The following is a 55,841-nucleotide window of genomic DNA, read 5'->3' as shown; positions in this document are numbered from 1 at the left end:
AAGAACCCGCACCAATCGCATTCATAGGCGCCGAACGCCCCTTTGCCGCGCTTGCGCATCGAGCGCGCCGCATCTTCGGCGCGTGCGCGAGACACAAATCCGAGCTTGCCCTGACATCCGCATGAATCGTGTGACATCCAGACCTCCTCTTGGGTAAACGTGGTGTGATACGGGTTCACCATCATCCTGAGGCGGCCTGGAAATAGTATCCCAGCCCGCCCGCCGCTTTTACTGCGTTCGATAAGCCGAGATCCGGAGACTATAATTCCCGGGTACCCACCCCTTGAGCTTACCGGCCGAGGTGCCCGTCAGCTCTGCATGCGCTTCGCAGCGAAATCCTTCGACAACGATAGGCGTGTCGATATGAACCGTCCGATACCGTGGCAGGTCGACACCGGCATCGCCTTGCCCGGATTTTTCAAGAGCGAGACCCGAGACAAGGGTGAGAGCGGGAGTCACGACGATCTTGCCGTCGGGAGATGGAAGCGCATGGAATGTCCCGTACAGCCCCTCGATCTTGCTTCCCTCCACTGTTGAGGGTTTCGGGGTCTGCCCTGGTACGTTCTCGAAGACGAGCTGGGGCACGAAGCCCACCGAACGGCCACTACCGATCCGAATGTCAGTCCCGTCTGCAGGCAGATACCCGTCAAACTCGACCACATCGTCGATCGGCAATTGTTTGGGCGCAAACTTCGGGCCGAAGTTGCGAACAGAGATTAACTTGTCGAACGTCAGTTTTAGATGAAGCCACGCCGGCCCCGTGGTTTTCAGTGCCGTTTTCTCGCAGGGCGCGGCAATAGATGGCGTTTGCGCATGGGCGGGAACGGTGATCACGCCGCAAAAAGCAGAGGCAGCCAATATGGCGCCAGACGTGCACGCACGGCGAAGAGGAGCTGAAAAACGAACCATGATCGAAATCTCCTGATGGGTAATCGTGCTGTGACACGGGCTCACCATGAACCCAGCGCTTTCTGATGCGCCCTCATGCAAAGGGCTTTGTGAATCGATCCGCGTTATCGTGTTCGTGGGATTACGGCTGATGGAGGGGAGGCTCACTCCCGCTCGACGCTTCCTTGTGCTGGACAACCACGGCTCGCGTGGCGCTGGCACCATTTGTCTCTCTGATTGCATTTTGCAGTGCTGTTTTCTCCTGCGACGCCCGGTCCGCCTCGCGCGCCTGCTTTTGCAGAAGGGCGAGGATCTGCTGCATCGTGCTGAGGGTCTCTTTCTCGACTGCAAGCTGGGCGCTGGCGACCGCGGCGAGAGCCGGGACATCGGACGGGGCAGCGATAGACGGTGCCGCAAATGCAGTCAGCGTACTGACCCCCGCAATGAGGGAGAACGCCGTTACGTAGCGAGGGCGTTTGGACTGCTGATGTTGTCTCACGGCCATTGTCTGATTGTCCTTCGTTCCGAGGTCGAACTCCTGCGATCGAGAACAGGTTGACCTCCTGGAGAAAGCACATCCGATCTCGATCCAGAGAGCGATGGTTTTTCTTTATCGACCCGCAAAAAAAGATCGGAGAACGCCGCCCCGCGTGCGCGCAGGCGTCTTTTGCGCATAAAACCATGGCGCTCCATGACGGCCGCAAAGCCGTCTGAGGTGAACCATTGCAGATGCTCGGGCGGACACAGGGCTGGCCATTGCGTGAGGTCGGCCGGTGTCTCCCGATGCCCGATATCGGGTGCGTTTACGAGAGCATAACCGCCGTCCTGGACGCAGGCAGCCAGTGCGCGCGGCAACAGCGTGGCATCGGGTAGATGCTCAAGCACCTCGGAGCAGAAAACGAAGCCGTAACGTTCCGATTTCGATAAAAGGCTTTCGACATCAGCGACACGATATGTGCCGCGCCTCGCCTTCGCCGTAGCATAGGCAATACCCGCGCGAGACATATCGATACCTGACGCGCTTCGTGCGCCAAACAGGGCGAAGGCTTCGACCATAAACCCGCCGCCACAGCCGATATCCAGCACGTTCCTCCCACGAAACCACGGCCAGAGGCGCAGCGCCCGGAGCATGGCGCGCCGTTTGCGAGAGCGGGACTTCGCATAATGGAGATCGTCGGCCTGACGATAGGCATCATTATTATAATGGCCCTCGATCGCACCAGGCGATGGAAGGGGGGAGACAGCATGATACCCGCATTGCTTGCAGCCCAGAATCGTCCATTCCTCGATGCAATGAGGCGTCATGGTCTCATGCGCGAAGGGCGCATGGCATGCCGGACATGAGCCGGTCGAGTGATCAGTCATCATGCGCTTTGCCAGACCCACTGGCTCTCGCCATCCCGCCCCGTCTGCACCGCATTCTGCGGTCTGTTGAGAACGTAGAACAGGTTGGCCCGGCTCTGATGCTGAAGACGGTACAGGCCGGAACGCACAAGACAGGTTTCGAGGGCTTCGCGGCGCGAGGGATGTGTCGCGCGCTCCATCATCAGATAGCGCGGGCGAAGATGAGCAGGGGCGTGCCTGAAGAACGGGATCAAAGCCCGGTCCTCGTACCCCTCGATATCGATCTTGAGACAGTCGATACGCTCGACCTTCGCTTCTGCAAGCCAGGCCAGGAGCGGCCGCATGACGATCCGCCCCTCCTCGCAGTCTTCGACCGTCCCGCTTCCGAGATCGTCGTCTCTTGGTGCCATGCGCACTCTTTGGTTCGTGTCCCCCACTGCCCCGCGCAAAAGAGTGAAGGGCAGATCGTTGAACCCGAAGCTCGCTTCAAACCGCACCTGCAGAACGGGATTGGCCTCGATCGCCACGATCTGCGCCCCACGCGTCGCCGCGAACAGGGAGAAGAACCCCATATTGGCGCCGATATCGAGAAAGACATCGTCCGGATGCAGTGCCCTGGCCAGCCAACGCAGCTCCGTCGCATTATAGGCTTTGCCACACACTGCCCCCTTGGCGTCGGTCTGATTGTCGCGGGGATGAAACCGGACTTTCAGGCCGAACAGGGTTGCATCGACCGGCCCGGTCGCCTCGTCGCGGAACCGGGCGACGAAGCGGCGACGCAGCGAGGTACGACCCAGCAGTGTGTCATGCATCAGCACTCTGGCGAGGCGCTGATGCAAAGTCATGGAATACGCGCCGTAAGGTGCGCTATCCTTTATCGTCAGTGTCATGTTTTCTCGGCTCATTGGCTTCGTCTTCTGCCGTCGTAGGACGCAGGCTTGCCCGGTCAGGGGTCGGCTTTACTTCGGCAAGACGCGTCTTGAGATTGGGCGTGGTTCTGAAAATGATTTCAGGCTTGAGAGTCCGCGCACGGGACTGGATGCCGAAATGGGTTCGCCGGGGCACGCTGAGCATGAACTGCCCGAAATGACGGATACGGACCGGCATGTCTGTCTCGGCGAGCACTTCAGGCATCAGTTCGAAAAAAGCTTCGATCGTGCGTCGCACCTCCAGGGGAGGCCGCTGCACGGCTTCTTCAACTCTGCGCAACAGATCCTCGAATGTTGTGCGTGCTGGCATTTTCTTGTCTCCCTTCATGAAGGCGCGACCTCTCCCTGAGAGATCGGCCCATGCGGCAAAGGCGCCGCATCAGGGTAGAGACAGGCCTCATGCTCCAGAGAGCGACCACCGCCCCCGGCGCTCGGGAACAGAAAAGGGAACGCCATGTCACGCAAGGTAATCTGATTATCGCGCGTTATCAGGCACTTGCGACGATTTCCGATCCCTTGTCCGATGAATGCGACAAAGTGTGACATCAACCTAACCCACTGATCTCCCCCCACAACATGGGTGCGACTCGACGGCAGGCGACAAGTCGGCCGGTCGAAGCGGGCCTGTCAGCGGTGGATCGAAAGGACGGCGCATGGGGTCTCCTGCTTTTCGGCAAGACACCCGGGAGAGGATCGAGGGGCGTTGCCTGCCTTGAGCAGGGCGCAGAAAGATCCAGAGAGCGAGCACCTAAAACGCGAGGAGAGGCATTTTTTCTAAAAAAAACTGCGAAACCCTGAAATCAGGTGCCCCTGTGACGGGCAACCAGGGCCTCGTGAACGGCTTCGGCATGCGCGCGGGCGTCGGGACGAGGAGACATGGCGTATCGACGTTCGATCCAGGTGATATCGAGCGACCACTCGAGCGATGAACGCTGCACCCATTCTTCCATGCGGGCATCGACAAGGGCCTGGCATGCATCGAGGGACAGGCGGTTGACATGCGCCATATGCTCGAGCGCTCCACGTTCCTCCCCAAGCATGGTTGTGCGCCCCCAGTGTCGCACGCCATGGCAGGCCGGGCAGATCGCGCAGACCGTGCTCAGACTCTGGACACGGGTGACATCGTCGCACACCCAGATTTCGTCCGCCTCGACCGGATGCCGCACGCCGACCCCCCCGCAGATGCGGCAGCACTGGCCGGATGACGCGTAGGCATCGCGTCGTATGCGATCCCAGTCGCGGCGCTCGAGAAGCGCGCGCAGATTCCATCCCCACAGCGGCAAGGGAACGGGGCGTGGCTGAAGATAAGGGCCTGGACGCTCGGGATGAAACCGTGCGGGGAGATACGGTGCGAAGACACGCCACTGCTCTGTCGTCAGAAACGCCGACGGCATCGCGAGGCGTCTTATGGTCGCATCGATTTCTGCACCGAGGCTTATCAGGCGCGCCCGTTGGTCAGGCGGGCAGCAAAGAGCAATCATCGCCCTCATGGAGTTGAGCCCAACGTCCCTATCCGCTTGTGACCAGCGAGGACGACCCACTGCCCATGCGGCTGGCCATGGTCGAATAATATTGTCCAACGGTCCATCCGGACATGCCATTGTCAGCGAGCGCGGTCGCTGAGACATATTTGCTCAGAGGGGTCGATTGATCTTCCTCTGCGGCGAGACTGGCGCCCGTCGTCGGCCCGAACATATAGGCGCCATAAGCCTGCAACGTCGTTGCCGGTTCGCCGGTACGCGCGGATACGGTTGCGGAATAGCTGGCGATGATGTGGCTTGCCACATCCGCCTGGGCAGTGGGATTGTCGCGGTCCGCATCCGTGTAAGGCAGGCCGTATTTGCTGACGGTATCGTCCCATGTGCCCTGCGTGATCTGCCATACGCCCTGGGCGGAAGAGGTCGCATTTCCGACATTCTGGTAGTGACTTTCCACCTCCCCGAAAGCCGCGAGGGTGGCGGGATTGACGCCTGCATTCTCGGCTGCGGCGATTGCGGAACTGCCATAACTCTGTGCCTGCAGGGCCGACATGGCATCGCTGTTCGTGATGCTCCCTGTCCAGGACGATGATGTGCTTGCCGTTCCCGCGCTGCCCTGCGTGTCGCTCCCTTCCTCCACGTCGCCAGTCGTACCGCCGGTTGCGGTGATATGGGGACCACCCAGCTCGGGGATGGTCGGGATCACCTCGGGCGCAGCCTCTGCCTGGGGGCAGCAGAGGATCGCAAGAGTAAGTCCGATCCTGCGGCTAATCGACATGATACGCAATCATGCCATTGGGTGCGACGCCTGAGACATAGCATAGCGTGGCACTTCCGCCGCCTGTTGCATGAAACGGCACAAGATGAGCCGTTGCGACCCAGCCGGTTCTCGTCCCTGTGTAGAGCACCTTTGTGAAGGCCCCCCGATGCATTCCCGTTGCAGCGATCCGTCCTGGCGCGATCCCGATGCGCTTTGCGTCGAAATTGGGCGAAGCGAGGATCGGCTCGTCCTCGGATGTCGTGCTCAGGCATGTTGCGGGCTCGGGCAAGGGCGATAGTTTCGGGCCACGCGGCACGGCGCTCTGAGACACAGGCGGTCCCCAATCGCGTTTGGGCATATCACGCAGGCGTTCCTGCGACATGCGCTCGAGCTCCTGGTCGGTGAAGCCCTTTTGCGCTCCCGCCGGATTTGTCTGAGCCAACGTCTCATCAGGCAGCACCGCCGTCCCGGTGATGCCGATCAGCGTGAGGGCCGCGAGGGCTGATCTTGGAACCATCTTCTGTTCTCCTCAGAGTGAAACAAGCCAACACTGGGCATAAAGCCCTGCCGATCTCAAGGCGTCCTGACCTGCTCCGGGGTGCTGGCTTTCGCTGCTACCAACAAAGCCATGCCCCTTTTATCCTCTGCAACCGCCTCCTTATTGACCCGCACGAACTGGTCAACGAGAAAAGGCAAATCTTTGGGAAGGGCCTTGTTAATCGGAGCGATCGAGAGGAAATCGAACGGTCTCGCGGATGAAGAGCTGGTCAGGAGATGCTTCTTTTCATCCGCTGACAGTGCTGACGACAGGATCGCCTGACGGAGGTCGTTGAGCTGACGCTCTGTATTGAGGTGGTCGCCCCGGTTACGCGTCTCCCCGACGATACGAGCAATCAGGAATTCGTTACTTCGCACCTTGTTCGCATGCCACCCGTAAAGTCCGAGACCCACCACTCCAGCGACAAGTGCGCAGAAGGCACCATAGAAAATGATGCGCCGGATGAGGGGCTGGTTGAAACCCGGTAGTCGAGGGAGTGGATTCATCGTTGACCCGATCGTTTGCAAACGCGGCCGGAGATTGGCGGCGCTCCTGAAGCGTCAGCCGCAATGATCCAGAGAGCGAGCGATTATTTTCACCTGCCCTCATTTTTTTGAAATTTGCCTGTCGCTCTCTGGATAGAGGCATCGGAGGCTTGGCCTATCACTCTTGCCAAGGACTCAACCGATGCGTGCGCTGATCCCCAGGATGGCCTCGATCCCATTCCTGCTTTCTCTGCCCTCCCCAGCATTCGCCCAGCAGTGCCCGGCGATCCAGCCAGTGCACGCTGCCCCCGTCCCGCCCGCCGTTATCCGCAGCATCGGAGCGGTTGAAACGCGAGCGATCGCCGACCCGGCCTGCCAGCCTGATCTGCCGTTGCACCCGTTTGCGCCCGATGCGATCGCCGCCATCCCGGCACTCAAGGCCCTGTCGCAGGATGGCCGAACACTCCTCGATCTCGGGATCTGTCATGGTATGAGAGGGGTGTTTGCTCGCAAGGGGGCCCATTTTCAGACCTATTACATCACGCCGGACGGCGAGCGGCCTATCGGCGGCGTGATGTGGACGCTCGACGGCGAGAACATCACCCGCTCGCAGATCCACTCGATCGCAGGCACAATCCCGGTCGTCCGCGTGGGCGCTCCTGCCTCCGGTGCATCCGAGGCAAATGCTGGTCCGGCGACCCGACTTTCTCATGCCTGGGGCGGCTCGATCGGCAGAGTGGGCGCGCCGCATCTATGGATGGTGATCGATCCCCTGTGCGGATACTCCCAGCGCGCCTGGCTGACGCTCAAGCCTCTGGTCGATAACGGCCGCCTGCGCCTGACGCTGATCCCTATTGCTGTCAACGACCATGAAAACAACGAACAGAGCACGCCCGCCGCCGAGGCGCTCCTGACGGCCGGAGCGGATGCACTACCGCCTCTTTGGCTGAGGATACTCGACACGGCCGCCAGTTCGGGCGGCGCGGGCGGGAGTGACACGGGGCGTTTCCTGACGGGGCTCCCCCATGACGAATATGCGTCTCTGAAACTCATAGAAAACAGGAACACCGCCCTCGAGATCGGTCTGCAGGGGACGCCGACATTTGCCTGGCGCGACACGGCAGGTGTCGAGCACAAGGTGGATGGCATTCCGGCCGATCTGCTCGATGTCGCCGGGCGAGCTGCACCATGAGCCGGCTGCGCACGATCCTGAAGCTGATTGCCCTGCCCAGCCCGATGCGCAATCTCAGGCGCAGCGCCAATCTGGAGGGGATCGCGTCTGGCTGGGCCCTGCTTAACGATGTCTGGAGTGCTGCCAAAGAAGGCACGCAGGAAAACGGTGATCAGCAGGCCGACGCAACGCCCCCCAACGTCGTGCGTCTAAGGACGCGGGCACTCGATCCCGCGCAGCGAAGAGCGATCGCGAGTTCATGGCACAATTGCTGGCTCTTTCTCGGGCTCGGCATTGTCTACATCGCTGCCCTGCTCGCCCCGGCCCTGGTTCAGGGGCATCTGCCTTCCGCCGCCCTCGTGATGGATAGTTTTCTGGTCGGCCTGCTTTTCGCAACAGGCTTTCTGCGTCAGGCATTGGGTAACTGGCGTCTCAGACGTGGTGCGCCAGGCTCATTCTGGCAGTTTCTGAAAGCCGGTCGAGCGGCGTGGCCACGACGATCTCGTTAAGAGACAACTGAACTATCAGGATCAATAGTGGTAGCGGCACTGGATAATCTGCATCTGCTGATCGATGCCGGGAGTCCCTGCAACGAGATAGACAAGACGGTGCTCGCCGGTGATACGCCGTGACCAGCATCCAGAAAGAGCGCCCTTCAGCGGCTCAGGCTTGCCGAGACCTTTGAAAGGAGATCGCCTGATTTCCCTGATCAGGTCGTTGATTTTCCGATGGGTGTTTCGATCAGTGTCGGTCCAGAAAAGGTAGTCCTCCCACCCCTGCTCCGTAAAGCAGACTTTCACGGCTCAGGATTGGCTGCAGCTGGGACCAGATCCCTTTCCTGGACGTTTCCGCAGAGAGCCGACTGCAAGCTTCCGATCAGACGAGTGGCATTCGCGGGGCTCGCGAGCAGATGGACAGTTTCCTGCCATCCCGCAAATTCCTCTTCCGAAAGCATGACGACATTGCCCCGTCCTTTTTGGCGGGTGATCGTGACCGGCGCGCGGCTTTCGACGACGTCATCCAATACGGTCGCCAGGTTCTGCCTCAAATCGGTGTATGAAAGGGTTGGCATGACAGCTCCTTGCTCTGCATTTTCAAGAGTACAGAAACACGTACGCTCAGAGAAGCGTTCTCTTGCATGTTCCCATCAACTCTTCTCCATTCTCAGAATGTCCCTGCCTTCTTTCCCTGCTGATTGATCGACCATGGCGCGTTTTCGTAGTCCGGTCGTCCGGCCTCGATCACGGGATCGCGCGGTCGTCCAAGCTGCATGCGAGGGGCGACGGTCGGTTCCCAGATAACGGGTGCGCTCGCATAGGGGGCGTAAGGATCGAAGAACGCGTGAGCGACAGGAGGAGGCGCTGGTCCCCGTCGGGGCGCCGAGCGGATGTTGCCGGAAGCGCACCCTGCGAGAAGGGACGCCGCCATGAAGATACCCGCGAGCCGAAAGACCTGATTCAGGCTTTGCCGGCGAGCTGCCTTTTGAGATCGGCGATTTCGGCCGACAAACGGGCCGCATTGCGCTCGTGATAGGCATCGAGCTCCGCTAGGTGCTTCTCGCTGTTTGCAAGGTTCTCGGTCTGCACGTCCTCGCGCATCTTGTGGAGCCTTGCGCGATCCTCGGCTGTCTTCAGCTGCGCCTTCGTGGCGCTCAGCTGGCCCTGCAGGGCGGCGATATAGGCCTGTGCCCCGGCCAGCTCTTTCTGCTGCTCGCGGTAAAGCTCCACTGGAACCGTGTTCTGACCGGTTTTGGCAAACTGGCGCGTCGCATTCCGGATGTCCAGGAGCGCCTGATAATCGAATGTATCCATATGCTCCTCCTGATGCCGTCCGTGGGTTCTGGTAACAACGATACGATAGAGCCGGTTGCCGATCCATCATTATTTTCTTTCACTCATGGCGGTCTGGGCCAGCTTGCGCGTTTCCTCCAGCGCCTTGCCCTGGCTGTGCTTGCCAGTTGTTTCACTCACCCAGCTATCGCTGTCCACACGGCCGATCGAGGCGAACCCGGCCATAGCCGTTGCATGGTGCGGAATGGTCGAGATCAGGCGGAAGCAGAGATTGGCAAGCGCTATTTCACCCGAGACGAACACGGCGATGATGACGATATCGCCGAGCAGATTATCGAGCAGATAGCCGTCGGCGAGGACAAAGCCCGCACAGATCGCCATGCCCTTCATCAGGAACCAGCTACCGAGGGAAAACAGGGTGTAGCTTGTCATCAACCCTGCCAGCATCAGGATCGGCCGCAGCAGGATATGAAAGGCCATCTCATAGACCCGTATCCCCTTGCCGTGCAGTCCTTCCCCGCCGAGAACGAGATGCGCGATCGCCCCGATCGGCAGGGCAATAACGGCTTCGATCAGGATGATGAACCACCCCATGACACCGGCAAAGAAATACATGAAGGGCATCATCGGCAGAAGATAGGCGAGGATCAGACCTGGGATCAGGAGCGCCAGAAGCGCGCTCATGATGGCGGGTGCCAGATGGGACAAAAGGCTGCCGCCTAAAAAACGGAGGCCAGAGAGGACAGCACCAACCTCATTTCCGGTCACAGCGTCTTTGCCGGCATTGAGCAGGCTTGCGCCAGGGTCGCTCTCAGCAAGCGCTAGAACGCCCATAGTAGCGAACGAAGAATGGATCAAGAAATGTCCCAGGTGAATCATGGAAGCAAAAGGATCGACCCATCCCGAGCCTGCGGCCGGAGCCACGACCAGCGACATCATGGTTGTCGTGAGGCTCTCATTGAGATGCAGACGGCGTAATGCCCAATCAAACGGCGACGACAATGACGGCGGATCCTCGGTTCCGAACCCGGCTTCGAGTTCGGGCGCCTGTCCAGGTATCGCGGACGTATCGAGCAACGTTAGTGAAGCATTTTGGTCGGCCTGATAGGTATCGAGCGCCTGGATGTAAGGCTTGAGATCCTGAGCCAGATATCCGCCCAACATATAATAGTTGGGCGCCGCCACGGTGGGGGTAATCGAGGACGCAGCGAGGACCTGACCGTTCAGGCGTGCGATTTCGAGATAATAGGCCGCAGCCCCTGTCCAACCGAGACGATGCATTTCGGCAATCCCGGGATCTTCTCTGCCGCCATTAGTCGCGTTGCGCATCGTTGCGATCGCACTCACAGCGGCACCGACAAGAGCATTGTTGTATTTATTTGCCTCCTCGAGCAAGACCGGATTTAGCTGGGTCAAAGGGGCGGCGCTATGGTTCGTGTACATGGCTCTTGCGATCGGCGCGACCTTCTCGCGAATATCAGCAACAAGAGTTTTGAACGCCGCAAACTGGGCATCGGAAATATCCGGGAAGTTCAGGCCAACACGCTGGTCGTGCGAAGGAGGATGGTAGACTTCCACTGATCCACACACATCGGGAAGGCCATAATCGAGTTTGATGCTGTAGGTGCCGGTGCTGTAAACAGGCTCCGGAATGGACTGACTGTTATTGGTAAAGGCGTTGATCAGGCCTCGGCACATCTCATTCGCGATGACGCCCTGCACGACGGTGCGCGTATTGGGTACTATCGGATCGGCGATCGGGAGGGCTCGGGGGCCGACCGCATCGATAATGGCGTTGTTGAGCATCCGGGCCGCGTTGATCGAGCCGATCCCGATACCATCGACGAAAACGGCCTGACCGGGGCTCAGCCCGTTCAGGCCTGGCGCCGGTATCAGCAAGGCGCTGGCCAGGGCATAGCGGGGCACGACCCAGCCATTGAACTTGTTCGCCAGTATCTCGCCCGTCTCGCTGACTTCATGACCCTTGAGCATCAAGGCATAGAGCGCATAGAGGCTGCCCAGACCGGCCACGAGGACATTGATGATCTGATACATCGTGCCCGTGGCCGTACTGGCCCCAGCGCCGATCGGGAAAAGGGTATGAAGCGCCCAGATCGTCCAGTCATCACTGGTGTCATAGTTCCAGGTCGGCGTGGCCGCCGTGGCGACGGTACTGTCCTGCGCAAAGGCAGGAGCAACCCCCAGAACGAGCAACATAAGGACTGCAATCGGACCGATCATGGCGCTTTTCCCCTTTCGCATCAGACGTCGCGCGACATGCCGCTCTCCTGGCTTTGCGTCTGTTGCCGGTTGAATACGCGCTGGATGGCCTCCTTGACCTTTTCGAACAGCTTGCGGATCTGCTCGGGAATTTCCTCGAACAGGCTCTTGCCTTCCTGCTGGCCGGGCTGGGATTGCATGCGGCCTGCGAGCTTCTTGTCCTTCTCGTTGATATGCATGAGCGCATCGTCATCGAGGGTCTTGCCCAGGGAGATCGCGACCTGCTGGACAGCCTTGCGCTGAACCTCCCAGTTCTGCACAGCCGCCTGGACCTTGCCGTACTGGGCGGCCAGTTCGGGATCGGCGGCGATCGCCTCATCGAGCCTGGTGCGCAGATGGGCGGCCTTGCCGTCCTTTTTCATCTCGGCGATGACGGCGACGCGGCTCAGATTATTCTCCGATCCAAAAGCGTTGATCTCGTCGTTGATGGGACGCAAGCGGTTGCTCAGCGCAGTAACGCTTTCCGAAAGTCCGTCACTCGCCACATGGCACTGACGCAGGGCAAGGTTGAGTGCCCTCTCGGCTTCCTTGACCTTGCCCGCCTCCTTGACCCGCTCCGAAAGGGGCTTGCCAAGCTTGAAGCCGAAATTGGGAAATGGCAGCCCGATGCGCGGGCGCTCGGCTTCTGCCGCTGTTGCTTCTGGTTGAGATGTCGGCGCTACATGGGGAGCGCTGCCGAGAGTGGGCTGTGATGGTTCCTCGGGTGACACCGGGGTTTCCAGGGTGGGCGGCACATCCGTGGGAAGATCCTTGTTAACGGTCCCGCCGGGCTTCTGCTCATTCCCCTGCGCGCTGGAGACATCTCTCTCCTCAGGCGCGCGATCTTCCGCCTCCTTCGCATGCTCGACATCGTCGCGACGACGCTGCTCGTCCTCCTGGGGGGTTGATGCGGGATCGCGGGCCGATTGCGCCCGGTCCGCTGCCCGGTTCGCCTTGGTTTCGGCCTTCAGACTGGCTTGGTACTCCTCCTCGAACCCGGGCGGGATCTCGTCCTGAGCAGGTGCCCTGTTTTCGGCGATAGGAGCGGCTGGCTGGGGCTCGGATACCGGCTCAACGCTGGGCCTGTCGACATCCTGGGCCGGGGTGCCCGCACTCTGTTCCGCTTTCGGCTCTGGCGCGACCTCAGGTGCGCTGGCCGGTTCGTCGCGGACCACGGGGTCTTGCGCAACCGAAGGACCTGACGGTTCCTTGGATGCAACAGGCGCTGGCGTCACCTCCGGCCCGGAAGCGGGCTCCTGCACGGCAGGCGCGACAGGACGCGGCTCTTCCTGTCGCGCCTGCGCGGCCAGCCCACGTCCCTGAAGGAAGTCCTCAAGGCGCGCTTCAAGAGCGCCGATTGCCTTATAGGCGCGTGCCGCGTTCTGTTCCTCCGGGGTGAGGCCTGCCATTGTCACAGCCTGGCTGCGCACACGGCTTGCAAGGCTACGATCGTCCAGAAGATCGGCCTGGCGTAACAAAGCCTTCATGTCCTCATTGGCCAGCCCGGGGTAAGTCCCACGCCGACGTTCGGATTCCATACGCAAATCGAGAGGCACGTAAGCGAGAGGCGCTGAGGGATGATTGCGGTTCCAGTCGCCGATCAGCCATAGCGCCTGGGTACGAAAGGCCTCGTCCCTGGCCGCATCAGGCGCACGGCTTGCTTCGATCAGACGATTGAGATCGTCGGACAAGGCGCGCTGTCCCGGCGGCAGCGCGTCATTGACGGCCTTCAGATGCTGCAGAAAATCGATCAGGCTGTCGGGCTGCGCGCCGGAAACGGAATTGGAATTGGTCTCGGACACAGGACTGTCTCCTATTGTGCCGACGGTGCCGGCAGAGTGCTGGGGGATTTCAGACGGTCCTCGGCGGAATGCGCGAGAAGCGTGGCGACCGCGAGAGCCTGCTGCTGCTGCAGCTTGTATTGCTGCCACAGGATCCAGTTCTGCTGGGCGAGCATCATGGCGATCTGGATCTCGACCGGTTTGCCGGGCGGCATCGCCTGCAGATCCTTCTGGTATTGCAGACCGGAATAACGGCGATTGACCTCGAGCTCGGCCGCCTCATTGACCGATACCTTGTCCGAGGAGGGCAGACCTTCATGGGTCTGTTCTTCCTTCTGGGCGGTGGTCAGCGTCACGGTCTGCGCATGGGTACCGATGACGCCATTGGCGATTTCATGGCTCAACGACATCGCAGCGTTATAGGACCGACGAAGGGGCGCCATATTGCGTCCGGCAGCAGAACTGCGTGCGCTGCCACGCAGATCCGGCGGCGCCACGGGCTGGATCAGATTGCTCTCATAGGCGGCTGCCGCATCGATGCTGTCCTGGTCGGGATAGGTCAGAACGCCGATCGCGTGGCCGGCATCCTGATCCGCATCCTGCAGGGCGCTGCTTTTGGGCAGCGAACACAGTCCCGCCTCGGCGTCGTTCGCGTCGCAGAACTGTTTGGTGTGGAGCTGGTTCGACGCCTCGACGCCCTGAGCGCCGCCATTATAGGAGGGGGTGCCGGGACCGGCCGCACCACGTTGCGTTTTCGCCGTTGCGAGGGCCTGCGCCACGTCATTGGCGTTACTCGCTGCCACGACCACGGATTGTCCGCCGTTCAGGTTGAGGCAGTCCTGACGATTGGTGGTGTAGTTGTCACGCAGACCCGCATTGCGGATATCGCGCATGCTGCGCAGCTGGACCATGTTGTTGGCGTTGGCGATCTGCTGCTGGGCGCCGACCTGTGCCTTCATGTAGTTCGAGAGCTGCGTGAAGCCGTTTCCAGTCACCTTGTTGAGCAGGCCCATACCTGTGCTGACGGCTTTTTCGACCGCGCCCATCGCCCCGTTGAGGACACCCTGCATCGTGGTAATGGCGGCGACGATCGGTGCCGTATCGATGCCAAATATGGCATAGGCCGGTCGCGGAGAGAGGATCGTTCCTGCCAGAAAAACGCTCGCGAGGATCGCGCCACGGCGAAGCCGAGACAAACCAGGCCGGTTATCACCTGCCGGGCTCATTGGCGTTGCTCCGTCAGGCCAGTTGATGTGCCAAGTGGGGCGATCGCATAGCCGTCAGGCATCTGCGTACTGCCCTCGACCCCCCAGCTCTGCTGACCGCTGGTATTGGTCGAAGCGGAAACGAGCGTATCGCCGCCGCCCCCAAGATTGATCGAGGGGCAGAACGTTCCGGACCCGGTACCGAGGCCTGCGCCAAAATTCGTATTGATGCCTGTGACTGTCAGGCCACATTGCGCCGCCCCTTGCAGGGAATTCCACTTATCGGTCAGAGCCGAGCAGAATTGTCCGGCGACCTTCTGGGCGATGGACGCGGGATTGAGCCCCGAGGTGATCACATCGAGCCCGACGCCGTTGAAGAAATTCCCCAGACAGGTGAACTGAGTGATGTCCTGAGGCTGCTTGATGGTCGTGTCATCGGCCTTGATCACACCGGCCATGCCATCCGCCGCGGCCTGCACGAGCTGATTGCACTGATCGTCGGCACCGAAGACCGCAGACGGCGCGCCACCCATCATGCCCGTCAGGGCCAGAAAAGCGCCGAGTTTTCGACAGCACTGTCTTTCGACGGCAAAAAGCATGAACGAGGCTCTCCGGTATCACGGCACGACCACCGCCGGGTCAGGGTCGCCGCGAATGATCCAGAGAGCGAGCGGGAAAAATGTAGGCGGCAGGAAAAAACCTCTTGCGCCGATACGAAGGTCTCGGCCGTCCCGATAGACGCCTTTTGGCGGACAAAAAACCCCTACAACAAGCGCCGTTTTTTTCGGGCGGAAAGGGTCGATTTTGCCAGATAAACACTGGCCTGCGTGACTCAGCTGTACTAGGCTCAGAAAGGTTCCCGCTAAGCCCGCGGAAGACCCGCGCTCCATGCCTTCCACCTGTCGTGAAATATTTTCTTAATAAATATCTGAATATCCATAATTATCAGTTCTTTGCCAGACATTCCGTGCGAAAACACGACATCCGCCCTGAAAAGTTCACAATTGTCCCCATTTTTTTATTGTGACGAAGTGCAAAAATCGGTATCGTTAATCAGACATCAATCTCCAGCAAAAAGCGTGAAGGGGCTTCGTTTTGACATTTTCGATATTCGCCCTCGACCACGCTCCTGCCCGCGCACCGAAAAAGCGCGACCCCTACGTGTTCGAAACCTTGGCGGAGTGGAAGGCCTCACCTTTCTACCGCCCCGCCCCCAAGCCTCGGGCGCGCCGTCTGTGGTCCCGTGAGGAAGAACTTTTGGTGGCGGATCGTTACCCTACCGAAACTCCCGTGCGGGACATTGCGCCTGTGGTCGGGCGTACGATCGGCGCCATTCGCGCGAAAGCGCGAAAATTAGGTTTTTTCAGACCCAAAAAAGGGCTTGACAAAAATCTGCTTTTGACCCCCCCCCCCCCCCGCGGCGTTCAGAGCTAACCCCGACCTGGTCGGTTGATCTCGATTTTCTGACGGTTCCACTCTCACAGTGGAAATCCATCATCCCCCGCGACAGCGGCGGTCGCCCACTTTGGTACAATAATCTGATCGATGGTTTGCGCGGCGTCTGGTGTCGCGGGATCGCGGCCGAAACGATTGCGGAAATATTCGGCGTATCGCGCTCGTCCATGTGGGCGGCGGCCGATAGTCGCAACCTGCCAAGACGCACAAATCATGCGAAGCGAGGGCAGGGTCTGAGCGGAAAAGCGCTTGATGCGCTGATCGCGCTGGACGAGATCCCGGAACTTGCGCGGAATGCCCTGCCCCGCACCGATAGCAGCCTCAAGCGCGGTCGCGATCGTTATTTCCAGGATGCCGCCAAATCGACGCGCGGCTCGCGTGAAGCCATGCGACGTCGCAAGAAAGCACAGCGTGCCGCCGGCAGTTGCCTGGATGACGGCGATCCCTTCTGGATAGCCGGCACTCACAACCTGAGCGCACTCTGGTCATGAGCGCGACCGGCCCCAAGGCGCTTCAGCGCCATATAATGGACCCGTTGTTCAGGCAGCACGTTGCCGAGCGCGCACTGCAGATCGCTGCCATCAGCGTCGTCCTGAATATTCTTCTGTTTGCAACCGTCATCTGGGAAATCAGCCGACCCGTCGAAAACCATTTCATTTATTTCGACCAGTTCGGCCATCCGAGGGAGTTGCTGACGACGGATAGCCGCGCGCTATCGGATGGCGAACTCGGCGAATGGGCCGTTCATCGCATCGTCAATCTCTACACGATGAATTTCAAGAATGTCGACGATCACCTCAACGAGGCACGTACCGATTTTAACGTCAGTGGGTGGAATGGATGGTTCAGCCGCTTTCGCGAGAAAGGCAACGTCGCCTTCATCAAGCAACTGCGCGTCTATGTCTCGGCGATTCCGCAGACGGCGCCCACCATTCTCGAAGAAGGCGTCGATGCCCAGCACCATTATATGTGGCGATTGCGTTTTCGTGTGGCCGTAACATGGGAGAATAACCAGCCACCACCGGTCAACGATCATTATCAGATCACCATGACTGTGCGCCGTACAGCAAACCCGATCTATAAATCCGGTCTGGAAATCACGCAGCTCGACGCCGTACCGGTCACTGGTGGGGATAATGGCTGACGCGCGAGCGCAACATCGCTGGTGCAGGCAGGCACTCCCGTTGCTGGCAGTATGTGCCATGAGCGTGATCGCGCCCCTCGCCCAGGCGGCGGAACCGGATGACGAACGGCACGGACCCAGCGGCGTCTACGCGGGTCCTCCCCTGACGCCGGGCGAAATTACGTCCCTCCGCGAGCATCTCGACAACAAATACGATCAGGCTCAGCAATTGCTCGACGATCATGGCAATCCCGACCGGGTAGGCCTGCCCGTGCATCGCACGGTCACTGTCTCCCTGACAGGCGGTGGCGCGATCAATATTCTCAATCTCGCCCAGGGGTTCGCGACGGCAATCAGTTTCATCGACTCAACAGGCGAGCCCTGGCCGATCGAATACAATGCCAACAGCAACAGTTCGGGCGGGTGCCGGAACGGTCCGAATGGGCAACAGAATGCCGGACAGGCGGTAATGATCACAGGTGCGTCCTCGTGCATACCGGCACCCGGATCGAATGTCCTGCAGATCCAGCCGGACTCGAAATACCCACGTGGCAACCTGATCGTCACTCTCAAAGGGGCGCCCAAACCCCTAGTATTTCAGTGGATCGCAGGGCCTGGCGCCTATGATGCCGATCTGACGTTTCGTCTGCGCGAGCGCGGCCCCAATGCAAAGGCCGATCTGTCGGGCGTGTCCGACATGCCGCTCACGGGTACGGCCGACCTCAACAATTTCGGTGACGGAACCCCGCCCGCCGAAGCCATGCCGCTCGATGTCCGCAATATCTCCGCTGACGACGTGCAGGCGTGGAAATATCACGGGCATTATTATCTGCGCTCACGCTACGAACTCCAGTCGCCAGGGCCGACCGGCGGGTATCGTCTGACCGGCGGGGCAGGCTGGGTCTATGAAATGCCTGTGACCCCGGAGTTGTATCTCTGGGTCAATCAGAGCCCGCTCAAGGTCTATCTGGCGGAGGGCGGTTCGTGAGCGATACGCAGGCTGAAGCGGAAGAAAGAATGCTCGCCGAGCAGGAACGGCAGCGCGCGAAATCCCAGGCGAATGCCGATCTGCGCATCAGATCGCGCAAGGGGATGAAATATCTTCTCTGCTTTGCAGCCGTCGGTGCGTCGGCCTTCGGTGCACTGCATTACATGGCGCACACAAATTCCGGGACGAGCTCGCAGGTGGCAGCACCGCCGAAGATGAAAGGCAATGCGGGCGGTACCAATAATTCCGTGCGTATCCGCCAGGATTACTGGAACGCGGACCAGGCCGATGCAAAGGCTGCCGAGCGGGCGCATCAGAGTTACACGCCAGCCCTGCCTGGGCGGGGTCTTGGCGCCGATGCACAGGATCGCGGTCTGAGCGATGCTTCCAAGGGGAGTGCCACGCCCGATCCTGCCACCACCAAGCCCCCGGCGCCTGGAACGCAGCCCACTGGTACGACCGCTGGCACGTCTGCCCCTCTCGGCAAGGGAGGCCGGGGGGACGTCCCCTCCAATCGTGGTGTGGGCGGAACCGATCTGGCGCTTAAAAGCGATGTCGGCTCCGGGCGCAGCGTAGCCCCGCCTGGTCTGTCACCGACCGCACTGGAACAGATCTACGAGGCATGGTCGTCTCATGGCATTGCCATTGAAATGGGCAAGGCACCTGCGCGTGAATCGGTACATGCCGGTAGCCCGGGGGGCGACCAGGCAAACGGGCCTCCCGTGACCGGAGGCCCGACAGACCTCGGCATGCACAGTGCCACTGCCTCAACTGACCGTGCTGCGAACGCTCCTGACGCTGCCGGTCAGGGCAAGACGCTGCTTGCCGCAGGACGCGGCATCTATGCCCATACGATCACAGCCGCCAACAGCGATCAGAAGGGGCCGGTGCTTGCCGATGTCGATAGCGGGCCCTTCACCGGCGCGCGGCTGATCGGTGAGTTCGACCGCGAGGAGGATCGTCTGGTCGTTCACTTCACCCAGCTGGTCATCGATGATCACGATCCGTTCTCGGTCGATGCACGCGCGATCGCGCCGGACACCATGGAAACGGCGGTCGCGAGCGAAGTGAACGAGCACTACCTGACGCGCATCGCGCTTCCCACCGCTGCTGCCTTCGTGCAGGGCCTGGGTCAGGCCATGCAGTCCACCAATACCCAATCCTATACGGGGGGGCTCGGCGGCATCACGTCCTTTACGCATCTGACGCTGCCACAGCAGCTCGGCGTCGCTGCCGGCTCGGCGGGGCAGACGCTCGGTCAGGTGCTGCAGAAAGCGACCCCCCAGCAGGCAACCGTCACCCTGGCCGCCAATAGCAGCATCGGGGTCCTTTTCCTCAAACCGGTCATCAGCAAATGAGCGCAGCCCTCCTTAGAAGACGCTTCTCCTCCGAAGCCAGTCATCTCCACGAGGTTCCGATGTCAGAGACGACCCAAAAATTCGAGCCCGTCGACCTGCCTGGCGCACGACGCCCGCCTCCCGCCGCACCGGCCGATCCGGGGCCTGCCGAACAGGAGGCACCCCGTGCCCGGATCGTCACACCCGAGGAAGGGAGAAGGGCCCCGCAGAAGAAGCGCCTCCTGATCGGGGTGGCTCTCTCCGTGCTCGTCGTCGGGGCGGGCGCGAGCGTCTGGCTGCAACAGCACACTGCGTTGCACCGCAACAACACTGCCATGGCCCCTGTTCAGGCGGACGCTCCCGCGCCCGGCTCTGCACCCAGCCAGACGCATGCTGGAACGAATGCGGCCCATCCCGAACACGGTCCCGCTGCCCTGAAGATGCCAGCCCCCGAGCCGAGCCCTGTCACCGGCAAGACGGCGCCGACTGCAACAGCGGCAGCAACAGTTCAGCCAGTCATCGGCACCTTGCCTGCCCCCTCAGGCGCAACGGGTCAGCCTGCCACCCCCGCGCAGTCGTCAGTCAGCGTCCAGGACGATGCACGTCCCGCACCCGTGCCCATGCAACAGGTCGTCGATCTGCTTCTCAAGCGCCTCGGAGAACTCGAGGCCGCGCAAAAGCAGGAAGCCGCAGAGCGCAAGGCGCTAGGGGACACCCTCGAACAGCAGGACACGGCGCTCACGGCCGCCATGAACCGCGAGGCGGGTCGCCTGGACGAGATCAGCGGCAGTCTGCATTCGATGCTGATTGCCGTGCAGACCCCGAAAGCGCCGGAGGTGAAAGCGTCGGTCGCGCCCGGCAATGCGACGGTGTCAGCCCCTGCGCCCATCAGGCACGCCACAAGCCTCACGCCGGGCCCATCGGTGCAAAAGAAAGAGGGCGTTGCAGCACCTCGGGCCGAAGGCGAAAGACGCGCCCGCTACGCGATCGACGCCGCATCGCCCTCGATCGCGATCGTCCATATGGCGGGGGGGCGCGCAATCGAACTGCGCGTCGGCGATGTCCTTCCGGGATATGGCCATGTCAGGCTGATCGAGCAGGTCGGCGATGCATGGTTCATCCGCACCGATAACGGAACGATACGGTGAGACAGGGGGCGGGCCATGTTTACGCTGGTAGACGAACTGTCGAGCGCGGGCGCAATCCTCCTAGCGTTCCTCTGCGTCGTCTCGGGTCTGAGCGGTCTGCTGGCCGCCCTGTACATGGCCATGATGCGCTCGCGTGCGAGACACGGCGAGGGGCCAGGTTTACCGCAGATCCTCGGCGTCGCGCTTGTCAGCGCGACACTTCTCACCTTCGCGAATTTCACCAACGTACTCAATGCGAGCGTGGGATCGGATATGGTCGTCTCGGTCGGGGCGCCCACGCAGCTGCGTGCGGGCGATGTGGATCTGACGAATTTGCCGACCAAAACGCTGGCGGCGCTGATCCAGAGCTTTCTCGCGCCGCTCAAGGCGTATTTCTGGGTCTACGGCATGCTCTTTCTCTACATGTCCCTGATGAAGATCAAAGCCAAAGTGAGCGGCCATTCCCGCGCGTCAGCTGCAGGCTGTTTTATCCAGACCGCGGGATCCCTCTTCGTCATGCATTCGGACTTCCTCATCCCTTACCTGCTCAAAAAAGTAGGCCTTGGCTGAAAACGCCTCTCCCATCCCTCTCCTTCCAATTCCGCAACCACTCCCCGACAGGACAGTCCCGATGAGTTTTTTCCTCCACCATCCCACCTTCGCCCGTGGCTTTTCGCTTATGCGCCGCCACAGCGCGGTTCTTTCGCTACTGCTCGTCGCTTGCGTTGTCCTTGCCTCTCCGGCGCACGCACAGACAATCGACACCTGGATGCAGAGCTGGGTGCAACGAGCCCTTACCGCCTTCCGCTACCTGATCGCCTTCATCTGCGTGGTTGGCGGGCTGGGCGCTATTCTTTGGGGCGTGATCCACTTCATCATCCTGATGCGCGGGCGTAATTCGCAGCACAGCCTGTTTGCGATCGGGTCAAGCATAGCTGGTGGGGTTATTCTGCTCTCATTTGCCGCCTTCTCCGGCATGCTGACCCGCAGCCAGTCCTCGAACGGCGTCGAGTTCAACGGCTCTGCCCAGCAGATCCAGATGGACCAATAACACGGCGGGGAGTGATTACTCCCCTCCAGGATGCTTTTCGACACACGCGTATGGCCCCGATTGCGGGGCGCGCTGACATCCCTGTCATCTGATTTTAGCCAGCAGGATTTCCATGTTCGGTCTGTTCAGTAAGCGTCATAACGGCCCGGCCGGCGAGGCGAGCCCGGAGTTGCTGCAGGAACACAACGCTCCTGATGGCGCCCTGACGTCCGACGCCCCTGTTTTCTGGCACGCCCCCCTGCCCGCGCTTGCGCGCAAAATGCCCTCCTCCCCCTGGCAGCGCACCGAGGACACCAGCGCCGCCTGCGCCTGTTGCGGCACCCCGCACGCGGGAATGGCGTTCGACACTTCTCCATTATGCATCACCTGCGCGTCCGTCCTCTCCTTCGATCTGAAAGGCTTGGATGAAAGGGCGGAGCCGGTCTGGCTGCCTTTCATCAGTCAGGCCGCTCTGAACAGGGTGATGGGTGCGCATCTGCGGACGTGCCGCGCCAGTCTCGCGCAGACGCCTGCCGAGCAAAGCCAAGCCGCTGGGATAGAACCCGGAAAGGAACAATTCGCTCATCTGATGCAGGATGCGCATCGCGCCGCCCAGATGCGCCTTGGCGACGTTTCGGCAAGCGACCTGGTCTCGGCCTGGCGGGCTCTCGCCCCCGATACGTTCGAGGTTGAGACCGCGATCCGCTTTCTTCCCAGGGGAGTCTGGCAAAACGCGTTCGGCCGGAACGTCTTTACAGAGTTTTTCACACAACCGACGACAGGCGGCGTGACCTCATGAAAATCGCGCTGCCCACCTGGCTGGTCCCGTCCGCATCGACCGACCGGACAGAGCCCGAGCAAACAGCCTCTGTGCAGACCGATCGACCTGCACTCGCACGTCCGGCCCTGGGCGGCGCACTCATGCGCATGATCGGCCAGGCCTCCGTTTATGGCAAACGCACGGTCAGCAGTTTCTGCGCGCTCGCCACATCGGATGGAGACTCCCTCATCACCTTCGAGGGGGCCTATATGTCGCTGATCCGCATCCAGGGATCGGCTGTCGTGCTCGATGCGCACGAAACCGAGGCAAAGGCCAGGATCCTGCGTAACAGGCTCTCAGGCCCGCTGGATGGCAAAGGCCACGCGCTTCAGTTTCACTTCGTCTCGGACCCTGCGACGGCCGGAGACGCGATAGAGCGATGCGTCGAGGAAGCGCGTGCGATCGCAACCCGTCTCGACGCCGATTTCGACGATGTATTCACAGAATGGCTACGCATTTTTCCGCAGACCATGCGCTATGAGGATTGCTGGGTGGCCGTGTGGAGCAAGAAGGCCCTGCTCAACCGACAGGAACAAAAAGCCGCAAGACGCGCACAGAAATCCACCGCCGCCGATATGCCCCGGCTGGAGGAGGCGCAGGATCCGGGTCTCGCCGATCCCGATCTGGCGTCGCGTCATGCGTCCTTCGTCCAGCAGGTCAGCCAGGCCTTCAGCGACATTCGGGTGCAGACTCATATCCTCTCGCCGCAGGAGACGCTCAAGACCATCCGGTCCATCATGTATCCCGAAACGCGCGACGATCTATGGCGGGCTGTCATGCCGCCTGACGAGCCGCCTGTACGCATGCCCGATACCGACACCCCTGCAGATATCGACCATCTGCTCTGGCCGCCTTTGCGCGAGCAGATCTTCCCCATGGAAGCCCAGACGGATGGCTACACCATAGCCCGGTTCGGGATACTGGACTGGGCACCGCTCGACATGACGCTCGCGCCGGATGTGACACAGGGTGAGGCTGCGCCCATTGTGTTCGGGGATCTGGTGCGCGCACTGGCCCCTCGTGACGTGCCCTGGCGTGCGACTTTCCTGATCGAGGGCGAGGGCGAGGGATTCATGCGCGGCAAGGCGTTCGGGCTCGATTTTCTCAATTTCTGGCCCAATCGCCACAAGACCGTTGCCCATAAGCAGGTCAACGAAATCCGTCGGTTCAAGACCGATACGATCGTGCGTCTACGCGGCAATTTTGCAACCTGCGCACCAATGGGGGAGCGCTCCCTGCTGCAGCTGCGCGTCTCGCGGCTTCAGCAGGGCCTCAATGCCTGGGCGAGCTGCCAGAGCTCGCGCTGGTGCGGCGATCCTGTTGCTGGCACGCTCAGTGCGGTACCAGGTTTGGACACAGCCTCGACCGCGCCATCCCATGCACCACCGCTCAATGACGCGCTATCCCTCATGCCCTGGGCCCGCCCGGGCCTGCCTTGGGAGAAGGGCTCCGTTCTGTTTCGCGCGCCTGACGGCGCAGCCATGCCGTTCGATCCCGGCGCAAGCGGTCGGCCTGCGACGCTCGATCTTTTCGTCGCCCCTTCGCGATCGGGCAAGTCGATCGCAGCGAACCGCATCCTTCTGGGCACGGTGCTCAGTGCTGCCTCGGCGACCAATGACGGCTATCGCTTTCCCCTCATCGCCAAACTCGATATCGGCGAAAGCGTCTCGGGTTTCATCGATATGGTCAAGGCTGCCCTGCCTTTCGACCGACAGCACCTTGCCGCCTATTACCGCATGGATTTCTCGCCCGAGAACGCGTTCAATATCTTCGATCTGGAAGTAGGCTGCCGTGCGCCGCTGCTCGCGCACAGGACGTTCCTCTCGAACTTTCTCAGCCTGATCTGCCTGCCGGTCGGCGAGGGGGCCAAACCCTACGATCGTATGGATCATCTGATCGAGGCCATTATCGATGTCGTCTATGACATCGTCTCCGACAATCCCAGCGCGACCCGCGCCAAAGTCTATCGCGACGGCATCGATGTGACGATCGATCGCTGGGTCGAGGCACATACGGTCTCGGATGCGAGAGGAGAGCCATGCCTGAACACAGGCGACAGGGAAATCGCGCTTAACGAGAAGACGCTGTGGCTCGAGATCGTGGATGCGTTATGTGCCGCGCGCGAATGGCGGCTTGCCGGGTTTGCCCAGCGCCAGGCTTCTCCCGAGATGCACGATCTGGTTGCAGCAGCAGACGACCAGAGGATCAAGACCAAGTTTGCAAGGGTCCGTCCGACCGGCGCCCAGGAAAACATCACCGACATCTTTTGCGATTATATCGGGCATTTCGAGCGCAAATTCCCGACGATCGGCGTCTGTACCCGGCTCGATCTGGGGGATGCGCGTATCGTCGCCCTCGATGTCGAGCGCATCTGCCCCAAGGATCAGACGGATGGCGCCGTCAGACAGACCGAGATGATGTATCTGCTCGGCTTTTTCATGGTCTCGCGCAAGCTGACCACCGATCCCCAGGACGCGCTCGGCATGCCCGATCTTGTGCGTGAATACCATCGGGCACGCTTCACCGAATACCGCGAAACCTATAAGCGCCTCGATGCAGATGAGTATCATCGCACGGGTCAGAGCGAAAATGTCCGCAATATGGTGCAGTTCGTGGCGCGTGAATCTGCGAAATACCGTCTTAGCCTTGGGATAGCCAGCCAGGCCCCCGAAGACTTTGGTTCGTTCCTGACCGAAAATTCGACCGGACGCTTCATTTTTGGCGCTGCAAGTCAGAAACAGGCGGATCGCATCGGCGATCTCTTCGGCCTGACGACTGCATCGCGCGACATCGTGAGGAACCGGCTCAACGGTCCGGCGAAAGACGGCTCGGGCGCACCCTTTCTGCTGCAGATCAAGGTCAATAACATCTGGTACGAGCAAATGCTCATCAACCAGCTCGGGCCGATCGAGCTCTGGGCGCTCACCACCGATCCGGTCGATCGCGGCTTGCGCACGCGTCTGTATGAGAGCCTTGGCCCCGCCGAGGCGAGACGCCGTCTTGCCCGCGTCTTTCCCAAGGGAACGGCCGTGCCCGAAATCGACCGCCGCAAGAACGCCACGGGGAATGCGACCTTCGACGAAGAAGGCACGAATATCGGCGCAGTCGTCGCCCTTGCGCATGAAATCAGGGATTGCACCGGGATCGCCGCCGTTCTTCGCGGGAGCAGCGACGCGTAGGGCGCACAGAGACATTGCCTCTGACGCATTGATCCAACGTGCGGAGCGATCGCTCCGCTGCTCTACGTTCGTCGCGCCGAAACTTCCCGAATCACACTGATCTGTCTATCTCCTGACAGCTACGGATCGAAACGTGGGAAGGGGAGAATGCCCATGGATGCGGATAAGTTTGGGGAGGAAACCCGTCAGGGTCTGCAGCGCGTCGAAACAAAAATCGACTTGTTGAGTGAGGAGATAAAAAGCCTCACATTGCAAATAATCGCGCTCGAAGCAGCGCTCAATGCGCAGCCTATTGACGACCATCCCTTTCGTGGCAACGCAATATTTTTTAGGAAGGCCTACGCATTCCTGACTGCGCTCTTCAGGGACTTCCGACGACGGCACAACCGATTACGCTAAACCGATGCGCACCCCGTCTTGATCGACCTGGAGTCGAGGTCTTGCCGCAGCGACAAATAAAATAAAAAAAAAGCGACGAAAGACGATTTAATCGCTCGCTCTCTGGATCGCCTTCCCTGACGCTCAGGGTATGAAATCCACGTCTCTCCTTTTCATCAGCCTTACGCTGCTTGCCGGATGCGCCGGATCGCCCGACGATCCGGTCACGGTACGCGTGCCCGGCATGGCTAATCCGGAAGAGCAGTTGGATCGCGCGCTGGATCAGACGCGCAACTTCCTCGTCGACTTCAATGGACGGTTGCCAACACCTGCACGCAATACGGTGGCGCTCCAGCTCGCCGCCGCTTTGCCATTGCATCCCGTTACGAGCCAGCCACAGGCGGCTCCGACGCCAGCATGGCGCGAGAGCACGGCGCCTTCCGCATCAACACTGAGCGCAGCAACCCGGTTTTCAGTGCCGATATCCGGTAAGGGCGGCGTAACCTGGTTCGGGTATGCGGACGGTACACCGCGCCTGGGATGTGCTTCAGGGGCGGTTTGTCTGATCTGGCTCGAGCGGGGCGAAAAGGGCACCGACGACAACATCGTGCTCAGTCCTACGTCGGGCTGGCAGGCCCATCTGATAGCAGGGGCTCATGGCGTGCATGCAGCACCTGCTATCGCGCTGTCGGCGAGTAGCAATACACAGGTGACGACATTACGGGTCTCTACGGATCGGCGCACCTATATCTGGCTTTTAGATCCTTCAGCCCCTTCCATGCCTCGTGTGCGCTTCGTCTATGGCAAGACCGATCCGGTCTCACAGCCCGAAATTGCGCCACCCACAACAGGTCCCGCCCTTCAACAAACGGGGGCGCCTGACTTCGGGTTCACCATTGAGGGGCCGGATGTCCCGTGGAAGCCGCTTCGCGTCTATAGCGAGCACGGCAAGACCTGGATCGAGTTTCCGCCGCATGGTGTTGTGAACAATCCCGATCTGAGCGTCATCGCGCCCCAGCGCGCCACACCGCGTCTACAGCACTTCGTCGCCGACACCCTGGTTGTCGAAGACGTTCTTACGGATTTCATGCTGAGCGCAGGGCCCGGCGCCACACGCTCCACCCTCCATATCAGACATGACGGAAAGCACTGAGATGCGCGGTACTCTCTCCTTCGCCGCGGCATGCGCCCTCATCGCTATCGGGATTGCCGGTTGCGCCGAAACGCCTTTGGAAACAGCCTCTCAGGTTGCTCCTGGCATCCCCTTCCGCGATGCCTCGAAACTGACTGTCACGATCGCCGACATCCTTGCGGCCAGCCTCGCGCCGACGCGCTCCACGCTGTTGGTTGCCCCGGTAGGCGACACGGACCCGATGCATATCGGCCAATTGCTCAATGACAGTCTGCGTGAACGCGGCTTTGCCGTCTGGACCGATGGGACATCCTACGCCATGGCGCATGCTGTGCGTTATCGCATTGCACCGGTCGACGGCTATGTCCAGCTGGCCCTCTATGTGGATCAGGCAAGCGCGACCTGCCTTTACACCCACGATGCAGATCAGGTTCTCGTTTCAGTCGGCAGCTGCAGCGTGAGGCCGTCGCAGGCACTTACCCTTCGTATTCCTGACGACGCGCGCCTGACCCACCAGATGCTCGCCCAGGCGAAAGGGCCTTTGCCTCTAACGCCGGAAAGCGTCGGGCAGGTCTGGACGAACAAGGCAAGCGTAGGGGCTTCGAGCGTTGCGGGATCGCCGGCACCTTACGCTGCGCCTGTTTCCGCTGTCCCGCCTGGAGCAGCCGCAACGCAACTCACCACGCTTCCTGCCGCGGCACCCCCCGTTGTGGCTGCCTCTGCTCCGGTCATCCCGGTGCAAAACTGGACCCTCGTGGGCGGTCAGCCAATTCGCGATCAGATGCAGGCATGGGCCGATCGTGCCGGTTGGACGATCGTCTGGCCCGAGCGCCTCAACTGGCTCGTACCCGCAACAGCCAGTTTTACCGGAGACTATACAACGGTGCTTTCAGAAATCGTCACTGACATCGTCAAGGACGGGCGCTCCGTTCGCGTGCATTTCTATGACCCCAATCACACCGCAGTCGTCACGACGCCCGGTGGGGAGCAGCTGCCACAATGAACAGGAGAGTGCTGACCCTGACCGGGCTGCTCATGCTTTCGTCCTGCGGCGATTTCCAGGACGTAAACAAGATGCAAAGGGACAACGAAAAAGCGATCAGCGAGGCAAAAATGCCCGATGCGCCCGTTGTCGAGCATATCGATCGTCCCTGGCTCCTTGGCGATCTTATCCCGGCTCAGACCCAGATCCCTGCGATCCTGAAAGTCCCGGCGCGTCTAACCGTCAAGCGCCCGATCGCGCTGCGTGATGCGGTCCTTATGGCTGGCCGGGACACCGGCGTGGCCGTCACCCTGGATGACGACCTCGATAACACCCAGCCTGACACCCATACGCAGCTACCTGTTTCTTCATCGCCTTTGCAGGTCGGGGGTATGACGCTCCCTCCCCCGCCAGCCGCAAACTTTCTTCAGAATACCGCGGCAACGGCCCCCAGCGCACATTGGCACGGTATCGGTGACTGGTTCGCATATAGCGGCACCAGAGCCGGTCTCTTCGAGGCGCTCGCGACACGTTTTGGCGTCTACCAGAAGTTCGAGCACGATCACGTTCGCTTCTATCGCACCGAGACGCGCACCTTCGTCATTCCTGCTTTTGGCGGCAAGCCAACAGAGACGAGTGGCGGTGTGACCGCGATGACGGGGACAGGCCAGAACTCCGGTGGTGGTATGGGGGGCATGTCGGGAGGCATGGGTGGAATGAGCAGCGGGATGGGCGGAAGCTCTGGCGGCAGCTCTGGAAGCTCCACGGGATTTACCTCCTACTCCTCGAATACCAGCTACGACGCTTGGAAAAATATCCAGGCGACGGCTCAGATGGTCAGCGGGGGCGCCCAGATCATTGCGGACTCCTCGCTCGGACGACTATCTGCCAGAGGCACCCCGATCCAGCTGGACCGGCTCAAAGACTGGGCTGAGGGGCTTCAGCGCGACATGCTCAAGCAGGTGTCGCTCGAATTGCGTATCTATCAGGTCAAGGTGACTAATGAGCAGAACTACGGCTGGCAACCTGAACTGGGAGCCAAAGATGCAGCGAAGTTCTGGGGCATAGGAACGACTCCTGTTTCCTTGGTCCAGCCGCAGACCACCGATGTGCCGTTTAACCTCGGCGGATCGATCCTTGACACTGCGACAGGCGCCACCGGCCAGTTCCAAGGGACTAAGTTCGTGCTTCAGGCGCTCGCGCATCTGGGCGTGGTAGCGGACCATAACGAGCGAACGGCCGTCACCCTCAATAATCATCCAGCACCGTTCAACGTCAGTACGAACACGACCTATGTCTGCAATTCGAACACGGTGCTCGCCACAAATGCGGGATCATCGAGCAGCCTGCAGCAATGTGTCACTTCGGCAGGCATCACCGGGGACATCACGCCCCGCGTCGTCGATAACCGTATCATGCTCCATGTATCTCTGAACCTTCAGACCCTGCTCGGACTGAAAGACGTCAACAAGAACAATACCTATCTGCAGCAGCCCCAGACGGCGAGCAGCGTCTTCGAAAGCGAGGCAACGCTTGAATCGGGCAATATCCTGGTGCTGTCCGGCTACATCGACAACCAGGGCCAGAAGACCAAAAACGGCGTGGGCACTGCCGACAACTTCCTCCTCGGTGGCGGGGGTGACGCGCAGACGCAGAAGCAGATGATCTTCATTACCGTCAGGGCGAGGACTCTCTGATGCTGAAATTCCTTCCTCCCCGTCTTGCCCGGCTACGGGTAGCGGCTCCCGGTCTGATCCTCCTGCTCTTGGCTGGCCCGTGCCACGCACAGTCTCTTCCCGGCGAATGCGCGGGCATTCCAGCCACGCCCGGAGCGGATGAACTCGCTGCGCGTTTCGACCGCAATCTGAACTGCCTGCGTCTGCTCTCCCAGCTGGCCGATATCACCCACAAACAGAGCGATATCGCGCGCTCGCGAGCGGACATCTTCAAGGCCGAGCATCCGGAGAAAAGCCCGTCCCCCTCGGCGACGGCCTCGATGATGCCGGCCAATGCCATGTTCCCCAATGCGATGATGCCCCCTTCGCCGCCTCCACAATCTCGGGCGGAGCCTGAGACAAAGCCTCATCCTGCGCCTGCTCTGGCCCTGCCTCAGGTCGAAGCGATCGCAGGGGGCATTGGCGGCAATCACGCCTATCTGCGCATGGCTGACGGGTCGTCGGTCGTTGCGACACCCGGCACGCGTCTTCCTGGCAACATCGTCATACGCAAGATCACGGATGAGGACGTCATCGCAACGACACCCGAAGGCGAGAAGGCCCTCCCCTCCGTCTCGGACGCAGATACCGGCACGGCCACATCGACACCTGCAGCACCGCAGGGCATGCCCGGCTTTCCACGCTGGGGAGGCACGCCATGACCACAGCGCTGCATATCGACGATGCCTATTGGCTTGCGGGTCTGACATGGCGTCACAGTTACGGCCAGGCTGAGAAGGCAAGCATTATCCGTAATGGCCAATCGCGCCATGGGGCAACGCACATGGCGTGCTTCGAGCGGCGTGGCATTCATGAATACGGATTTTTCCGCCCGGCACTCGCGGTCAAGTTCAGCGAGCTGCGCTTTCTCGCCCCAACCGTCGCGGCCGCGTTCGATACCGCTGCCTGCATATCCTGCGCGCTCAACGAGAATGCGTTCTGGTTTCTCATTATAGACAAGGACGGCAGCATCCGGCCTGGCACGGATCTGGTCCTGACACCCGAGGCACTTGCAGAGAGGCTCCCGAGCTTTGGTCTCGACGAAAGCTTCCGGACAGTCGACCTCACCGAAGACGATCTCGTAGCTCTTCTGCGCAGCCCTGTCCCTTATGCCATTTCCTGCCGTTCGATCACACCACATCGCTGGAAAGCGCAGATCCTCAAGGCGGCCATGGCCGTGGCCGCGCTTTCGACCGGATGGGAGGCCTGGACAATCCATCAGCGCCATCTCCGCGAGGGAGATGCCACCCGCAACTGGCAGGCACAGCAGGACCGTTTCGCCCAGGCGCGTGCGGATGCCCTTCCGAATACGCCCTACCCGGCCGTGTGGCTCGCGGCATGTACCGCCGCCGTCAACCGGATCAGACCCGTTCAGTTCGGATGGGTCGAGGATGGCTGGAAATGCGCAGACGGCAGGGCAATCCTGCGGTTTACACGCACGGCCTACGCAACGCTCTGGCAGCACCCGGACGGGATCGTGACCAAGAACGGCGAGGAGATCCAGGTCGTTTCGACCATGCCTCCACTCCCTGGGCGAGGCGAGCATGCACAACCGCCCCGAGCAGATGCCGATCTCCAGCTCAGAGGGATCACGCAGTTCTATGGCGGTACGGTGCAGATGAAGATCAAGCCGCTCCCTGTTGCAGGGACCGCCCGCGTCACCAGTGCGGCAATGGCTGCCGATCTCGACTGGCGCCCCTTCGAAATGGATCTGCGCACCGCGCCGGCTCACGTCGACTGGGATCGTGTCAGCGGCCTGCGCCTGCGCGCGGTTGAATCGACGGCAAACGGATACCGAATTTCAGGAGATCTCCATGCGCGCTAAATCCCGCCAGCTGGCGCAAAAGGCTCAGGCCCGCCTTATCCCCACATCGCTGAGATCTGTCCTGTCGCGCGGAAAAAACGGGGCCGGAACAGCGGCGCAGTCCCCACGGAGCCTTCCCGCCAGCCTCAAGGACGAAATCCATGTGGATTGGGAACAGCGCCTGGTTTTTGGCCCCAGAGAAACCCTCGAGCGCCCCGCGTTCAGGGAATGGATCGCCAATCTGCACGAGGTGGAAACGCCGCCGGTCTTTCTGCGACCCGTACCGACCGCTCTCACCGATGTCGTACACATGCGTCGCGAAAGCCAGACCGGGCAGATCAGAAGCATCATGCCCATGCAGCACAACGTTGCTTCCTTTGACCGTATGCTCAATCATATCCGCGAAGCGGCCTCGTTCAACGCCAGCGACCTGCATATCCATCGACTCGAGGACGCGGCCCGCATCCAGTTTCGCATCGACGGTTCTTTGGCCGATGCTTGGGAAGTGACGCCCGCCGAAGCGGATAGTCTGGTCATTGCGCTCTGTCAGGGCATTGCGACGGACAGGTCGCAGGGACAATTCAATTTCGCCGACTTCCAGGACGCCCAGGTCGAGGGCAACGTTCTGGACGGCACCGGGCTCGCCAATATCCGTATCGTGCGCGGCCCCTGCGCGCCGGTCCAGCGCGGCGGCAACTTTGCCGTGCTGCGACTACAGGCTGCCAAAGCCCTCCGGCAGGCAGCCCAGCCAGCGTCGCATGTAGCACTCAGGACGCCGCGCGCGCCTGCAGAACCTGTGAAACTCGGGGAAATGGGTCTGTCAGCGACACAGATCGCCAGGATCTTCTATATTCTGGCCTCACCAAGCGGCGTGCTGCTCAATACAGGGCCCACCGGAAGCGGCAAGACAACGACGCTCTATGAGTGCTGCAAGCGCAAGGCGCAGGTCGATCCGGGACGGAGCCTGATTACGATCGAGCGCCCCGTCGAGATTCCCATGCCCTGGGCCAAGCAGCTCGCCGCCACCGAGGACACGTTCGACGTTATCATGGCGGCCGTCCTGCGCTCCGACCCTGACGATATCGTCGTGCAGGAAATCCAGAATATGCGTGTCGCGCGTATCGCGGTCCAGGCGGCTCTGACCGGGCATTTCGTCATGTCGACGATGCATGTCGGCAATCCTTTCGGCTACATGGCCCGTTTCGAATCCTTCGACGCGCAGGAATTCTCGATCAAATCCGTGGTCGAGAAGGATTTCGTACGCGGCGTCATCGCGCAGCGCCTCCTGCCCGTGCTTTGCCCGCACTGCTCCGTACCGTGGAACGCCGAAGATGGCCGTATCGATGAAAGGGATCGGGACGTTCTCGGCGCGTGGGGCGATCTGTCGACATTGCGCCAGACGGGCCCCGGATGTTCGCATTGTCGCGCCGGGCGTATCGGTCGGCGCGCGGTTGCGGAGGTCGTGGTTGTCGACGCGCAACTGAACCGGGATTTTGTCGAGCTCGGTGTCGAGAGGGCAAAAACGCGCTACCGGCAGCGACCTGATGCCGATCGACCGATGATCGTGACTGCGCTCGAGCGCGCATTCAAAGGCGAATTCGATCTCAGGGACGTCCGTCAGATTGTCGGCGCTTTTCCTGCATCGCCGCAACATGTCTACGATGGAGATTTCGCGGAATGAGCATCGAACTCATCTCTGAAGGGCGCACCGGCGCTTCCGCACAATCGTGGTGGCCCCCGCGTATTCCCGATAGTTGGCATATGCGCTGGTCGAGGCGCGACACCATCTACGCGATGATCGCCGCACGTCTGCACGGTACCAGAAGTGCGGCGGATATCCTCGACATGCAGATCGAGGAATGGGAGCGTCTGCGTCAACGCGGTACAGCGCGTGTCGGACGTATGATCGCGGACGATATGCGTCGTCACGGTCGCACCTTCAGCCAGGCCATGGCACCCTATGCGCCGGCAAACGAGATCATGACGATCGCGTCGGGCGAGCAATCGAGCCGTTTGGGGCTGGCGCTCGATCTGGTGCGCGATGTCGCCTCACGTATCGATCGCATGCTCTCCCTGGTGCGCGCGGCTCTGATGCAACCTGCGGGTAATCTCGTTCTGGCCTATCTCTTCCTCTATTATCTGGGCGCGAGCATCGTACCCAAGATCGAGCACTCTCTCCCTGCCGGAACCGAAATTTCAGGGCTGACAGCCTTCACCTTCCATTCCGCAGCCTTTGCCGCCTCGGGATGGGGGCTGAGCCTCCCTCTAGTCGCTGCCCTGCTGGTTTTCGCGGTCGTAAAAAGCCTCCCGCGCTACACGGGGCAGTTCCGTCTATGGCTCGAAACCATGCCGCCCTGGTCGATCTACCGCGATCTCACGGGATATGCCTGGCTCATCAGTTTCATGGCGCTCGTCGACGCGAATATGTCGGAAACAGAGGCGTTGCGCCGTCAGATCGACCACGCGACCCCTTGGCTACGCAGCCGCCTCGAGGCTTTGCTCCCACTTATGACCGGCAAGACGGACAAGGGAAGCCTGCTTCCCGAGGCCCTGGTTCAGACAGGATACAATTTCCCATCTCCCGCCCTGATCAGTGAGATCAGAGCGGTCTGGAATACGCCGGACGGGTCGAAACGGCTCCGCGAAGGTCTCGATGCCTGGGCGATCCGTATGGAGAAGCAGATCGAGGTCCAGGCCAAGCTTTTGGGCTTTCTCGCACAGGCTTCGGTTGAGGGCATTATTCTTCTCTTCGTTGTGGGCTCGACAAATCTCGGCAGTCAGATTTCGGCCGGAGTGACCGGAGGATGACGCCCCCGCGCTATGCCTGGCCGCGTCGTCTTGATCCCGGGTGGCAGCCTGCCCGCCTCCGCTCGTGCCCGACGGGCAGCATACAAGACCGGCTTCCAGTCATTCACCCTCGAATTATCTAACCCTAATGGAGAACACCTATGGGCAATAGCAATATGCTCTCGTGGATATTGACAGGTATCGTATCCCTTCTGGCGATCGTCGCGGTCGGCGTCGGGTACTACAAGGTTACGTCGAACGATAATCTGAGCTCAGCCAGTCACGAAGTCTCGGTGATCGCCGCAGACGTTCGGCAGTATTATGTCGGCGTCGGTGCAACCGATTTTTCCGATCTGAGCAATCAGGTTGCCATCAAGGCTGGTGCGAGCGACTTCGCGCAGAGCGGTACCAGCAATATCACGCTGCCCTGGCCGAACAGCACGCTGACCCTGAGTGGAACCACGAACACCTTCACCGAACTTGCGACCAATGTTCCAGCCTCATTCTGCGCGCCTTTCGCACGTGGGAAAAAGACCATCTCCGTGACCGTTAACGGCCAGCAGCTCGCGCCCACGGACACGGCCGGCATCGCCCAGGCCTGCGGGGCGACCGATCAGAACACCGTCGCTTTCGAATTCTCTCAGTAACAGGGAACGCAGGCGACAATGCCGGTCATCTTTCTCGTCTTCGGTCTGCTTATTCTGCTGGATGCGCTTGGCGTGGAGGATGGTCTGCGCCCTCCTGCCGGACCGATGACGTCTTCCGTATCCGATCAGGCTTATGGAAATGCATTTCTAACATATCAGGCGGCGGTGGTTGATGCCGTGCAACAAAATGGCATCAGCGGTAGCTCGGTGGCCGTTGCTATTCCGTCGGTTGCCGGGGGGCGGAATATCGCCCTTCCAGGTGCGGGTAACGTCGTGAGCCAGAGTGGCAATACGATCACGATCGCCGTGTACGCCGCACTGACATCCAGCCAGTTGCAGGCGACAATCGCACAGTCGGGGGGTAACGCGACGCTCGGCTGGGCGCGTAGCGGACAATGGGTGTCACCGCTTTACGGTCAGATGGGACCGATACCCCTTTCAGTGCCGGACCGCGATGCCGTGTCCTTCATCGCACTCAACCGGAACTGAGGATACGAACATGCCATCCAATCTTCTCGGACTTCTCCTCATGACCCTCGCCTCGGCCAATATGACCACGCGATATGCCGGGACGGTGAGCGACAATCTCGACCAGAGAACCATGGCGCTGACGGCCGAGACTTTTCAGGACCTCCTGCAAGGCGCCAACAAATACGTCCAGGAGCATAGCGGCGACCTCCAATCGGCGATTGGGGTAGGCAGCTATAAAACAATCCTGCTGAGTGATCTTGTCAGCGATAATGACCTTCCGCCTGGCTTCAGCCTTGGCAACAGCTACGGGCAACAATGGCAGGTTGTCGTTCAGCAGCCCCAGAGCGGCGTGCTCAGGGCACTCGTATATTCCAATGGCGGCACAAGCCTCTCAGCGAAGGCCGAGGCGGGAATTGCCGGGATGACAGGCCATTACGGAGGCTTTGTTCCCTATAACGGGATGTATGGCAACCTGAACAGCAGCATGGCCCAGGGAGCGGGAGGCGCATGGAGTCTTTCTCTTTCCGGCCTGCCCAACCCGGGACCCGGCCACCTTTACGGTCTGACCACCTACGACAACGGGTCCCTCGTCAGCAACGACTACCTCTATCGCCACGCTGTCCCCAATCATCCCGAATACACGACCATGGCGACGACGCTCAATATGGGCGGCAACGATGTCCGCAATGCAGGCAGTGGACAGTTCAATGGCGCCATTGGAACCAACGGCATCGATCCCAGTTCGCATTTTCCTGGTTGGGGCGGCGGTGTAGCAGCGAGCGAAATTGATGCTCGATGGTCAATCGGCGCAGGTGATTACGGGCAAGCGCCAGCAGCTTGGATGAACTGGAACGGCGATGCCGGTTTCAATAGAAATGTTGGTGTAGGAAATAACCTCTGGGTTAACAACACAATAGGAACGAACAAAATACAAGTAAATCCGGGTAACAACCTGTGGGTCGGAAGCAACAGTATATACGGTGATGGTAGCAACATTTCATTACGCACTGGCGGGGCTGCCTTCGTGCAGCATCAGGATGGTACAGCCGCGGACATTCATTCCCAGAATAACTACATCAACACGCTTTACGCGAATGGGGCCGTCCTTCCTTCTGGCGAGAGTCTCTCTATCGGCAGCGGGGCTCTTTACGGAGATAGCCAGAATTTAGCGCTGCGCCCGGCTGGTGGCAGACTCTATTTGCAGGATAGATTTAATGGTGGAACTGCTGGCCTATACGGCGGACAAATTGAGACGACCCAAGGCGTCGTATATGACACTACGGATGCCAATCCGGGCTATGGGTGCGGTCCCAATGGAAGAGTTGCAGCCAAATATGATGGTAGCGGCGAGCCGCTAGCCTGCATCAACGGCAAATGGTCATCAATGACCGCAACATTCAACAATGGATCATGGGTTTCCGGGTGGCTGGGGTTCAATACGACGAATGGCCCATTCACGAATTACGCGGCTTCGGCTGCTGCACTGAATGTGATCTGCCCACAGCGAGTGAGTGACCTCCGTATCCAAATCATCATGGACGGCACTGTTATGTGGGATAGCGGCGGCTATGTCGGCAGCGGGTACAGCACCACACAATCGGGAAGCGTGATCATTCCGACTGGCAAATCATATTATGTGATCCTAACAGGATATCCGAACGAGAACGGGCAATGTTATATTGCGGCAAGGTGGTAATCGTGCTTCCGCCCTGTGTGCATATTGCCGAAGCCGCTTATCACGTACCACGATCAACCTTGGAGCTAGTATCATCACGTCATCAAGGCGGTGTCGGCCCCATGGGTATCCAAGAGGGTTGGATGCCTATCCTAGAGCGGGCTGGCTTCGAGATTCATGCGGTTCGAACTAATGCTTGCTGGAACATCATCGCAGCGGCGTGGATTATATCAGGCAGTTCGTCCGGCGTCAGACACTCACCCCACACCCCCCTCCTACCGCAAGGCCCGCTTACTCAACTAAGCGGCGAGCTATCAGCGTGTGTCGCCAATGCCGCACGCCTCAATCGGATACCGGAGGGCATCTTTCGGGCAGTCCTTATGACGGAGGGGGGGAAGAGCGGATTAGCTCACCGCAATAAGAACGGTTCTGAAGACCTGGGCGTAGCCCAAATCAATACAAGCTGGCTCCCCACATTGTCGTCTCAAGGAATCACCAGAGATCGGCTTATGAATGATGGCTGTCTTAATGTAAGCGTTGGGGCATGGATTCTCGGGCGAGAATTAGCCAATGCCGACAATACAGACGCAAATGATTTGTGGCGCAGGATAGGGAACTATAACTCACACACACCAGATAAAAATATTGCTTACCAAAACAGAGTGTGGGCAAATCTGCAACTAATATCCAAATAAGAAACCCCGCCTCTCGGCGGGGTTTTTGCTTTATCTCGATATCCTTCTTCCTATCTTCTGACTATTCCCCATCTCCCTTACAGATGCAGTGTTGGCACTCTGCTGCGCCACCTTTTGACCTGCATCCATAGGATTGTGCGGAACGTTAGTCGAAATTCCCTTTATGTCTCGAAACGCCGTGATCGCATCTTGAACCACAGCGCTTTGTTCCTCACTCTTGGATATTGTTGACGCCAAGTTATTTCCATGGTCGTGCCGCTCACGCGCAGCGCGGGCCTCTGCACGTGCCACGCTCTCATCCAGCTCGCGCACCAGACCCTGCAATCCCTCTTTCTGAGCCACGTCGTTCCAATCAATTCCTTCCTGAGCCGAGCCAAAAGTTGGAAGGATTGCAAGCCCATTAGACTGCTTCGCTGCTTCCTCTGCCTTTATCTGCCCGACATTGGGACGTGGCGGATTTTTCAGAGGCAAATGTCTATCGTCGTCACCCGCAATATAGAGCGCGGCATCTGGATTCTGCTCACGCAGTTCCTTTGCGACGGCAACGAGATTGGATGCGTTAAACGCAACAGCCACAGGATCGCTCGTGGCATCATGCACAGAAACTGCGGTAGCATAGCCTTCGGCGATCCATTGAGGACGCCCTTGTTTGCTCGCCTGATGGTCTCCAATCATGGCGTAAAGACCATTAACCTGGCCTCCTGGGAGGAAGCCTTTCCAGCCGTCTTCCTTGATCACCTGCACCGATCTCACTTCGCCATCTCGACGCTGCATCGGTAGCAAAAGATCACCCTCCCGAATGCTGTGGTTTTTCGCGCCAAGGTGGCTGTCTGCGACTGCCACGGTTGCCGCCGTCGCTTGTAGCAAGCCATGTGGCTTGACGCCTTTGGAGACAAGGTAGGGATGGTCTGCCGATGCCGGAGTGGCAACAGATAACAAGGCCGCCGCTATTCCCGCTGCCTGTTGATGCTTTTGGGCTTCGGCCTTTTCGCGAATTTCTCTGCTACGTGCAGCATTGGCGATGAGTTCGCGGCGCTCCGCCTCGGTTATAGAAGACTTGGCCGATGCCTTCCAATTCTGCTTCTCGCCGGTCTTATGGTTCTCGTACCACCCAGCCGGTCGGCCATCCGTATAAGCTCGATAGGCTCCGCTGCGCTCCCTCCCCGTATCACCCTCGACCGGCACTCGATGCAATGCACCATCCATCTTCGGTGCCGCATCCAGCCTAAATCCCGCGACCTTCAAGGCTTCAGCAAACTCGTCTTCAGGAGCTATTGAGCTATCCGTTACCTGCCCGCGCATCCATTGCGCGAAAGGAGCTGCATCGGCTCCGGTTGGGACGTACCACGATTTGGCGTTCTTATCCCATTTGGCACCCTGGGCCTTGGCGGCGTTACGATCCTCCCATGGCACAGAAAGATAAACGCGCTCGTCAGACGCTTGCGCGAGGCTTTGCGCTACTTTCTCGCCCTGCGCTGGGAGCCACCGGGCAAATGGGCCGAGTGCGGAACCTTCGGGCACGTACCAAGTCTTCTCGGCCTTGTTCCACTTGGCTCCCTGCGCCTTGGCGTGATCTTTTTCTTCGAAAGGCACCACGATAGGAGTGTCTTCATCGGCCACACCCATATCGGCCACCTCAGTAGGTTGCTCGGGGATTACGGGATTTCTGCTCAGTGCATCAATTGCAAGCGTGTCGATTAGGTGAGACCAAGGTTTCTCTCCCTGCATCGCATTCCGTGCGATCGGGTTCAGACGTTCGGCCTGAGGGACGAACCAAGCCGGTCTTTCGCTGCTGGCTGTTGACTTCAGTGCGTCATAGATCACCGATGCAAATTCAGCCTCCGCCTGCCCCTTCTCGGCAAGCATTATGCCTTGGTGGTAATCACCGCCTCGCAACAATGCTGCGGCATCAAGCGTTGCTTGATCGAAGCCGAACTCGGTCCCAAGAGCCTCGGTCCAGTTTCCGACTTTCTGTGCGTTGGAAAGCATGACACTGGCAACGGCAGGCGTGATTTCTTCAGCAGTCCAGATCGATCCAAGCATTTTTGCTTCCGTTTCAATCTGTGAGGCCGTCCAACCTGCATCCTTCCCCAGAATACGGTCGGTCATGAGTTTCAGAGCGTCGTCATACGCTTGCTCATCGAAACTAAGGCTCCTGCCCTCCGCCATCCTGTCCTGAAATTCCTGGGCGGCGTTGACGTTCTGCTGTTGCTGCTGCTTTTGGCGCAAAGGATCGAACTGCATGATATATGCTCCGATTTTCTGCGCGTCAGCGGATGCGCGTAAAATCTCTGTCGGGTCTTCCTCAAGCGCCTTGATCCAACTGCCGATATAAGCAACATTTTGATCTGGATCGTAGCGTATCCCCAGCTCATCCGCCAAAATAAGGCTTGCGATCTCCGCTCTCAGCTCTTCTCGCGCATATCCCGGCGACCCAAACGGATTGCTCAAATCACGAGCGAGCCGGTCTTCATGGCCCGTCCAGTGCCCTAACTCGTGCAATGCCACGCCATAATATAAATCTTGCTCTGCAAACTGGCTCTTTTCCGGCAGAACGATTGCATCCAGCTTGGGGCTATAATACGCCGCATTTCCAAGTTTGTGCTTTATAACAGCGCCCGAATTGGAAAGGATTCCTTCAGCTCTTTCGTGTAATTCCCACTCGTTATTTACCGCCCGTGTCAAAGATGCAGGCAGCCCTTCAATCTGACTGGCATTGAATACCGTAAAAGCTCGTACCAACGGATAGTCCAGCTTCACAACTTGGCGTACTTCCTTTCCTTCCGCATCCTTCACAGGTCGTCCTTGAGCGTCGAGAACCTTCCTCTCTTGCGTCCACTGCCAGTACCGAAGCTGTGTACCCTTCTCTCCCTTGCGGACCTGGGCATCAACGCCGGACGCTTGATCGTAAGTCATCCAACGATTGTCGCTGTAACCCTTGTTCTCCTGCTGAGCGAGCAAGTAGAGCGTGTTACTTCCCTTGTATGTCACGCCAGATATCGGGTTGTATGGTAAAAAGCCTCGGCCATCCCACGGCTTTTGCCACGGTGCGGTGCCCTTCTTGAGCTGCGTTATGATCGCGTCTGCAATCTTCTGCGCATAGTCTGCATCATTCTTCATTGTCGATCTCTCCCACGAGATCGATGTTCGCTGCCTGGACCTCTTCGAGCGATAGGGCGTCTTCTGTAAATGCGCCTTGCTGGGTTGCTTCCGCCTGGCTGACTTGAGCGACTGCGCCCGGTATCGAGATATCGTCAATGTTTTGGGTGATACGCGGAACCATGTTGGCCTCCTATTTAAGACACGCCATTTTGCTATTTCGGATAACTAAGTACAAGCAATCTCTGACTACCTTATGGATGAAACCTGCCTGAAGTAGTCCTCTGGAATCCCAATCTCCGTCTCGATTTGATAGGGGCTTGTCGTTTTTTTGAACTGGCCGGAGGGTCCGGCCCAGCGCCGGATTTCATGCGGATTCACCTTGATATAATACCGCGCCACATAGCCATTTTCGAAGCCCGCCAAAGGCGATCCTGTATTGTAGTATGAAAGGGCGACCTGTAGGGCGTCTTGGCCTTGATGCCCTGCCCGTAAGGCTCTCGCAAAACCAGATGCGAGGATAGACGCGCCTGCGTGTATATTGTCGCAAGGTCTGAATGCCTGAGAAACAGACATACCCAACGCGTGTAAATTTCGGCTATTGACCTGCATCAGTCCAATATCGACACTATGCCCAGCAGATATAAGACGTTCGACCGTCTTTATTGCGTCAGATACATCGCGTGGTGACGGAGGATTTTCCCCGCTATTGTCGTGTATTGCGAGTTCATTGCCACCACTCTCAACGCCAATCACAGCGTCTAGGGTGGATGGTGCCACAAAAGCTGCACAGGCGGCGAGAAGCGGCCCGATCATACCGGCACTCGGTAGGCACTTGGCAGGGCCGGAGCTTGCTGACTTGCTCTTGGCGCTATCTGGGAAGATAGGATACGATCCGTCGCCTGAGGCGGCGACACCTTTGCGCGGGCGAGAAATGTTGCATCTTGAAAATACAGAGGCTGAGTCCCGTAGATAACATTGTGGCCCGCAACGAAAACAAGCATATCCCCGGCTTCGACAATCATATCACGGGAGTCTTTCTTGGGTGATTTCATTGTAGATACCTCGTGCGGCGTCATAAGCGGTCGAGATACGTTCTGGTATGACCGACTTACGCTATCTGTCATGCCAAACTGCTTGCCGCTCTCCGATATGTCTTCAGCCGTTACCGTCATGGTGCCGGTCATCGCACTGATCTCGTCCGCAGTTTCTTGACGGTTGGGTGCATAAACAACCCGCACATGACAATTCGAGGTTATCGCCTCGTTGTCTGTGTATTCTTTCCACAACTGGTTGAAGTCCTGAATAACAACATAACATTTTATGCCGTACCCAGCGACGAACGCCATACTTTCCTCAAATACTTCCAACTTCTTGAATGACGGAAATTCATCCATCATCATCAATAACCTATGTTTGTGCGGCCTAATAGGCTGATTATTGCCATCGAAAGTCAAAGGATCACGAGTCAAGACACGCATGATTTGATTCATCATCAGACGAACAAGCGGCCTAAGTCTTTCCTTGTCAGATGGACGGATAACGAAATACAAAGTTACCGGGTTATCGCTATTTACAATATCCCATACTTTAAAATCACTAGAGCTTATATTCTTCCTTATGATGGGGTCTCTGTATATATTGAGAAACCTTTTCGTTGTGGACATAACGGAAGTATATTCTTCCTCTCCCCGTTCAATCAGACCGATCATGTCTCTCGCGGTCTGGCCGATTACAGGATCAATCTCATTGGTCTCGGGAAGACGATAGGCAAGCATTTCATCCCATAGATCACGATCCTTTTTTGTTGGATCAGAAAGCGACCAGCCTATATCGAACAAAGACGGCGCTGGCTGACCTTCCGAAAAAGCCAGCCTGGAACGATACAATATGAGGCCGACCAGAAGACTGTGCGCGCTTGATGCCCAATGATCTCCCTCGATACCTTTCCCGTCAGGATCAACAATAATAGTGACGAGGTTCTGGATATCCCCGACCTCATATGGCGTATTCAATCTCACTTCAGATAGTATGTTATATCCGCACGAACCATCAGGGCTCGCAGGGTCAAATCTTAGAACAATATTACCTGCATGTTTCTGACGCCAACCAGAAGTCATCGCCCATAATTCGCCTTTGATATCATGAACGACTGCTGATCTCGTCCAAGATAGCAACGTAGGCACAATCAAACCTACGCCTTTGCCCGATCTGGTAGGAGCCACAACCATAACGTGCTCAGGCCCCTCATGTCTGAGGTATCGCAGGCGGCCTGCTGGATCAGTCCAGCCGCCAACTGTGACAGCATTGCTTGCCGCTGCGTCAGGCAATAGCAATCCGGCTGCGCTGATTTCAGCTTCTGTTTCAGAAAACCTTGCCGTGCCGTGCAATCCCTCTACCGGCGCAGCTTTACGGCGTCCGGCACTCATCATCGCACCTAGCCCTATTATGAGTGTGAAGGCCACGCCCCCGAACACGCACCAATCGAGCATGTAAAAGTGAGCCTTATCATACACACCCAATCGCAACTGCCAGCCGAGCCACGATAAAGGCGTATAGAACCCACCCGCGCTTGGCAGGCCAAGATAGGACGGGTCTCGTCCAAACCGACCTGCCACATAATGCGTGGCGGCCCCGTTGATCGCTATGACGCCCAAACCCATAGCAGTCAAAAAAAGCAATTGTCGAAGACCAGCTTTCTTAGGCTTCGCGGGCTTCCCTCGCTGCATTGCGGGAATCACAGTTTGGCTCATCTGCGTTGTCCACTTCTAACAGTCTTCGCAATATCTTTTTTCAGCTCGATCATATCTCCCGGCTGCGCTGAAGCCGGGTCTTTCATCTGCGCAGCGTTGACCGGCGCTGCGACGATCTCCGTGTCTGTCTCAACCAGCATGACGGTCTGACGATTTGACATTACTGCCATCTCAACAAAGCTCCCCTTGATCGTCTCACCATCTGCAAGCGTTCTGTGTTGCTTTATCGGATAACTTGATCTGTTGATAGAATTTCGTTCCGAAATGAATTTTCTCAGTGGGTCGTCTTCATCGTTCTGGCTCCCGAGCCATTTGGCGAAAGGGGCCTGATCCACTCTAGGAGGCACATACCAAGACTTTGATACGGCATCCCATCGCGCACCGCGCTCTTTCGCCTCGTCCCGTTCGGCGTATGGAACATCCAAGAGAACCTTCTGATTGGAGAACCGCCCATTCCCATCCACGTATTGAGCCAAACCCATCGCCTCAGGATCGACACCAGCAGGGACAACCCATGTCTTTGTGGCAGCATCAAATTGAGCCCCAGAATCACGCACGAAATCGCGATGCTCTTTGGGAACGATAAGTGTAATTCCGGGTCCGGCTGGGTCCGCACCTTTCTCTGCGAGGTTCCAAGCCGCGAAAGGCTCAAGGTTGATACGCGGAGGAACGAACCACCTTTTGATAGCCGCGTCCCATCGCGCGCCGCGCTCTTTCGCCTCGTTTCGCTCGCTTGGTGGGACCACAAGATAAGTCGCCGTCTGTGAGAAACGCTGCTCGTCCGCCTCTCTTCGCGCTACCGCTGCGACCCGCCTCGCCTCCATATCTGCATCAGCAAACCGTATCGTCGCTCCTGGCACTGACGCCGCCTGAGCAAGCGCGTCCTTGAATTCTTCTGTGCCATCCACCTTCAACGGTCGATCAAAACGCTCGGATGCCAAGACAAGGGCCAAGGCTGCTGAACCGGCGCTTAGCTCGTTGACTGTAATCTCCTTCGCCCGGTCATCGACTTTCCCGCCATCTTCGGTTTGATAGACAATCACCCCGTCTTTTCTGACGTATTTTTGTACGTTCTTGAGAACGATATCCTTCCCAGCCGACCAGTCCTCGGCACGCAGCAAATTACGAGCGAAAGTATCCCTTCTTTTTTCGATCTGCCTGAGTATTTTTAGGGCTTCTGCATTCCCTTCTTCGACCTCGCTTATGAGATAGTCATACCAATTCGGGGTCTTGTTGGCTTTCCTGACTTCATCTCGCTCGCGTGCAGCATCCTCCTTGGATTGGCGAATTCTCTCTTTCTCTGCATTGATCCGCGCTTGCTTTTCTTGAGGCGTGTAGTGCCGCATCCGCGCATTTTCACGGTGCCCGCGCAAATCCCCTTGGGCAGATGCCCGAACGGCCTCATGGCGATCCCGAATATCCTTTAACGCTTCCTCTCTACGGCGCGGGGCCTCTTCTTTCTCGACCAGATAAGCCGCCCATAATGCTTCCGCCTCGGGACTGCGCTTAATCGGCTCAGGCCCATACTTTTTCTTGGGACTGGCGGGCTTAACACGGTCAGGGCCATCTTCGGCAGCACCCGCCCCCTCTCCCGCCTGCACCGTCTGGCTATCGGCGTCATCGACGTGAGGCGCAGGCACTTCAGTATCATTCACCAGCTCGATATTCTCCGGTGGAAGGTATGCGCCAAGACGATCCTGCAAACGCTTGACAGACAGCGTGCGGTCTATGTCTGAGGCTTTGATAGCCAGCGCCGGGTTGCTTTTAGTGCAGACTACCAAGCCCGCCCCGTGTTTTTTGATCAGTAGATCGAACTGGTCAGCCGCCTCATGAATCTCATGCCAGCTCGCAGCATTGATCAATGCGTCCTTGGCGTTGTCGCGCACCCAGCGCAACAGGCTCTTTTCGCCTCCGTGAGCCTCCTTGTCGGCAGCACCACCACGAACAACCGTACCGTCCGGCATCGTGACTTTTGGGGCATGTGTCCGAGTGAGGTTGTGTTTCTCTTCCAGACGGGCACACGCAGCCATGAGTTTTGGAAAATCACGACGCGGCGTGATGACCCTGCGGCTATCTGGATGAACCTTATTGATGGCCACATGGATATGCAGGTGGTCCTGATCGTCGTGTATTGCTGATAGCCGCTGATGATCTTCGAGACCTATGGCCTTGACCAGAGCATCCTCGACATCCTGCAACTGCTCTTTCTGCGGCCTCTCCCCAGGCGGAAAGGATATCACCAGATGATAATTTCGATCCGCCTTTGACGGGAGGGCGCTGCCTTGTGTTGCCTCCACGAGCAATATGGCATCGGCCATAGTGGTAACACCGGGCATATTCGTGAAACGGACACCATCATTCGCGACCTTGGCGCCATCATGGCCGCTATCTGCGGCATAAGAAGCCAGACGCCCCCAGCCCTCGACTGCGGCGCTCTGCTTGGCCTCATTACCTACGTATTTGCCGAGCCGAGCAAAGCTATCCTTCGTCTTGCGGCTAACACCCTTAGCGATCACGATGCACCGTCACTTTCTCGCGCATGAGATCAATCAACGAGGCCAGCTCGCTTTGCAGCTCAAGCGTTCTGTCGAGCGCAGCCCGAACCTCATCTTCGGATACGGCCTGCCCTGGCTCTTCCACCAGCCAGAGCTTGAAAAGACCGCCCATGCGGCCAAGGTCGCCCCGGATGCGGAAGGCTTCGATAATGGCTTCCTGATCGAGCAGGCTAGGTGGCTGATAGCCGAGAGCTATCTTCCGCATATAGGCTGATACAGGCAGTCGAACAGCTCGGGCTGTCTTCTCGATTGCTAATCGCTCTTCCTCCGTGACCCTGACTTTCAATGGGGCCTTTGCAGACCGAGGCCCACTGTCCTTTCTCCGCCGCTCAGCCCTGACGGCAGATTTCTCAGACATATCATCGTCCCCCTAATGCGTTGAGCCGCAGGCGAATAAGCTGCTGCCCGGTACCGGGCAGCCTATCTTGCCTTCTGACGCCAAGTGAATTTTGGTGAATCTCGGTGAATGATGCAAGGATATTGCGGTTTGGGGGTTCCGTTACCGAGATTCACCGAGTATCACCGAGATTCACCGAGATTCACCGAGATTCACCAAGATAGAGCGTCGGCTCAGGGGTTGAGTCGTCCGAAAAGAAAAAACCAACCCAAGTAGATTTTGTTGTCATATATGATAATAAACGGTGTGCTTTAAAGCACTCCGATGATAGAGTGTTTGGAAGGCGTATCGAGATATGACCAAAGGCCAATGGGGCGAAACGAGGAAAAGATTCCACGCTTTAAGGGACGAAATAAAAGCGGATTACGATAATCGGCTCACGGGAAAAGAGATTTTCGAGAAATACCACGACAGAATTCCATGTAGCAGGAAGCAGTTCTATCATTGGCTAAAGGTCTATTTCTCGCCCAATCCATCCCCTGAGCTACCATCCTCAAGCCCTCCCTCAGACACCAACATGAAGGCACCCACAAATGACCGACACCCACGAAACAGAGGCCCCCTCGAATTCAGTTCAAAGCCAGACAGCGAAAAAGTCAGCCGCTGGCTCAACAAAGACTGAGAAGCCACGCCCCAGTAACGCGGCTCATTTCGTGCTTCAGGGCAAGGGAGGCGTTGGCAAAACGCTGGTGTCCAGCCTGCTCGCGCAATACCTGAAAACAACCGGCGTAATCGTCCGCTGCTTCGATACCGATCCGGTCAACAGTTCTCTTGAAGCCATTGAAGGTTTGAACGCCGAAATCGTCCCTCTCTACAAAGAGGGCGAAAGCAGCACAGATCATCGGGCCTTGGACAAGATGCTTTCCGACATTGCAGAACAACCCGCAACATACGTCATCGATAATGGCGCAGCGTCGTTCAAGCCAATGGCCCAGCATCTCCTTGGTGACGACAGCCTCACAATGCTTGCTGAAACCGGCTGCACGCCTACGCTGCACCTGGTCATCGCGACCGGCCCCGAACTCGAAATGACACTGAGCGGCTGCGCTACAATCCTTGATGCACTTCCCGGTATCGAGAATGTGACGGCGGTATTGTGGATCAATGAACGTCAAGGCTCGTTCGAAGAAAGTACAGGAACAAGATTCGAGGACTGCGGATTTTATAAGGAATATAAGAGTGTCATTTCTGGTATGATCGAAATATCAGAGCTTAGCCCCGCATCGAGAACAGTATTTTCAACAATGCTTTCCAAGAAACTTACTTTCGAAGAGGCAAATAGCTCTTCCGAATTCTATGCTATGGAACGATCACGTCTCATGAAGATTAAGGAGACGATTTTCAGCGCGATCAGCACTGGAATGGAAGGTATTGGCTGATATGACTGCCTCCCAGAATTCGGCCAGCCTGCCGCCGCTCGATCTGGAAGAGGTAAAGCGAGCGATCCGCGAAAAACACTCTCTGCGTCTGTCCGATAGTGACCCGATATTAGCTGTCGCTACACTCATGGATTTGATGGCAGAGCGTACAGCACAGCGGTATGTGGCGGCGCTCACGCCTCTCTTGGCAAAGCAGATAGATGACTCAAAGCTGATTGCCGAACAGATCATCAATACCGCAGCCACCCATATTGCTGAACATAGCGTCGCGAATTTGAAAGAAGCCGTTGAGCAGAGCGTGACAAAAATTCGGGCAGAGACCACCGCTCAAAATGATTCAGCCAAGCAGCTCGCAACAGCTCAGGAAACGCTTATTCAGCAAGCTGGCAGATCGGCCAAATGGGCTTGGTGGGGTGCCTTTGCATCGCTCCTGACAGGCGGAATTTTCGTAGGTCTGATCATAGGCACACACCTATGAGCAAGACACCTACCAACGTCTTCGCATTACGCGAAGAATGGCTTCAGGCCGCAATCTCTGCATTGCGGCCCCATTTTCAGGCGTGCGGCTTTCCTTTGCCGGTCTCGATCCGAGCAGCCATAGGATTTCCGAGCAAGGGCAGCAAAAGTACCTGTGTGGGTGAGTGCTGGGCCTCCGTCGCGTCTGCTGACCAGCACAATGAAATCTTTATTCGTCCTGATCAGGCCGAACCTCTGACGGTGCTTGGCATATTGGTCCATGAATTGGTTCATGCCTGCATCCCCCTGGGGAGCGGGCACGGTCCAGTTTTTCGAGAAGCCGCAATCAAGATAGGGCTTGTCGGCAAGATGCGTGAGGCCATGCCGGGAACCGCTCTGAATGACAAGCTCAGCCTCTTGATAGAATCTCTGGGTCCGTTGCCTCATGCCACACTCGATATCGGTTTCCGTGAGACGGCTCCCCGCGCAAAAAAGAAAACCCATATGCTCAAAGCATATTGTCCCGGCATTACTGAGGGCGAGGCGAAAGAGAGTTGTGACTATATCGTTCGGCTCACCGCGACCCATGCCCGCAAGGGAGCACCCATTTGCGGCGTTCATAGTGTGCGGATGATTATTGATTGGCCGGAAGATGAGACAGAAGAGGAAAGTTCGTCTGATGCTCCGCAAACATAGCGAACAAGCTCCGACATGAACAAATCCAAGATTTTGATTTCCTACCTGTCTGGCTCGTACTAAAAAGACTCCCGATCTCTTTTTGAGGGATCAACTTCGTTGTGGTTGACGAAACCGACCCCGAGGCTTGCCGGTCTCGGGGTCATTTCATATATTGACGACTATTGACCATAATGACGGGGAATAGGTATCGTCATCGATACTGCGGCTACGCGTCTTGCTCTCTAAATGGCTTTAGGCCCATCAACCCCCACTGGAAGCCCAACATGACCCCTACAGAGTTTGATAGCGCCGTGAGGTTTCTATCCAAGCTAGATCCCACGAGCATCGAAATCGGCCGCCTTGTCCTGGTCCAAGGTCAATCTCAGAAGGAAGTAGCAACCAGCTTCGGCCTTACGAAACAGAGAGTGTCGGCCATCATTCGTCGGCTAGAACAAGCAAGCGTCTCAGTGCCTAACGGCTGGGTCAAAGTGACGGTCTGGCTACCGGCAGAAGCGGCAAGAAGGGTCGAAGCAATAGAAAAAGAAGAAAAAAGTAAAATATCCATATAGACTGCTATTGACTATCGTATGAGTTAAATATACTATCTCCATGTTGTCTAGAGGTGTCGGCAAACACCAGACAATAAACCACAATGGAGATAATAATGTCCTTCAAATCCATCAATCATATTCATGATGAGCATTCTCTTGTAAAGGGAATTGCCAAGTTCCTTGCTGAAGGTGTTGCGTTCGCCTCACTCATGACTTTGGCCACCATCATTATCGATTTGATCTGACGACTAGCGCGAGGCGGGTTACTCCGCCTCGTACCGAAGGAGTAAGCGCCGTTGCGTTTTCTAAGATGGCCACTCGGCATCAAAACCTCCAACCCCGACGATCTGAGATGGCTCACCCCACAACCAGCCAATAAGCCCGCAAAACAGCCCTCAGAGCCCGTACCCCTCTTTTCGGATACGATCCACCGCCCCCAAAAAAGATCAGCCCTGTGGAGCCCTGAGCAGGCTTATAGCAGGGCTCAAAGAGCGAAGGCGTGGCGCAAGATAAGACGCGCTGTGGAGGCTTTGCCACCCGACAGCCGAAGAGACTTTTGGCCTTGTTGGCGAAGTCCTGCCGGAAGACAGCTCTACAAAGGCACACCAGAAGGTGCCCAAGAATTCTACAAAAAAATTATTGAATAAGAGGTATTTACCTCTATTGACTAAACGAATCTCTAATAATAATATGACCTTGTTAGCGGGTATTGTCGGCAAACAACCGCTAACAAGCCACAATGAGAGAAAATATGACTGACAATAACCTAGAACTCCAAAAAGTATCCGACGAGAACCGCTCGCGTTTTACACCTATGCTTTTCGGGCCTCGCCGTTTCCTTGAAGGTGAATCGGCTGTTTTCGGAATGGCCTCCCGTTTTTGCGATGAATATAAAGGAGGCTTCTGGGTATTCATCGAACTCCCCAATGGGGGCGGATTCATGTACCCCGAAATGGACGAAGACGCCGTATCCATTTCTATTCCAAGTAACGGATTCCAATCTTCAGCGGTCTCTCCAGTCGCTGTCGGCATCATTTGCACACTGTTTGCATTGTCGCTTATGAGCATGGCCAATCCATTCTCCGCTGAACTGTTGAGCGACCGCTATCATCAGCTACGCGCCTTCGCGGACACTCACCCCGAATCTGAAACCATCTTCTCAGCTATCGACTGACAAAAGACTGAAGGCTCAGGCATAGCTTGAGCCTTCTCTCTTAGGGGAACACATCGGATAACGAGTTGACAAATAAGATCGTGTCATAAGTCTTGTTTTACTGTCTATGCCCGCAGGACGGGCATAGACTTGCATCAGATCAATCTCTTTTTTTTGCACGTTTCTTATAGGATCGCGCCACCTTTGGCGTCAGATGACTTTCATCTACCTCAACGCCAATAGCCTTTAAGCCGCAAAAAAGCATACTCCTAACTGTATGACCGGGATGCTGGTCAAACCACTTTTCCACCTCTACCCAAATATCTTCAGGAAATACCACATTGATTGCGTGTGATTTCTGAGAAGCCTTACTTACCGTGGGAACAACAAATCCCCCGGTCGGTTGGGTTTTCGCTGATACGCCCTGGACCGTTGGTTCTTTGGCGGGCAGCTCCTGACCGATCTCATCCTTAGGGGCCGGGGCCGGGGCAGCTCTCTCACCTTTCTGCGCAAATCCTGGGATTTTATCGAATGGGTTCTGGGATTTCTTTGAATTAGACAACTGCTTTCCCCTTTTTCTTCGGCGCGATCAGGCCGATAGCTTTACCAATGTGATCCCAGATTCCATTTATTTCTTCGGCTGCGGCCTCGTTTCTTGGCGTCAGCTCGACTACACCTAGCGATTGCCCCCACGCTGTTTTGTAGGCCATTCTGTGCGCTACTGTGCCGATTAATGGCCCGTATTTGCTGAGGAACATCGCTGCTTGGGCAGCCTGCCGAGTGCCGTTTTTCACAAGCGTCAGAGCGAAGCCAAATGGCTTGTCTAACTCTTTGACTATCTCGACAGTTCTTCCGACCGCCTGCACGTCTGCAAGTCCGTCTTGGGTGGGAATAAGCACAAAATCCGCCATTCCGAGAACTTTTGGCAGCCACGCAGGCAGACTTGGCGGGGTATCAATAATGATTAGCTTTATCCCATTCTCCCCCATGACAGCGAGCTTTCCTGCCAGCTCATCCGGCCCACCGATAGCCAATAACGGGGTGGGGGCATCTCGGTCGTGGTATAGGTTCGTGAGGCTTTGTTGAGGATCGGCGTCGTACCAACCGACTGGCCCGCATCCCGCAATCTCTGCCGCGATTGCGAGGTTAACTGCCAGCGTACTTTTCCCAACGCCGCCTTTTTGGGCCGAAACAACTACGATCTTCGGAGTATCCACGTCACACCCACTGGTTGAGTTATGCACCACCGAACGCACCATTAATGATGCTTCGTCGCGTGCGTTTTTATATGCAATCTATCGCATAAAAATTCTCACGATGCAAACTATAGTGCATTAGAAAGCACGGAAAAGCGCATGATAAAACATTCTCACATAAGCATCCCAGAACGCACACACTATGGCACTCACAATCGCAATAACATGAACACCATATTGAGCATTCGAAAAGATGCTTCACTAAGCACCTTCTAACCTGTCAGTTTATGTATTTTAGACGGTGCGACTAAGGGTGCGGCTATGCACATAGAAACGCGCACTCATCAACCCACATGTTAAGGTATATGGGGACGCACCGAACTACGCACCGAACTACGCACCGAACTACGCACCGAACTACGCACCGAACTACGCACCGAACGGGTGCGTTAAGCTCGTCGCCAACACAAGCCTAAGGCAATCGATACATCGTAGTGACTCTACGAGCCACTGCTTTCGTCGTGTTGGAGTAATGCGAAGAAAGTTCTGTCCAAGCGCAGCTTGCCAGCACAATGCAGATCGACAAGCCTGACGAAAAGACCGCCGGGATTCTGAACTGATCCCCGATCAAACCGGCCACAGACCGCAATAAGGACTGCCAAGGCATTCAAGGCCCCTACCTCATTGCATCCCCTTAGCCATGCCCACTTGCCAATTCCTAAGGCTCCTGCGACTGACGGTGCGCTATCGATTAGGGCACGCCAATTTTCTTTGGCGCCAAACAAACCAAATGCTGGTGCTATTCGTGTTGCCATTTTGGGTGTGAGAGGAAAATCCCCAATCACAGAGATCGTTTTTGCGACGTGTGTGCCCTTCTTTTCCTCTGCCGTGGGGGCAACATTACAATCTGATTTTGTAGTCTCGATAGAGACTAAAGTTCTTCTTTCTGTTCTCTGCTGGGCGTCGTCGGTGTCATCCTCGGGCGTCATATCCACAGCTTGAAATGCTGCGGATATGGTGAGTAGGTCAGCCCACTTAGCTTCAAGTTTCTCAACAATGGGTAGGAGTATGGAGCTATCGAGTTCGTGTCTGTTCCTAGCTGAGGCAATAGCCTTGATTTCGGCCTCAAGGCGTTCGCCGGCAGGATGACCTTGCGATATCAAAAGGTCGGTGAGAGCGAGGCATTTACGGCGTGCTGCTGATATCTGGCCTCTGAGCGCCAGTCCCTCGCGATACCTGGCCCTCTCTGCTGCCTTGAGCGCTTCGATTTCGGATATTTTTCGGACGAGTGGCGAAAGGTCAAAACCATAGCCGTCCTTGCGGCCTAACCGCTTACCGTCAGATGCGTCCCATGGGATAATTAGACCATGCTCGATCAGCTCTTTGATGCGACGTTGTATGGATCGGATGTTTCGTTGCGCACATGACGCCAGATGATCGTTTGACGGAGCGATTATAGGACGCTGGCCGGTTGCCCAGATATCCTTGTGTATGAGTCTGACCAGATCAATCAAAGTTTGGGCAGCGGCAAGCGAGATGCCGAGCACCCCAGATATGCCGTCCAAAGCACAAAGGATGCGTGTCTTGCTGATTGACGGCAAAGTTTGTGCCTCGCGCTCTGTGACCATGGCTGTCAGCAAAGCGTGCGGAACATGCCTACGGCCTGTGGGCCGATTCGATTCTGAAACGTGGTTCGTTATCATATTGGGTTCCATTATTGATGCAGGAACCGCCTGTTTTTGTGCCCACTAGGTAAAGCTCTCCCATCCACCAAAAAAGGTGCTTGCAAACCGCCTGTATTTGGGGGAAAAGAGTTCTGCGAGAAACTGTTTTTCCCGCCCTTGTGGCGGATAGTCAGAACTAAACGTTAGGGGTCGCTCGGAAACGGGCGGCCTTTTTCGTTTTGTGGGGTCGGACTTTGGGAACTCCTTTCGTTATTCCGTCAATCCTTAGTTAATTCCGTCACATAATCAAGTTTCCTTACAAGTTTGTTAAACATGCGTCTTGCGCATTTGGCTGAATTTGGTCTGAAATCGCCTGATGATCAATAGGATAACACGACCAATGTGCTTTACCGGACAAACCGAGGCCCCGGCTTGCAATGCCAAGCAGTGAAAAGCCTGTCGGGAAAACGACAACTCAAAGCGTTGATGCCCGGACTTTTGCTAAAAATGTACGCGAAGCGAGGAACAAAGAAGGGATTAGCCTACGGCAGTTAGCCTATATCACGGGTAGCTCAGTTGCATTTTTGTCGCGTGTCGAGAGGGGCATGAACGGTATCACGCTCAATAAGGCATCCCAGATCGCTCAAGCATTACGAATCCCCCTCTATCAAATGCTCAAACCTCGCAAATCCGATGGGGTGGATTCGCGACCTGGACCGGATAACCCAGAATCCGAATCGTAAATCCACCATTAAATTCACCGTTAAAAAAGATTGCTGCGCGCAACGAAAAACGATTTTCTCACGTTATCAAATGCAGTAACATGGAGACATGACCGCTGCATTATCCGAACTGACGACAGCCAACGTAAAAGCTGAACGGCTTTTTGAGATGATGCGTCGTGGCTTTGATGAAACAGTTTGCACGCTGCTCTACCAAAGCGATGTAACAGAAATCATGCTCAATGATGACGGCGAGCTATGGGTTGAACGGCTTGGACAACCCATGGAGCGCGTAGGCAAGCTCCCAGCCAGTAAGGCGGTAACTGCCATGTCGGCAGTGGCGTCATTCTGGGGATTATGCATCGATGAGAAGACACCAATCCTCGAAACTATAATGCCCCTCGACGGGACAAGCCGATTTGAGGGCTTAGTGCCGCCAATTGTAAAGGCTCCGGTCTTCAGCATCAGACGACATTGCTCTAAAATAGTGACGTTCGATGAATACGTTACCAGCGGCGTTATGTCAGAGTGGGACCGTGATACCATCTGTGAGCACATATTAAAGTCAGATAACATTTTGGTTTCGGGTGGTACTGGAAGCGGTAAGACTACCCTCCTGAACACACTCCTTGCTCACGCAGCAACCGTTTTTCCAAATCGGCGGCGTGTGGTTATGGAAGATACCCCCGAACTGAAACGTCCGGCTGAGAACTGTGTCATGCTGCGTACCAGCACACTCGTTGATATGCTGGGTTTGCTGCGGGCGACGATGCGGCTTCGCCCAGACGCAATCGATGCCGGTGAGGTTAGGGACGCGGCTGCGCACTCTCTCCTGAAAGCATGGACTACAGGCCATCCGGGAGGATTTGCGACCATACACGCAAAAGAGGGGCGGCTGAGCGGCCTCTTGCGCCTGGAACAACTTGTTTTGGAGTCTGTTACCGCTCCAATGCAACCGTTGATTGCGGATGCTGTCGGGTTGCTGGTTAACATTCAAAGAACCCAAAGAGGTCGGGCAATAACCGGGATAATCTCGGTTGATGGCTTCGTAAATGGGCAATACCAGATCCGTTCTCTCCACAAAAAAGAAAGCAACTGAAATGAAATTCGCAAACAAAACCATTGACGCAGGCAAAATCGCGCCAGTCGGCAAGAAGGCGCTCATGTTGTTCGCTATGCCTGCGCTTCTCTGCGGGCAGGCATATGCGGCATCGAGCGGCGGCGGTAGCCTTCCATGGGAGACGCCATTGCAGACTGTGACGAAT

The 55,841-nt window shown here is 57.8% G+C and carries 59 protein-coding genes (2 of these 59 cut by a window edge); 31 read left to right on the top strand and 28 right to left on the bottom strand.

All coding sequences use genetic code 11. The annotated features are described in order from the left end of the window. The 10 genes from ACWNRM_RS10360 to ACWNRM_RS10315 form a co-directional block, all read right to left on the bottom strand. On the bottom strand, positions 1-137 hold the 5' portion of the coding sequence (locus tag ACWNRM_RS10360; protein ID WP_146926866.1) for a hypothetical protein. It extends 106 nt beyond the left edge of the window; only the first 137 of its 243 coding nucleotides appear in the window; its start codon is at positions 135-137; the stop codon falls past the left edge of the window. A gap of 91 nt (positions 138-228) precedes the next feature. Continuing rightward, the gene (locus ACWNRM_RS10355; protein WP_485170616.1) at positions 229-909 is read right to left on the bottom strand and encodes a hypothetical protein; all 681 of its coding nucleotides are present in this window, start codon (positions 907-909) and stop codon (positions 229-231) included. 121 nt (positions 910-1,030) lie between these two features. Then, positions 1,031-1,393, bottom strand: coding sequence for a hypothetical protein (locus ACWNRM_RS10350; RefSeq protein ID WP_146926862.1), 363 nt, complete (start codon positions 1,391-1,393; stop codon positions 1,031-1,033). Then, positions 1,384-2,256: a class I SAM-dependent methyltransferase gene (locus ACWNRM_RS10345; protein WP_485170617.1), complete on the bottom strand. Its 873-nt coding sequence runs from the start codon at positions 2,254-2,256 to the stop codon at positions 1,384-1,386. Before ACWNRM_RS10345 ends, ACWNRM_RS10350 begins: the two co-directional genes overlap by 10 nt. Then, a complete protein-coding gene (locus tag ACWNRM_RS10340; protein ID WP_186820093.1) occupies positions 2,253-3,122 on the bottom strand; it encodes an FkbM family methyltransferase in 870 nt (289 codons plus the stop codon). Before ACWNRM_RS10340 ends, ACWNRM_RS10345 begins: the two co-directional genes overlap by 4 nt. Further along, positions 3,100-3,471, bottom strand: coding sequence for an HU family DNA-binding protein (locus ACWNRM_RS10335; RefSeq protein ID WP_146926855.1), 372 nt, complete (start codon positions 3,469-3,471; stop codon positions 3,100-3,102). The genes ACWNRM_RS10340 and ACWNRM_RS10335 overlap by 23 nt, the downstream gene beginning before the upstream one ends. A gap of 490 nt (positions 3,472-3,961) precedes the next feature. Beyond that, on the bottom strand, positions 3,962-4,555 hold the full coding sequence (locus ACWNRM_RS10330) for a hypothetical protein (RefSeq protein ID WP_264784625.1): 594 nt from the start codon (positions 4,553-4,555) through the stop codon (positions 3,962-3,964). Between the two features lie 115 nt (positions 4,556-4,670). Continuing rightward, positions 4,671-5,417, bottom strand: coding sequence for a transglycosylase SLT domain-containing protein (locus tag ACWNRM_RS10325; RefSeq protein WP_485170619.1), 747 nt, complete (start codon positions 5,415-5,417; stop codon positions 4,671-4,673). Then, positions 5,407-5,916 carry a hypothetical protein gene (locus ACWNRM_RS10320; RefSeq protein ID WP_485170620.1) on the bottom strand — a complete coding sequence of 170 codons (510 nt, stop codon included), beginning with the start codon at positions 5,914-5,916 and terminating at the stop codon, positions 5,407-5,409. Before ACWNRM_RS10320 ends, ACWNRM_RS10325 begins: the two co-directional genes overlap by 11 nt. Before the next feature lie 56 nt (positions 5,917-5,972). After that, entirely contained in the window at positions 5,973-6,443 is a 471-nt protein-coding gene (locus tag ACWNRM_RS10315; RefSeq protein WP_146926850.1) for a hypothetical protein, read from the bottom strand. A gap of 181 nt (positions 6,444-6,624) precedes the next feature. Here ACWNRM_RS10315 and ACWNRM_RS10310 point away from each other — a divergent pair, with 181 nt between their 5' ends. Both ACWNRM_RS10310 and ACWNRM_RS10305 read left to right on the top strand, forming a co-directional pair. Then, a complete protein-coding gene (locus tag ACWNRM_RS10310; protein ID WP_485170621.1) occupies positions 6,625-7,614 on the top strand; it encodes a thioredoxin domain-containing protein in 990 nt (329 codons plus the stop codon). Beyond that, entirely contained in the window at positions 7,611-8,102 is a 492-nt protein-coding gene (locus ACWNRM_RS10305; protein WP_485170622.1) for a hypothetical protein, read from the top strand. The genes ACWNRM_RS10310 and ACWNRM_RS10305 overlap by 4 nt, the downstream gene beginning before the upstream one ends. A gap of 21 nt (positions 8,103-8,123) precedes the next feature. On the opposite strand, the gene ACWNRM_RS10300 is transcribed toward ACWNRM_RS10305, so the two are convergent. From ACWNRM_RS10300 to ACWNRM_RS10260, 9 genes are all read right to left on the bottom strand, one after another. Then, positions 8,124-8,393 carry a Txe/YoeB family addiction module toxin gene (locus tag ACWNRM_RS10300; protein ID WP_146926844.1) on the bottom strand — a complete coding sequence of 90 codons (270 nt, stop codon included), beginning with the start codon at positions 8,391-8,393 and terminating at the stop codon, positions 8,124-8,126. Next, positions 8,390-8,665 (bottom strand): type II toxin-antitoxin system Phd/YefM family antitoxin, encoded by a 276-nt coding sequence (locus ACWNRM_RS10295; protein ID WP_485170623.1) that lies wholly within the window; start codon positions 8,663-8,665, stop codon positions 8,390-8,392. The genes ACWNRM_RS10300 and ACWNRM_RS10295 overlap by 4 nt, the downstream gene beginning before the upstream one ends. 92 nt (positions 8,666-8,757) lie before the next feature. Next, complete coding sequence (locus tag ACWNRM_RS10290) at positions 8,758-9,021, bottom strand: hypothetical protein (protein ID WP_485170624.1); 264 nt, start codon at positions 9,019-9,021, stop codon at positions 8,758-8,760. A 29-nt stretch (positions 9,022-9,050) separates the two neighbouring features. Further along, positions 9,051-9,404, bottom strand: coding sequence for a hypothetical protein (locus ACWNRM_RS10285; protein ID WP_485170625.1), 354 nt, complete (start codon positions 9,402-9,404; stop codon positions 9,051-9,053). 69 nt (positions 9,405-9,473) lie between these two features. Continuing rightward, positions 9,474-11,624: a DotA/TraY family protein gene (locus tag ACWNRM_RS10280; protein ID WP_485170626.1), complete on the bottom strand. Its 2,151-nt coding sequence runs from the start codon at positions 11,622-11,624 to the stop codon at positions 9,474-9,476. 20 nt (positions 11,625-11,644) lie between these two features. Then, positions 11,645-13,444: a hypothetical protein gene (locus ACWNRM_RS10275; protein ID WP_485170627.1), complete on the bottom strand. Its 1,800-nt coding sequence runs from the start codon at positions 13,442-13,444 to the stop codon at positions 11,645-11,647. An 11-nt stretch (positions 13,445-13,455) separates the two neighbouring features. After that, positions 13,456-14,649 carry a hypothetical protein gene (locus ACWNRM_RS10270; RefSeq protein WP_485170628.1) on the bottom strand — a complete coding sequence of 398 codons (1,194 nt, stop codon included), beginning with the start codon at positions 14,647-14,649 and terminating at the stop codon, positions 13,456-13,458. Next, positions 14,646-15,227 (bottom strand): hypothetical protein, encoded by a 582-nt coding sequence (locus ACWNRM_RS10265; protein WP_146926833.1) that lies wholly within the window; start codon positions 15,225-15,227, stop codon positions 14,646-14,648. Before ACWNRM_RS10265 ends, ACWNRM_RS10270 begins: the two co-directional genes overlap by 4 nt. 879 nt (positions 15,228-16,106) lie before the next feature. After that, entirely contained in the window at positions 16,107-16,550 is a 444-nt protein-coding gene (locus ACWNRM_RS10260; RefSeq protein ID WP_485172208.1) for a hypothetical protein, read from the bottom strand. Positions 16,551-16,570: 20 nt separating this feature from the next. On the opposite strand from ACWNRM_RS10260, the gene ACWNRM_RS10255 reads away from it, so the two are divergent. The 20 genes from ACWNRM_RS10255 to ACWNRM_RS10160 all read left to right on the top strand — a co-directional run bounded on the left by ACWNRM_RS10255 (position 16,571) and on the right by ACWNRM_RS10160 (position 37,973). After that, a complete protein-coding gene (locus tag ACWNRM_RS10255; protein WP_485170630.1) occupies positions 16,571-17,227 on the top strand; it encodes a DotI/IcmL/TraM family protein in 657 nt (218 codons plus the stop codon). After that, positions 17,220-18,194, top strand: coding sequence for a DotH/IcmK family type IV secretion protein (locus ACWNRM_RS10250; protein ID WP_146926825.1), 975 nt, complete (start codon positions 17,220-17,222; stop codon positions 18,192-18,194). The genes ACWNRM_RS10255 and ACWNRM_RS10250 overlap by 8 nt, the downstream gene beginning before the upstream one ends. Further along, on the top strand, positions 18,191-19,552 hold the full coding sequence (locus ACWNRM_RS10245; RefSeq protein ID WP_485170631.1) for a DotG/IcmE/VirB10 family type IV secretion system protein: 1,362 nt from the start codon (positions 18,191-18,193) through the stop codon (positions 19,550-19,552). Before ACWNRM_RS10250 ends, ACWNRM_RS10245 begins: the two co-directional genes overlap by 4 nt. A gap of 59 nt (positions 19,553-19,611) precedes the next feature. After that, positions 19,612-20,679, top strand: a complete 1,068-nt coding sequence (locus ACWNRM_RS10240) for a hypothetical protein (RefSeq protein WP_485170632.1) — start codon at positions 19,612-19,614, stop codon at positions 20,677-20,679. Between the two features lie 15 nt (positions 20,680-20,694). After that, positions 20,695-21,228, top strand: coding sequence for a hypothetical protein (locus ACWNRM_RS10235; RefSeq protein WP_485170633.1), 534 nt, complete (start codon positions 20,695-20,697; stop codon positions 21,226-21,228). Positions 21,229-21,289: 61 nt separating this feature from the next. Further along, positions 21,290-21,709: a hypothetical protein gene (locus tag ACWNRM_RS10230; RefSeq protein WP_485170634.1), complete on the top strand. Its 420-nt coding sequence runs from the start codon at positions 21,290-21,292 to the stop codon at positions 21,707-21,709. A gap of 112 nt (positions 21,710-21,821) precedes the next feature. After that, positions 21,822-22,487: a hypothetical protein gene (locus tag ACWNRM_RS10225; RefSeq protein ID WP_485170635.1), complete on the top strand. Its 666-nt coding sequence runs from the start codon at positions 21,822-21,824 to the stop codon at positions 22,485-22,487. Further along, positions 22,484-25,687, top strand: a complete 3,204-nt coding sequence (locus tag ACWNRM_RS10220) for a type IV secretion protein DotO (protein ID WP_485170636.1) — start codon at positions 22,484-22,486, stop codon at positions 25,685-25,687. The genes ACWNRM_RS10225 and ACWNRM_RS10220 overlap by 4 nt, the downstream gene beginning before the upstream one ends. Positions 25,688-25,840: 153 nt before the next feature. Further along, entirely contained in the window at positions 25,841-26,086 is a 246-nt protein-coding gene (locus ACWNRM_RS10215; protein ID WP_485170637.1) for a hypothetical protein, read from the top strand. Between the two features lie 130 nt (positions 26,087-26,216). Beyond that, positions 26,217-27,218, top strand: coding sequence for a TrbG/VirB9 family P-type conjugative transfer protein (locus ACWNRM_RS10210; RefSeq protein WP_485170638.1), 1,002 nt, complete (start codon positions 26,217-26,219; stop codon positions 27,216-27,218). A 1-nt stretch (position 27,219) separates the two neighbouring features. Then, positions 27,220-28,200 carry a toxin co-regulated pilus biosynthesis Q family protein gene (locus ACWNRM_RS10205; protein ID WP_485170639.1) on the top strand — a complete coding sequence of 327 codons (981 nt, stop codon included), beginning with the start codon at positions 27,220-27,222 and terminating at the stop codon, positions 28,198-28,200. Next, a complete protein-coding gene (locus ACWNRM_RS10200) occupies positions 28,197-29,876 on the top strand; it encodes a pilus assembly protein PilN (protein ID WP_485170640.1) in 1,680 nt (559 codons plus the stop codon). Before ACWNRM_RS10205 ends, ACWNRM_RS10200 begins: the two co-directional genes overlap by 4 nt. After that, positions 29,876-30,556, top strand: coding sequence for a type IV pilus biogenesis protein PilP (gene pilP, locus ACWNRM_RS10195; RefSeq protein ID WP_485170641.1), 681 nt, complete (start codon positions 29,876-29,878; stop codon positions 30,554-30,556). Before ACWNRM_RS10200 ends, pilP begins: the two co-directional genes overlap by 1 nt. Beyond that, positions 30,553-31,719: a type 4b pilus protein PilO2 gene (pilO2, locus tag ACWNRM_RS10190; protein ID WP_485170642.1), complete on the top strand. Its 1,167-nt coding sequence runs from the start codon at positions 30,553-30,555 to the stop codon at positions 31,717-31,719. The genes pilP and pilO2 overlap by 4 nt, the downstream gene beginning before the upstream one ends. Further along, on the top strand, positions 31,709-33,379 hold the full coding sequence (locus tag ACWNRM_RS10185) for a GspE/PulE family protein (protein WP_485170643.1): 1,671 nt from the start codon (positions 31,709-31,711) through the stop codon (positions 33,377-33,379). The genes pilO2 and ACWNRM_RS10185 overlap by 11 nt, the downstream gene beginning before the upstream one ends. Beyond that, positions 33,376-34,506, top strand: coding sequence for a hypothetical protein (locus ACWNRM_RS10180; RefSeq protein WP_485170644.1), 1,131 nt, complete (start codon positions 33,376-33,378; stop codon positions 34,504-34,506). The genes ACWNRM_RS10185 and ACWNRM_RS10180 overlap by 4 nt, the downstream gene beginning before the upstream one ends. Before the next feature lie 140 nt (positions 34,507-34,646). Then, positions 34,647-35,132, top strand: coding sequence for a type 4 pilus major pilin (locus tag ACWNRM_RS10175; RefSeq protein WP_485170645.1), 486 nt, complete (start codon positions 34,647-34,649; stop codon positions 35,130-35,132). Positions 35,133-35,150: 18 nt separating this feature from the next. Then, on the top strand, positions 35,151-35,621 hold the full coding sequence (locus ACWNRM_RS10170; protein WP_485170646.1) for a hypothetical protein: 471 nt from the start codon (positions 35,151-35,153) through the stop codon (positions 35,619-35,621). Between the two features lie 10 nt (positions 35,622-35,631). After that, complete coding sequence (gene pilV / locus ACWNRM_RS10165; protein WP_485172207.1) at positions 35,632-37,299, top strand: shufflon system plasmid conjugative transfer pilus tip adhesin PilV; 1,668 nt, start codon at positions 35,632-35,634, stop codon at positions 37,297-37,299. Then, positions 37,275-37,973 (top strand): transglycosylase SLT domain-containing protein, encoded by a 699-nt coding sequence (locus tag ACWNRM_RS10160; RefSeq protein WP_485172206.1) that lies wholly within the window; start codon positions 37,275-37,277, stop codon positions 37,971-37,973. The genes pilV and ACWNRM_RS10160 overlap by 25 nt, the downstream gene beginning before the upstream one ends. 30 nt (positions 37,974-38,003) lie before the next feature. Here ACWNRM_RS10160 and ACWNRM_RS10155 read toward each other — a convergent pair whose 3' ends face one another. From ACWNRM_RS10155 to ACWNRM_RS10130, 6 genes are all read right to left on the bottom strand, one after another. Further along, on the bottom strand, positions 38,004-41,093 hold the full coding sequence (locus ACWNRM_RS10155) for a zincin-like metallopeptidase domain-containing protein (protein WP_485170648.1): 3,090 nt from the start codon (positions 41,091-41,093) through the stop codon (positions 38,004-38,006). Beyond that, positions 41,083-41,256: a hypothetical protein gene (locus tag ACWNRM_RS10150; protein WP_485170649.1), complete on the bottom strand. Its 174-nt coding sequence runs from the start codon at positions 41,254-41,256 to the stop codon at positions 41,083-41,085. Before ACWNRM_RS10150 ends, ACWNRM_RS10155 begins: the two co-directional genes overlap by 11 nt. 65 nt (positions 41,257-41,321) lie before the next feature. After that, positions 41,322-41,888 (bottom strand): lytic transglycosylase domain-containing protein, encoded by a 567-nt coding sequence (locus ACWNRM_RS10145; RefSeq protein ID WP_485170650.1) that lies wholly within the window; start codon positions 41,886-41,888, stop codon positions 41,322-41,324. Next, positions 41,885-43,825: a type IV secretory system conjugative DNA transfer family protein gene (locus ACWNRM_RS10140; RefSeq protein WP_485170651.1), complete on the bottom strand. Its 1,941-nt coding sequence runs from the start codon at positions 43,823-43,825 to the stop codon at positions 41,885-41,887. The genes ACWNRM_RS10145 and ACWNRM_RS10140 overlap by 4 nt, the downstream gene beginning before the upstream one ends. After that, positions 43,822-46,341 (bottom strand): TraI/MobA(P) family conjugative relaxase, encoded by a 2,520-nt coding sequence (traI, locus tag ACWNRM_RS10135; RefSeq protein WP_485170652.1) that lies wholly within the window; start codon positions 46,339-46,341, stop codon positions 43,822-43,824. Before traI ends, ACWNRM_RS10140 begins: the two co-directional genes overlap by 4 nt. Further along, a complete protein-coding gene (locus ACWNRM_RS10130; protein WP_485170653.1) occupies positions 46,331-46,738 on the bottom strand; it encodes a plasmid mobilization protein in 408 nt (135 codons plus the stop codon). The genes traI and ACWNRM_RS10130 overlap by 11 nt, the downstream gene beginning before the upstream one ends. Before the next feature lie 572 nt (positions 46,739-47,310). Here ACWNRM_RS10130 and ACWNRM_RS10125 point away from each other — a divergent pair. The 6 genes from ACWNRM_RS10125 to ACWNRM_RS10100 all read left to right on the top strand — a co-directional run bounded on the left by ACWNRM_RS10125 (position 47,311) and on the right by ACWNRM_RS10100 (position 51,015). Then, positions 47,311-48,156 (top strand): nucleotide-binding protein, encoded by an 846-nt coding sequence (locus tag ACWNRM_RS10125; RefSeq protein WP_485170654.1) that lies wholly within the window; start codon positions 47,311-47,313, stop codon positions 48,154-48,156. 1 nt (position 48,157) lies between these two features. Continuing rightward, positions 48,158-48,634: a hypothetical protein gene (locus ACWNRM_RS10120; protein WP_485170655.1), complete on the top strand. Its 477-nt coding sequence runs from the start codon at positions 48,158-48,160 to the stop codon at positions 48,632-48,634. A gap of 95 nt (positions 48,635-48,729) precedes the next feature. Then, positions 48,730-49,308, top strand: a complete 579-nt coding sequence (locus ACWNRM_RS10115; RefSeq protein ID WP_485172205.1) for a hypothetical protein — start codon at positions 48,730-48,732, stop codon at positions 49,306-49,308. A 266-nt stretch (positions 49,309-49,574) separates the two neighbouring features. Further along, entirely contained in the window at positions 49,575-49,859 is a 285-nt protein-coding gene (locus tag ACWNRM_RS10110; protein ID WP_485170657.1) for a TrfB-related DNA-binding protein, read from the top strand. 95 nt (positions 49,860-49,954) lie between these two features. Then, a complete protein-coding gene (locus ACWNRM_RS10105; RefSeq protein WP_485170658.1) occupies positions 49,955-50,086 on the top strand; it encodes a hypothetical protein in 132 nt (43 codons plus the stop codon). A 506-nt stretch (positions 50,087-50,592) separates the two neighbouring features. Further along, on the top strand, positions 50,593-51,015 hold the full coding sequence (locus ACWNRM_RS10100; RefSeq protein ID WP_485170659.1) for an antirestriction protein: 423 nt from the start codon (positions 50,593-50,595) through the stop codon (positions 51,013-51,015). A 139-nt stretch (positions 51,016-51,154) separates the two neighbouring features. Here the strand turns inward: ACWNRM_RS10100 and ACWNRM_RS10095 are convergent, their stop codons facing one another. From ACWNRM_RS10095 to repC, 3 genes are all read right to left on the bottom strand, one after another. Beyond that, on the bottom strand, positions 51,155-51,556 hold the full coding sequence (locus ACWNRM_RS10095) for a hypothetical protein (RefSeq protein ID WP_485170660.1): 402 nt from the start codon (positions 51,554-51,556) through the stop codon (positions 51,155-51,157). Next, positions 51,549-52,211 carry an AAA family ATPase gene (locus ACWNRM_RS10090; RefSeq protein ID WP_485170661.1) on the bottom strand — a complete coding sequence of 221 codons (663 nt, stop codon included), beginning with the start codon at positions 52,209-52,211 and terminating at the stop codon, positions 51,549-51,551. Before ACWNRM_RS10090 ends, ACWNRM_RS10095 begins: the two co-directional genes overlap by 8 nt. Before the next feature lie 479 nt (positions 52,212-52,690). After that, a complete protein-coding gene (repC, locus tag ACWNRM_RS10085) occupies positions 52,691-53,893 on the bottom strand; it encodes a plasmid replication protein RepC (protein WP_485172204.1) in 1,203 nt (400 codons plus the stop codon). Between the two features lie 398 nt (positions 53,894-54,291). Between repC and ACWNRM_RS10080 the strand changes: the two genes are divergently transcribed. The 3 genes from ACWNRM_RS10080 to ACWNRM_RS10070 all read left to right on the top strand — a co-directional run. Further along, positions 54,292-54,597 (top strand): helix-turn-helix domain-containing protein, encoded by a 306-nt coding sequence (locus ACWNRM_RS10080; RefSeq protein WP_485170663.1) that lies wholly within the window; start codon positions 54,292-54,294, stop codon positions 54,595-54,597. Positions 54,598-54,685: 88 nt separating this feature from the next. Next, positions 54,686-55,675 (top strand): P-type conjugative transfer ATPase TrbB, encoded by a 990-nt coding sequence (gene trbB, locus ACWNRM_RS10075; RefSeq protein ID WP_485170664.1) that lies wholly within the window; start codon positions 54,686-54,688, stop codon positions 55,673-55,675. Between the two features lies 1 nt (position 55,676). After that, positions 55,677-55,841, top strand: partial view of a TrbC/VirB2 family protein gene (locus ACWNRM_RS10070; protein ID WP_485170665.1) — the 5' end (the start) only. The gene runs 189 nt beyond the window's last position; only the first 165 of its 354 coding nucleotides appear in the window; it begins with the start codon at positions 55,677-55,679; its stop codon lies off the right edge, out of view.

The sequence above is a fragment of the Asaia sp. A2 genome (assembly GCF_057319415.1).
The sequence above is the reverse complement of the archived record's forward strand: the minus strand, read 5'-3'. Positions and strand labels throughout refer to the sequence as shown.

Excerpts from the sequence above, each read along its gene's own strand:
- ACWNRM_RS10355 (WP_485170616.1), bottom strand. The coding sequence starts at position 909 with ATGGTTCGTTTTTCAGCTCCTCTTCGCCGTGCGTGCACGTCTGGCGCC.
- ACWNRM_RS10350 (WP_146926862.1), bottom strand. The coding sequence starts at position 1,393 with ATGGCCGTGAGACAACATCAGCAGTCCAAACGCCCTCGCTACGTAACG.
- ACWNRM_RS10345 (WP_485170617.1), bottom strand. The coding sequence starts at position 2,256 with ATGATGACTGATCACTCGACCGGCTCATGTCCGGCATGCCATGCGCCC.
- ACWNRM_RS10340 (WP_186820093.1), bottom strand. The coding sequence starts at position 3,122 with ATGACACTGACGATAAAGGATAGCGCACCTTACGGCGCGTATTCCATG.
- ACWNRM_RS10335 (WP_146926855.1), bottom strand. The coding sequence starts at position 3,471 with ATGCCAGCACGCACAACATTCGAGGATCTGTTGCGCAGAGTTGAAGAA.
- ACWNRM_RS10330 (WP_264784625.1), bottom strand. The coding sequence starts at position 4,555 with ATGCCGTCGGCGTTTCTGACGACAGAGCAGTGGCGTGTCTTCGCACCG.
- ACWNRM_RS10325 (WP_485170619.1), bottom strand. The coding sequence starts at position 5,417 with ATGTCGATTAGCCGCAGGATCGGACTTACTCTTGCGATCCTCTGCTGC.
- ACWNRM_RS10320 (WP_485170620.1), bottom strand. The coding sequence starts at position 5,916 with ATGGTTCCAAGATCAGCCCTCGCGGCCCTCACGCTGATCGGCATCACC.
- ACWNRM_RS10315 (WP_146926850.1), bottom strand. The coding sequence starts at position 6,443 with ATGAATCCACTCCCTCGACTACCGGGTTTCAACCAGCCCCTCATCCGG.
- ACWNRM_RS10310 (WP_485170621.1), top strand. The coding sequence starts at position 6,625 with ATGCGTGCGCTGATCCCCAGGATGGCCTCGATCCCATTCCTGCTTTCT.
- ACWNRM_RS10305 (WP_485170622.1), top strand. The coding sequence starts at position 7,611 with ATGAGCCGGCTGCGCACGATCCTGAAGCTGATTGCCCTGCCCAGCCCG.
- ACWNRM_RS10295 (WP_485170623.1), bottom strand. The coding sequence starts at position 8,665 with ATGCCAACCCTTTCATACACCGATTTGAGGCAGAACCTGGCGACCGTA.
- ACWNRM_RS10290 (WP_485170624.1), bottom strand. The coding sequence starts at position 9,021 with ATGGCGGCGTCCCTTCTCGCAGGGTGCGCTTCCGGCAACATCCGCTCG.
- ACWNRM_RS10285 (WP_485170625.1), bottom strand. The coding sequence starts at position 9,404 with ATGGATACATTCGATTATCAGGCGCTCCTGGACATCCGGAATGCGACG.
- ACWNRM_RS10280 (WP_485170626.1), bottom strand. The coding sequence starts at position 11,624 with ATGATCGGTCCGATTGCAGTCCTTATGTTGCTCGTTCTGGGGGTTGCT.
- ACWNRM_RS10270 (WP_485170628.1), bottom strand. The coding sequence starts at position 14,649 with ATGAGCCCGGCAGGTGATAACCGGCCTGGTTTGTCTCGGCTTCGCCGT.
- ACWNRM_RS10265 (WP_146926833.1), bottom strand. The coding sequence starts at position 15,227 with ATGCTTTTTGCCGTCGAAAGACAGTGCTGTCGAAAACTCGGCGCTTTT.
- ACWNRM_RS10255 (WP_485170630.1), top strand. The coding sequence starts at position 16,571 with ATGAGCGCGACCGGCCCCAAGGCGCTTCAGCGCCATATAATGGACCCG.
- ACWNRM_RS10250 (WP_146926825.1), top strand. The coding sequence starts at position 17,220 with ATGGCTGACGCGCGAGCGCAACATCGCTGGTGCAGGCAGGCACTCCCG.
- ACWNRM_RS10240 (WP_485170632.1), top strand. The coding sequence starts at position 19,612 with ATGTCAGAGACGACCCAAAAATTCGAGCCCGTCGACCTGCCTGGCGCA.
- ACWNRM_RS10235 (WP_485170633.1), top strand. The coding sequence starts at position 20,695 with ATGTTTACGCTGGTAGACGAACTGTCGAGCGCGGGCGCAATCCTCCTA.
- ACWNRM_RS10230 (WP_485170634.1), top strand. The coding sequence starts at position 21,290 with ATGAGTTTTTTCCTCCACCATCCCACCTTCGCCCGTGGCTTTTCGCTT.
- ACWNRM_RS10225 (WP_485170635.1), top strand. The coding sequence starts at position 21,822 with ATGTTCGGTCTGTTCAGTAAGCGTCATAACGGCCCGGCCGGCGAGGCG.
- ACWNRM_RS10220 (WP_485170636.1), top strand. The coding sequence starts at position 22,484 with ATGAAAATCGCGCTGCCCACCTGGCTGGTCCCGTCCGCATCGACCGAC.
- ACWNRM_RS10215 (WP_485170637.1), top strand. The coding sequence starts at position 25,841 with ATGGATGCGGATAAGTTTGGGGAGGAAACCCGTCAGGGTCTGCAGCGC.
- ACWNRM_RS10210 (WP_485170638.1), top strand. The coding sequence starts at position 26,217 with ATGAAATCCACGTCTCTCCTTTTCATCAGCCTTACGCTGCTTGCCGGA.
- ACWNRM_RS10205 (WP_485170639.1), top strand. The coding sequence starts at position 27,220 with ATGCGCGGTACTCTCTCCTTCGCCGCGGCATGCGCCCTCATCGCTATC.
- ACWNRM_RS10200 (WP_485170640.1), top strand. The coding sequence starts at position 28,197 with ATGAACAGGAGAGTGCTGACCCTGACCGGGCTGCTCATGCTTTCGTCC.
- pilP (WP_485170641.1), top strand. The coding sequence starts at position 29,876 with ATGCTGAAATTCCTTCCTCCCCGTCTTGCCCGGCTACGGGTAGCGGCT.
- pilO2 (WP_485170642.1), top strand. The coding sequence starts at position 30,553 with ATGACCACAGCGCTGCATATCGACGATGCCTATTGGCTTGCGGGTCTG.
- ACWNRM_RS10185 (WP_485170643.1), top strand. The coding sequence starts at position 31,709 with ATGCGCGCTAAATCCCGCCAGCTGGCGCAAAAGGCTCAGGCCCGCCTT.
- ACWNRM_RS10180 (WP_485170644.1), top strand. The coding sequence starts at position 33,376 with ATGAGCATCGAACTCATCTCTGAAGGGCGCACCGGCGCTTCCGCACAA.
- ACWNRM_RS10175 (WP_485170645.1), top strand. The coding sequence starts at position 34,647 with ATGGGCAATAGCAATATGCTCTCGTGGATATTGACAGGTATCGTATCC.
- ACWNRM_RS10170 (WP_485170646.1), top strand. The coding sequence starts at position 35,151 with ATGCCGGTCATCTTTCTCGTCTTCGGTCTGCTTATTCTGCTGGATGCG.
- pilV (WP_485172207.1), top strand. The coding sequence starts at position 35,632 with ATGCCATCCAATCTTCTCGGACTTCTCCTCATGACCCTCGCCTCGGCC.
- ACWNRM_RS10160 (WP_485172206.1), top strand. The coding sequence starts at position 37,275 with ATGTTATATTGCGGCAAGGTGGTAATCGTGCTTCCGCCCTGTGTGCAT.
- ACWNRM_RS10155 (WP_485170648.1), bottom strand. The coding sequence starts at position 41,093 with ATGAAGAATGATGCAGACTATGCGCAGAAGATTGCAGACGCGATCATA.
- ACWNRM_RS10150 (WP_485170649.1), bottom strand. The coding sequence starts at position 41,256 with ATGGTTCCGCGTATCACCCAAAACATTGACGATATCTCGATACCGGGC.
- ACWNRM_RS10145 (WP_485170650.1), bottom strand. The coding sequence starts at position 41,888 with ATGATCGGGCCGCTTCTCGCCGCCTGTGCAGCTTTTGTGGCACCATCC.
- ACWNRM_RS10140 (WP_485170651.1), bottom strand. The coding sequence starts at position 43,825 with ATGAGCCAAACTGTGATTCCCGCAATGCAGCGAGGGAAGCCCGCGAAG.
- ACWNRM_RS10130 (WP_485170653.1), bottom strand. The coding sequence starts at position 46,738 with ATGTCTGAGAAATCTGCCGTCAGGGCTGAGCGGCGGAGAAAGGACAGT.
- ACWNRM_RS10125 (WP_485170654.1), top strand. The coding sequence starts at position 47,311 with ATGACCGACACCCACGAAACAGAGGCCCCCTCGAATTCAGTTCAAAGC.
- ACWNRM_RS10120 (WP_485170655.1), top strand. The coding sequence starts at position 48,158 with ATGACTGCCTCCCAGAATTCGGCCAGCCTGCCGCCGCTCGATCTGGAA.
- ACWNRM_RS10110 (WP_485170657.1), top strand. The coding sequence starts at position 49,575 with ATGACCCCTACAGAGTTTGATAGCGCCGTGAGGTTTCTATCCAAGCTA.
- ACWNRM_RS10105 (WP_485170658.1), top strand. The coding sequence starts at position 49,955 with ATGTCCTTCAAATCCATCAATCATATTCATGATGAGCATTCTCTTGTA.
- ACWNRM_RS10100 (WP_485170659.1), top strand. The coding sequence starts at position 50,593 with ATGACTGACAATAACCTAGAACTCCAAAAAGTATCCGACGAGAACCGC.
- repC (WP_485172204.1), bottom strand. The coding sequence starts at position 53,893 with ATGATAACGAACCACGTTTCAGAATCGAATCGGCCCACAGGCCGTAGG.
- ACWNRM_RS10080 (WP_485170663.1), top strand. The coding sequence starts at position 54,292 with ATGCCAAGCAGTGAAAAGCCTGTCGGGAAAACGACAACTCAAAGCGTT.
- trbB (WP_485170664.1), top strand. The coding sequence starts at position 54,686 with ATGACCGCTGCATTATCCGAACTGACGACAGCCAACGTAAAAGCTGAA.